This is a genomic window from Streptomyces sp. SAS_270, assembly GCF_052543295.1.
Genome location: NZ_JBMNDS010000004.1, coordinates 1 through 56,563, shown reverse-complemented (window position 1 = coordinate 56,563; position 56,563 = coordinate 1). Strand labels below are relative to the sequence as shown.

General features: G+C 71.0%; 49 protein-coding genes (1 of these 49 cut by a window edge). 18 read left to right on the top strand and 31 right to left on the bottom strand.

Annotated elements, in window-relative coordinates; genetic code table 11:
• The 3 genes in view from nuoL to nuoN are tightly spaced (at most 5 nt apart) and all read left to right on the top strand, a layout consistent with a single transcriptional unit that may run on beyond the window.
• A protein-coding gene (gene nuoL / locus ACN6LB_RS04120; RefSeq protein WP_445024601.1) for an NADH-quinone oxidoreductase subunit L crosses the window boundary here: on the top strand, positions 1 to 727 show its final stretch. It extends 1,220 nt beyond the left edge of the window; 727 of the gene's 1,947 nt are visible here — the last part of the coding sequence; its start codon lies off the left edge, out of view; it ends in the stop codon at positions 725 to 727.
• Positions 728 to 732: 5 nt separating this feature from the next.
• On the top strand, positions 733 to 2,304 hold the full coding sequence (locus ACN6LB_RS04115; RefSeq protein ID WP_356148394.1) for an NADH-quinone oxidoreductase subunit M: 1,572 nt from the start codon (positions 733 to 735) through the stop codon (positions 2,302 to 2,304).
• Positions 2,301 to 3,950 (top strand): NADH-quinone oxidoreductase subunit NuoN, encoded by a 1,650-nt coding sequence (gene nuoN, locus ACN6LB_RS04110; RefSeq protein WP_356148391.1) that lies wholly within the window; start codon positions 2,301 to 2,303, stop codon positions 3,948 to 3,950. The genes ACN6LB_RS04115 and nuoN overlap by 4 nt, the downstream gene beginning before the upstream one ends.
• 91 nt (positions 3,951 to 4,041) lie before the next feature.
• On the opposite strand, the gene ACN6LB_RS04105 is transcribed toward nuoN, so the two are convergent.
• The gene (locus ACN6LB_RS04105) at positions 4,042 to 4,542 is read right to left on the bottom strand and encodes a hypothetical protein (RefSeq protein WP_445024600.1); all 501 of its coding nucleotides are present in this window, start codon (positions 4,540 to 4,542) and stop codon (positions 4,042 to 4,044) included.
• 251 nt (positions 4,543 to 4,793) lie between these two features.
• Here ACN6LB_RS04105 and recQ point away from each other — a divergent pair, with 251 nt between their 5' ends.
• Positions 4,794 to 6,842: a DNA helicase RecQ gene (gene recQ / locus ACN6LB_RS04100; protein ID WP_445024599.1), complete on the top strand. Its 2,049-nt coding sequence runs from the start codon at positions 4,794 to 4,796 to the stop codon at positions 6,840 to 6,842.
• 127 nt (positions 6,843 to 6,969) lie between these two features.
• Here the strand turns inward: recQ and fahA are convergent, their stop codons facing one another.
• Positions 6,970 to 8,184 carry a fumarylacetoacetase gene (fahA, locus tag ACN6LB_RS04095; RefSeq protein ID WP_445024598.1) on the bottom strand — a complete coding sequence of 405 codons (1,215 nt, stop codon included), beginning with the start codon at positions 8,182 to 8,184 and terminating at the stop codon, positions 6,970 to 6,972.
• A 246-nt stretch (positions 8,185 to 8,430) separates the two neighbouring features.
• On the opposite strand from fahA, the gene ACN6LB_RS04090 reads away from it, so the two are divergent.
• Together ACN6LB_RS04090 and ACN6LB_RS04085 are read left to right on the top strand one after the other, a co-directional pair.
• A complete protein-coding gene (locus ACN6LB_RS04090) occupies positions 8,431 to 9,717 on the top strand; it encodes a carboxylate--amine ligase (protein ID WP_445024597.1) in 1,287 nt (428 codons plus the stop codon).
• A gap of 80 nt (positions 9,718 to 9,797) precedes the next feature.
• Positions 9,798 to 11,018, top strand: coding sequence for an FAD-dependent oxidoreductase (locus tag ACN6LB_RS04085; RefSeq protein ID WP_445024596.1), 1,221 nt, complete (start codon positions 9,798 to 9,800; stop codon positions 11,016 to 11,018).
• A 99-nt stretch (positions 11,019 to 11,117) separates the two neighbouring features.
• Here the strand turns inward: ACN6LB_RS04085 and ACN6LB_RS04080 are convergent, their stop codons facing one another.
• Positions 11,118 to 12,080 (bottom strand): hypothetical protein, encoded by a 963-nt coding sequence (locus ACN6LB_RS04080; protein WP_445024595.1) that lies wholly within the window; start codon positions 12,078 to 12,080, stop codon positions 11,118 to 11,120.
• Between the two features lie 274 nt (positions 12,081 to 12,354).
• Between ACN6LB_RS04080 and ACN6LB_RS04075 the strand changes: the two genes are divergently transcribed.
• Positions 12,355 to 13,161, top strand: a complete 807-nt coding sequence (locus ACN6LB_RS04075; protein WP_445024594.1) for an HAD family hydrolase — start codon at positions 12,355 to 12,357, stop codon at positions 13,159 to 13,161.
• Between the two features lie 43 nt (positions 13,162 to 13,204).
• On the opposite strand, the gene ACN6LB_RS04070 is transcribed toward ACN6LB_RS04075, so the two are convergent.
• From ACN6LB_RS04070 to ACN6LB_RS04055, 4 genes are all read right to left on the bottom strand, one after another.
• Positions 13,205 to 13,540, bottom strand: a complete 336-nt coding sequence (locus ACN6LB_RS04070) for a hypothetical protein (protein WP_445024593.1) — start codon at positions 13,538 to 13,540, stop codon at positions 13,205 to 13,207.
• A 102-nt stretch (positions 13,541 to 13,642) separates the two neighbouring features.
• Positions 13,643 to 14,551: a DUF5959 family protein gene (locus tag ACN6LB_RS04065; protein ID WP_445024592.1), complete on the bottom strand. Its 909-nt coding sequence runs from the start codon at positions 14,549 to 14,551 to the stop codon at positions 13,643 to 13,645.
• A gap of 79 nt (positions 14,552 to 14,630) precedes the next feature.
• On the bottom strand, positions 14,631 to 16,643 hold the full coding sequence (locus tag ACN6LB_RS04060) for a CocE/NonD family hydrolase (RefSeq protein ID WP_445024591.1): 2,013 nt from the start codon (positions 16,641 to 16,643) through the stop codon (positions 14,631 to 14,633).
• A 37-nt stretch (positions 16,644 to 16,680) separates the two neighbouring features.
• Complete coding sequence (locus ACN6LB_RS04055; RefSeq protein WP_445024590.1) at positions 16,681 to 18,183, bottom strand: peptide MFS transporter; 1,503 nt, start codon at positions 18,181 to 18,183, stop codon at positions 16,681 to 16,683.
• 269 nt (positions 18,184 to 18,452) lie between these two features.
• On the opposite strand from ACN6LB_RS04055, the gene ACN6LB_RS04050 reads away from it, so the two are divergent.
• From ACN6LB_RS04050 to ACN6LB_RS04030, 5 genes are all read left to right on the top strand, one after another.
• Entirely contained in the window at positions 18,453 to 19,463 is a 1,011-nt protein-coding gene (locus ACN6LB_RS04050; protein ID WP_356140928.1) for a polyprenyl synthetase family protein, read from the top strand.
• A gap of 134 nt (positions 19,464 to 19,597) precedes the next feature.
• Positions 19,598 to 20,644 carry a CHRD domain-containing protein gene (locus tag ACN6LB_RS04045; protein ID WP_445024589.1) on the top strand — a complete coding sequence of 349 codons (1,047 nt, stop codon included), beginning with the start codon at positions 19,598 to 19,600 and terminating at the stop codon, positions 20,642 to 20,644.
• Positions 20,645 to 20,879: 235 nt separating this feature from the next.
• Positions 20,880 to 22,145, top strand: coding sequence for a LolA family protein (locus tag ACN6LB_RS04040; RefSeq protein WP_445024588.1), 1,266 nt, complete (start codon positions 20,880 to 20,882; stop codon positions 22,143 to 22,145).
• Between the two features lie 44 nt (positions 22,146 to 22,189).
• Entirely contained in the window at positions 22,190 to 23,161 is a 972-nt protein-coding gene (locus ACN6LB_RS04035; RefSeq protein ID WP_445024587.1) for an ABC transporter ATP-binding protein, read from the top strand.
• Positions 23,148 to 24,029 carry an ABC transporter permease gene (locus ACN6LB_RS04030; protein WP_445024586.1) on the top strand — a complete coding sequence of 294 codons (882 nt, stop codon included), beginning with the start codon at positions 23,148 to 23,150 and terminating at the stop codon, positions 24,027 to 24,029. The genes ACN6LB_RS04035 and ACN6LB_RS04030 overlap by 14 nt, the downstream gene beginning before the upstream one ends.
• Before the next feature lie 12 nt (positions 24,030 to 24,041).
• Here ACN6LB_RS04030 and ACN6LB_RS04025 read toward each other — a convergent pair whose 3' ends face one another.
• From ACN6LB_RS04025 to ACN6LB_RS03995, 7 genes are all read right to left on the bottom strand, one after another.
• Entirely contained in the window at positions 24,042 to 24,626 is a 585-nt protein-coding gene (locus tag ACN6LB_RS04025; RefSeq protein WP_445024585.1) for a flavodoxin family protein, read from the bottom strand.
• An 85-nt stretch (positions 24,627 to 24,711) separates the two neighbouring features.
• On the bottom strand, positions 24,712 to 25,317 hold the full coding sequence (locus ACN6LB_RS04020; RefSeq protein ID WP_445024584.1) for an exonuclease: 606 nt from the start codon (positions 25,315 to 25,317) through the stop codon (positions 24,712 to 24,714).
• A 55-nt stretch (positions 25,318 to 25,372) separates the two neighbouring features.
• Complete coding sequence (locus tag ACN6LB_RS04015) at positions 25,373 to 25,624, bottom strand: DUF6406 domain-containing protein (RefSeq protein ID WP_445024583.1); 252 nt, start codon at positions 25,622 to 25,624, stop codon at positions 25,373 to 25,375.
• The gene (locus ACN6LB_RS04010; RefSeq protein ID WP_445024582.1) at positions 25,621 to 27,201 is read right to left on the bottom strand and encodes a C2 family cysteine protease; all 1,581 of its coding nucleotides are present in this window, start codon (positions 27,199 to 27,201) and stop codon (positions 25,621 to 25,623) included. The genes ACN6LB_RS04015 and ACN6LB_RS04010 overlap by 4 nt, the downstream gene beginning before the upstream one ends.
• A complete protein-coding gene (locus ACN6LB_RS04005) occupies positions 27,198 to 30,038 on the bottom strand; it encodes an ATP-binding protein (protein ID WP_445024581.1) in 2,841 nt (946 codons plus the stop codon). Before ACN6LB_RS04005 ends, ACN6LB_RS04010 begins: the two co-directional genes overlap by 4 nt.
• Positions 30,035 to 30,937, bottom strand: a complete 903-nt coding sequence (locus ACN6LB_RS04000) for a hypothetical protein (RefSeq protein ID WP_445024580.1) — start codon at positions 30,935 to 30,937, stop codon at positions 30,035 to 30,037. The genes ACN6LB_RS04005 and ACN6LB_RS04000 overlap by 4 nt, the downstream gene beginning before the upstream one ends.
• A gap of 99 nt (positions 30,938 to 31,036) precedes the next feature.
• Positions 31,037 to 34,468 carry a hypothetical protein gene (locus tag ACN6LB_RS03995; protein ID WP_445024579.1) on the bottom strand — a complete coding sequence of 1,144 codons (3,432 nt, stop codon included), beginning with the start codon at positions 34,466 to 34,468 and terminating at the stop codon, positions 31,037 to 31,039.
• A 44-nt stretch (positions 34,469 to 34,512) separates the two neighbouring features.
• Here ACN6LB_RS03995 and ACN6LB_RS03990 point away from each other — a divergent pair, with 44 nt between their 5' ends.
• Positions 34,513 to 35,067: a hypothetical protein gene (locus ACN6LB_RS03990; RefSeq protein WP_356140952.1), complete on the top strand. Its 555-nt coding sequence runs from the start codon at positions 34,513 to 34,515 to the stop codon at positions 35,065 to 35,067.
• A 58-nt stretch (positions 35,068 to 35,125) separates the two neighbouring features.
• Here the strand turns inward: ACN6LB_RS03990 and ACN6LB_RS03985 are convergent, their stop codons facing one another.
• From ACN6LB_RS03985 to ACN6LB_RS03930, 12 genes are all read right to left on the bottom strand, one after another.
• Positions 35,126 to 35,683, bottom strand: coding sequence for an NUDIX hydrolase (locus tag ACN6LB_RS03985; protein WP_445024578.1), 558 nt, complete (start codon positions 35,681 to 35,683; stop codon positions 35,126 to 35,128).
• Positions 35,684 to 35,778: 95 nt separating this feature from the next.
• A complete protein-coding gene (locus ACN6LB_RS03980) occupies positions 35,779 to 37,098 on the bottom strand; it encodes a zeta toxin family protein (RefSeq protein ID WP_445024577.1) in 1,320 nt (439 codons plus the stop codon).
• Positions 37,095 to 37,400: a hypothetical protein gene (locus tag ACN6LB_RS03975; RefSeq protein ID WP_356140958.1), complete on the bottom strand. Its 306-nt coding sequence runs from the start codon at positions 37,398 to 37,400 to the stop codon at positions 37,095 to 37,097. Before ACN6LB_RS03975 ends, ACN6LB_RS03980 begins: the two co-directional genes overlap by 4 nt.
• A gap of 70 nt (positions 37,401 to 37,470) precedes the next feature.
• Positions 37,471 to 37,917: a DUF4913 domain-containing protein gene (locus ACN6LB_RS03970; protein WP_356140960.1), complete on the bottom strand. Its 447-nt coding sequence runs from the start codon at positions 37,915 to 37,917 to the stop codon at positions 37,471 to 37,473.
• Positions 37,914 to 39,665, bottom strand: coding sequence for a type IV secretory system conjugative DNA transfer family protein (locus tag ACN6LB_RS03965; RefSeq protein WP_445024576.1), 1,752 nt, complete (start codon positions 39,663 to 39,665; stop codon positions 37,914 to 37,916). The genes ACN6LB_RS03970 and ACN6LB_RS03965 overlap by 4 nt, the downstream gene beginning before the upstream one ends.
• Positions 39,666 to 39,806: 141 nt before the next feature.
• Complete coding sequence (locus tag ACN6LB_RS03960) at positions 39,807 to 41,264, bottom strand: ATP/GTP-binding protein (RefSeq protein WP_445024709.1); 1,458 nt, start codon at positions 41,262 to 41,264, stop codon at positions 39,807 to 39,809.
• A gap of 29 nt (positions 41,265 to 41,293) precedes the next feature.
• On the bottom strand, positions 41,294 to 42,787 hold the full coding sequence (locus tag ACN6LB_RS03955; protein ID WP_356140966.1) for an SCO6880 family protein: 1,494 nt from the start codon (positions 42,785 to 42,787) through the stop codon (positions 41,294 to 41,296).
• A 94-nt stretch (positions 42,788 to 42,881) separates the two neighbouring features.
• Positions 42,882 to 44,084: a hypothetical protein gene (locus tag ACN6LB_RS03950; protein WP_445024575.1), complete on the bottom strand. Its 1,203-nt coding sequence runs from the start codon at positions 44,082 to 44,084 to the stop codon at positions 42,882 to 42,884.
• Between the two features lies 1 nt (position 44,085).
• Positions 44,086 to 44,871, bottom strand: coding sequence for a hypothetical protein (locus ACN6LB_RS03945; protein ID WP_445024574.1), 786 nt, complete (start codon positions 44,869 to 44,871; stop codon positions 44,086 to 44,088).
• Between the two features lie 44 nt (positions 44,872 to 44,915).
• Positions 44,916 to 45,209: a hypothetical protein gene (locus ACN6LB_RS03940; protein ID WP_356147732.1), complete on the bottom strand. Its 294-nt coding sequence runs from the start codon at positions 45,207 to 45,209 to the stop codon at positions 44,916 to 44,918.
• A 419-nt stretch (positions 45,210 to 45,628) separates the two neighbouring features.
• On the bottom strand, positions 45,629 to 45,916 hold the full coding sequence (locus tag ACN6LB_RS03935; RefSeq protein ID WP_445024573.1) for a hypothetical protein: 288 nt from the start codon (positions 45,914 to 45,916) through the stop codon (positions 45,629 to 45,631).
• Positions 45,913 to 46,488, bottom strand: a complete 576-nt coding sequence (locus ACN6LB_RS03930) for a DUF6668 family protein (protein ID WP_356147724.1) — start codon at positions 46,486 to 46,488, stop codon at positions 45,913 to 45,915. Before ACN6LB_RS03930 ends, ACN6LB_RS03935 begins: the two co-directional genes overlap by 4 nt.
• A 172-nt stretch (positions 46,489 to 46,660) precedes the next feature.
• Here ACN6LB_RS03930 and ACN6LB_RS03925 point away from each other — a divergent pair, with 172 nt between their 5' ends.
• From ACN6LB_RS03925 to ACN6LB_RS03910, 4 genes are all read left to right on the top strand, one after another.
• Entirely contained in the window at positions 46,661 to 47,701 is a 1,041-nt protein-coding gene (locus ACN6LB_RS03925) for a peptidoglycan DD-metalloendopeptidase family protein (RefSeq protein WP_445024572.1), read from the top strand.
• 89 nt (positions 47,702 to 47,790) lie between these two features.
• The gene (locus ACN6LB_RS03920; RefSeq protein ID WP_445024571.1) at positions 47,791 to 48,519 is read left to right on the top strand and encodes a hypothetical protein; all 729 of its coding nucleotides are present in this window, start codon (positions 47,791 to 47,793) and stop codon (positions 48,517 to 48,519) included.
• Positions 48,520 to 48,527: 8 nt separating this feature from the next.
• Positions 48,528 to 50,303 (top strand): hypothetical protein, encoded by a 1,776-nt coding sequence (locus ACN6LB_RS03915; protein ID WP_445024570.1) that lies wholly within the window; start codon positions 48,528 to 48,530, stop codon positions 50,301 to 50,303.
• A gap of 130 nt (positions 50,304 to 50,433) precedes the next feature.
• A complete protein-coding gene (locus tag ACN6LB_RS03910) occupies positions 50,434 to 50,895 on the top strand; it encodes a hypothetical protein (RefSeq protein WP_445024569.1) in 462 nt (153 codons plus the stop codon).
• An 18-nt stretch (positions 50,896 to 50,913) separates the two neighbouring features.
• Here the strand turns inward: ACN6LB_RS03910 and ACN6LB_RS03905 are convergent, their stop codons facing one another.
• The 3 genes from ACN6LB_RS03905 to ACN6LB_RS03895 form a co-directional block, all read right to left on the bottom strand.
• Positions 50,914 to 51,372, bottom strand: coding sequence for a VOC family protein (locus ACN6LB_RS03905; protein WP_356147704.1), 459 nt, complete (start codon positions 51,370 to 51,372; stop codon positions 50,914 to 50,916).
• Positions 51,373 to 51,501: 129 nt separating this feature from the next.
• Positions 51,502 to 52,461 (bottom strand): EamA family transporter RarD, encoded by a 960-nt coding sequence (rarD, locus tag ACN6LB_RS03900; protein WP_445024708.1) that lies wholly within the window; start codon positions 52,459 to 52,461, stop codon positions 51,502 to 51,504.
• A gap of 238 nt (positions 52,462 to 52,699) precedes the next feature.
• Positions 52,700 to 53,554, bottom strand: coding sequence for an SDR family oxidoreductase (locus ACN6LB_RS03895; RefSeq protein ID WP_445024568.1), 855 nt, complete (start codon positions 53,552 to 53,554; stop codon positions 52,700 to 52,702).
• Between the two features lie 92 nt (positions 53,555 to 53,646).
• On the opposite strand from ACN6LB_RS03895, the gene ACN6LB_RS03890 reads away from it, so the two are divergent.
• On the top strand, positions 53,647 to 54,054 hold the full coding sequence (locus tag ACN6LB_RS03890) for a winged helix-turn-helix transcriptional regulator (protein ID WP_356147697.1): 408 nt from the start codon (positions 53,647 to 53,649) through the stop codon (positions 54,052 to 54,054).
• Between the two features lie 143 nt (positions 54,055 to 54,197).
• Here the strand turns inward: ACN6LB_RS03890 and ACN6LB_RS03885 are convergent, their stop codons facing one another.
• Positions 54,198 to 55,277 (bottom strand): 2-oxoacid:ferredoxin oxidoreductase subunit beta, encoded by a 1,080-nt coding sequence (locus ACN6LB_RS03885; RefSeq protein ID WP_445024567.1) that lies wholly within the window; start codon positions 55,275 to 55,277, stop codon positions 54,198 to 54,200.
• On the bottom strand, positions 55,270 to 56,563 hold a 1,294-nt coding region (locus tag ACN6LB_RS03880), incomplete at its 5' end, for a 2-oxoacid:acceptor oxidoreductase subunit alpha (protein ID WP_445024566.1). The genes ACN6LB_RS03880 and ACN6LB_RS03885, both read right to left, overlap by 8 nt.

Below are 56,563 nucleotides of genomic sequence, written 5' to 3'. Positions count from 1 at the left end.
CGCCAAGGGCGGCACCGAGGGCTGGATCCTCGGCGGCACGGCCCTGCTGGGCGCGGCCATCACGGCGTACTACATGACGCGCGTGATGCTGATGACGTTCTTCGGAGAGGAGCGCTGGCGCAACGCGCCGACGCCGTCCCCGGCGGAGTCGAGCGTGGAGCCCGCCGCCGAGACACGCGGTGAACACACCGAGCCGCACCCGCACGAGTCGCCCAAGTCCATGACGATCCCGATGATCGTGCTGGCCTTCGGATCGGTCTTCGCGGGCGGTCTGTTCAGCATCGGAAACCCGTTCCTGCACTGGCTGGAGCCGGTCACCGGGCACGAAGAGGGCAACTCGCCCGTCAGCGCCCTGACGGTCACCCTCGCCACCATGGCGGTCCTCGTCGTCGGCGCCGGAATCGCGTACGCCCAGTACGGGCGCCGTCCCGTGCCGGTCGTCGCCCCGCGCGGATCGCTGCTCACCCGGGCCGCCCGACGCGACCTGCTCCAGGACGACTTCAACCACGTCGTGCTGGTGCGCGGCGGGGAGCACCTCACCCGCTCCCTGGTGTACGTCGACCACACCCTGGTCGACGGTGTCGTCAACGGCACGGCGGCCTCGATGGGCGGCCTCTCCGGACGGCTGCGCAAGCTGCAGAACGGCTACGCGCGCTCGTACGCGGTCTCGATGTTCGGCGGTGCGGCGGTCCTCATCGCTCTGACCCTGCTGATGAGGGCGGTCTGATACCGATGTCCTTTCCTCTGCTGACAGCGACGGCGGCGCTCCCGGCTCTCGGGGCGATCGCCACGGCCGCCGTGCCGGCCGCGCGGCGCGTCGCCGCCAAGTGGCTGGCGCTGCTCGTCTCGCTCGCCACTCTGGCGCTCGCCGCCGTGACCCTGGTGCGCTTCGACCCCGACGGGGATCGCTACCAGCTCACCGAATCGCATGCCTGGATCAAGGACTTCGGGGTGCGCTACGAGCTGGGCGTGGACGGCATCGGGGTGGCGCTCCTCGCGTTGACCGCGCTGCTCATCCCGTTCATCATCCTCGCGGGCTGGCACGACGCCGACCCGCACGAGACCGGCAACACGCGCTGGCGGCCCACTCAGGGCTTCTTCGCCCTGATCCTGGCCGTCGAGGCGATGGTGATCATCTCCTTCGAGGCCACCGACGTCTTCCTCTTCTACATCTTCTTCGAAGCCATGCTCATCCCGATGTACTTCCTCATCGGCGGCTTCGGCGACAAGGCCCACGAGCACGGTGACGAGGTGGCGGCGACGCAACGCTCGTACGCCGCCGTGAAGTTCCTCCTCTACAACCTGGTCGGCGGCCTCATCATGCTGGCCGCCGTAATCGGCCTCTACGTAGTGGCCGGGAACTTCTCGCTCCAGCAGATCGCCGAGGCCCGGGCCAACGGGTCGCTGCACATGGCGACGAGCACCGAGCGCTGGCTGTTCCTCGGGTTCTTCTTCGCCTTCGCGGTGAAGGCGCCCCTGTGGCCGCTCCACACCTGGCTGCCCAACGCCATGGGGGAAGCCACCACCCCGGTCGCGGTACTGATCACGGCGGTCGTCGACAAGGTCGGCACCTTCGCGATGCTCCGCTTCTGCCTCCAGCTCTTCCCGGAGGCGAGCAAGTGGGCGACGCCCGTCATCCTCGTCCTCGCCCTGATCAGCATCATCTACGGGGCGCTGCTCGCCGTCGGCCAGCGGGACATCAAGCGGCTGGTGGCGTACGCGTCGATCTCGCACTTCGGGTTCATCATCCTGGGCATCTTCGCGATGACCAGCCAGGGCCAGTCGGGCGCGACGCTCTACATGGTCAACCACGGGATCTCGACGGCCGCCCTGATGCTGGTGGCGGGCTTCCTGATCTCGCGGCGCGGCTCGCGTCTGATCGCCGACTACGGAGGCGTGCAGAAGGTCGCCCCGGTGCTCGCGGGCACGTTCCTGATCGGTGGTCTCGCCACCCTCTCGCTGCCGGGCCTCGCGCCCTTCGTGAGTGAGTTCCTGGTCCTGGTCGGCACGTTCACGCGCTACCCGGCGGTCGGGATCATCGCGACCTTCGGCATCGTCCTCGCCGCGCTCTACACACTCGTCCTCTACCAGCGGACGATGACGGGCCCGGTGAAGGCGGAGGTCGCCGAAATGCCCGACCTCAGGGTGCGGGAGCTGCTGGTCGTCGCCCCGCTGATCGCGCTGCTGATCTTCCTGGGTGTCTACCCGAAGCCGGTCACCGACATCGTCAACCCGGCGGTCAAGCAGACCATGTCAGACGTACACAAAAAGGACCCCAAGCCCGAGGTGGAGGCGGCCAAGTGAGCGCAACAGCCGTCCACAGCCTGTGGACAATGGCGGCAGATCCGATCGACAAGATCGACGCGCCGAAGATCGAATACGCACAATTGTCGCCCACCTTGATCGTCATCGGGGCGGCGGTCGTCGGGGTACTGGTCGAGGCGTTCGTGCCGCGCAAGTTCCGCTACTACGCCCAGGTGTTCGTGTCCGTCGTCGCGCTCGCGGCCGCCTTCGCAGCGGTCGTCGGGCTCGCGGCGGGTGGATACGGCACCACGAAGGCGCACATCGCGGCGATGGGCGCGATCGCGGTCGACGGACCGTCCCTGTTCCTGCAGGGCACGATCCTGCTCGTCGGCATCCTCGGCGTCTTCACCTTCGCCGAGCGCCGCCTCGACCCGGAGTCACACGGCAACCGCGTCGACTCCTTCGCCGCGCAGGCCGCCTCCGTGCCGGGCAGCGACAGCGAGAAAGCCGCGGTCAAGGCCGGGTTCACCACCACCGAGGTGTTCCCGCTGCTGCTCTTCGCGATCAGCGGCATGCTGGTCTTCCCGTCGGCCAACGACCTGCTGACGCTGTTCATCGCGCTGGAAGTGTTCTCCCTCCCGCTGTACCTGCTGTGCGCCGTGGCCCGCCGCAAGCGGCTCATGTCGCAGGAGGCCGCGGTCAAGTACTTCCTGCTCGGCGCCTTCGCCTCCGCGTTCACGCTCTTCGGTATCGCCCTGCTGTACGGCTACGCGGGCTCGGTGTCGTACGCGCGGATCGCGCAGGTCGTCGACGGCACCGTCCAGAACGTCGACCCGGCGCTCGCCGGCACCATGGGCAACGACGTGCTGCTGCTCATCGGCGCCGCCATGGTCGTCATGGGGCTGCTCTTCAAGGTCGGCGCGGTGCCGTTCCACATGTGGACCCCGGACGTGTACCAGGGAGCACCGACCCCGGTCACCGGTTTCATGGCCGCCGCGACCAAGGTGGCCGCCTTCGGCGCGCTGCTGCGTCTGCTGTACGTCGTCCTGCCGGGCCTGCGCTGGGACTGGCGGCCCGTCATGTGGGCCGTCGCGATCGTCACCATGCTGGGCGGTGCGATCGTCGCGATCACGCAGACCGACATCAAGCGGCTGCTGGCGTACTCGTCCATCGCGCACGCGGGCTTCATCCTTGCGGGTGTCATCGCGACGACCCCGGACGGAGTGTCCTCCGTCCTCTTCTACCTGGGCGCGTACTCGTTCGTCACGATCGGCGCCTTCGCCGTCGTCACGCTCGTCCGCGACGCGGGCGGCGAGGCGACCCACCTGTCCAAGTGGGCCGGCCTCGGACGCAGGTCTCCGCTGGTGGCGGCCGTGTTCGCGGTCTTCCTGCTCGCTTTCGCAGGCATTCCGCTGACCTCCGGCTTCGCCGGGAAGTTCGCCGTGTTCAAGGCGGCGGCGGAGGGCGGCGCGGGAGCGCTGGTGGTGGTCGGTGTGATCTCGTCGGCGATCGCGGCGTTCTTCTACATCCGCGTGATCGTGCTCATGTTCTTCAGCGAGCCCCGGCCGGAGGGCCCGACGGTCGCTGTGCCGTCGCCCCTGACCATGACCGCGATCGCGGTGGGAGTGGCGGTCACGCTGGTGCTCGGTGTGGCACCGCAGTACTTCCTGGATCTGGCGGGGCAGGCGGGCGTCTTCGTCCGCTGATCCGCCGCAACTTCACCGCACGCGGGCACCGGGCCCCGGTCTCCTCAGGGAGCCGGGCCCCGACGCATGCGCCCGTGGGGCAGCTCGCGGGTCAGGCAGCCGGGCAGGTCACTCTGGGATTCCACGAGTAGAACAGGCCGCGGGGGTTGGACTTGTAGATCCAGGCGTGGAGCGTGAAGTGGCCGGGCAACTCGTTCTTCTGGAACTTCTCGCCGAAAAGCTTCGGCGTGGCCTGGCCCGTGTCCGCGACCACCCACTCGACAGCGACGAGCCGACGCTTGCCGTCGCCCCGGTCCTCGTACAGGACGGCCGCCGGCTTGGCGGGGTCGAGCGAACCGATGTACTTCGGTTTGACGTAGTGGTAGCCCATGCCGCCCACCGGCGGGTTGGCGACGCAGTCGTTGGTGCGGGCGTACCCGGCGGCGACGGCGAACGGCTCGTACCCGTACGCGGAGGTCGCCTGATACGTCGTGGACAGATCGGTCCAGACCCGGGGATCGGGGTCGGTCGCCGCCTGGGCGGGAGCGGCGGTCAGGGCCAGCGACGCTGCCGCCGCCAGGGCGCAGACGGCCTTCAGGGGACGTGCGGGCATGCGGGGGGACTCCTTGGGATGAGGGGAAGGCACCCGGGAGGGCGCCCGTCCGGCGGCGGGCCTCCCCCGTCCCGCACGAGCAGCATTGCCGCAATGCCCGACGGTCGCCATCCGGGTGGCCCGACGGGCTGACAGCGGGCCGAACCGGCCGCGGCCGCCCGATCGGGCAGCCTGTGGATAACTCCGACGCTGTCAGCGCGGAGGCCTATGGTGGCTGTCGTGGGAGAAGCACGACGGACGGGGGACTGGCGATGGGTGGGACGGGTGTGATGACCGACGCGGGCGCGACGGAGACTCTGGGCGACAGCGAGGCACTGGCCACGCTCCACCGGGTCTTCGGGTACGACGCCTTCCGCGGCGAGCAGGAAGCGATCATCGAGCACGTGGTCGCGGGCGGCGACGCCGTCGTCCTCATGCCGACCGGCGGCGGCAAGTCGCTGTGCTACCAGATCCCGTCCCTGGTCAGACCCGGTACGGGAATCGTGGTCTCACCCCTCATCGCGCTCATGCAGGACCAGGTGGACGCGCTGCGGGCGCTGGGCGTGCGTGCAGGGTTCGTGAACTCCACGCAGGACTTCGACGAGCGGCGCACGGTGGAGGCGGAGTTCCTGGCGGGAGAGCTCGACCTGCTCTACCTGGCTCCGGAGCGGCTGCGCCTGGACACGACGCTCGACCTGTTGTCGCGCGCCAAGATCTCCCTTTTCGCCATCGACGAGGCGCACTGTGTGTCCCAGTGGGGCCACGACTTCCGCCCCGACTACCTGGCGCTCTCCCTGCTCGGCGAGCGCTGGCCGGACGTCCCGCGGATCGCGCTGACGGCCACGGCCACCCGCGCGACGCATCAGGAGATCACCCAGCGTCTGGGTATGCCGACGGCCCGCCACTTCGAGGCGAGTTTCGACCGCCCGAACATCCAGTACCGGATAGTCCCGAAGGCCGATCCGAAGAAGCAGCTTCTGTCCTTCCTGCGCGAGGAGCACGAGGGCGACGCGGGCATCGTGTACTGCCTCTCGCGTAATTCGGTGGAGAAGACCGCCGAGTTCCTCTCCCGCAACGGCATCGAGGCGGTGCCGTACCACGCGGGTCTGGACGCGGGCACGCGCGCCAGACACCAGTCGCGCTTCCTGCGCGAGGAGGGGCTGGTGGTCTGCGCGACCATCGCCTTCGGGATGGGCATCGACAAGCCGGACGTCCGGTTCGTCGCCCATCTCGATCTGCCGAAGTCGGTCGAGGGCTACTACCAGGAGACGGGCCGTGCGGGCCGCGACGGACTGCCGTCGACGGCATGGATGGCCTATGGACTGCAGGACGTGGTCCAGCAGCGGAAGCTGATCCAGGGCGGGGAGGGCGACGAGGCGTTCCGCCGCCGGGCGGCCGCTCACCTGGACTCGATGCTGGCGCTGTGCGAGACGGCCGAATGCCGCCGGGGCCAGCTTCTGGCCTACTTCGGCCAGGACCCGCGCACTCCGGCGTGCGGCAACTGCGACACGTGCCTCACGCCGCCCGAGACCTGGGACGGCACGGTGGCGGCGCAGAAGCTGCTGTCCACGGTGGTGCGACTGCAGCGCGAGCGGGGCCAGAAGTTCGGCGCGATCCAGATCGTCGACATCCTGCTGGGGCGCCGCACCGCCAAGGTGATCCAGTTCGACCACGATCAGCTGTCGGTGTTCGGTATCGGTGAGGAACTGGCCGAGTCCGACTGGCGGGGTGTCGTGCGGCAACTGCTGGCCCAGGGGCTGCTCGCGGTCGAGGGCGAGTACGGGACGCTGGTGCTGACCGAGGCCAGTGGGACGGTGCTGCGGCGCGAGCGCGAGGTACCGCTGCGCAAGGAGCCGCCCAAACCGCCCACAGCCCGTTCGTCGTCCTCCCGGGGTGAGCGCAAGTCCAAGGCGGCCGTGGCCGAGCTGCCTCAGGAACTGGTCCCCGCCTTCGAGGCCCTGCGCTCCTGGCGCGCCGAACAGGCCAAGGAACAGGGCGTCCCGGCGTACGTCATCTTCCACGACGCCACGCTGCGGGAGATCGCCACGGTGTGGCCGAAGTCGGTGACGGAGCTGGGCGGCATCAGCGGAGTGGGCGAGAAGAAGCTCGCCACGTACGGGGAGGGCGTGCTGGAGGTTCTGGGCTCCCTGGGCGGAACTCCCGCGACGCCGAGCCCCACGCACGACCCGGCGCCGGGCGGAGCGCCGGAACCGGGCCCGCACCCGGGCACGAGTCCGCACCCGGGCACGAGCCCGGGCACGAGCCCGGACCCGGACTGGCCCGAGATGGACATGGAGCCGGAGCCCGAGGACTGGATATAGCGGACTGGATGTAGGGAACCGGACCTCAGGGGGCCGGACAGCAGGGGCCGGCGGGGATGTACCGGCGCGACCCTCCCGCCGGTGGGCGGATGCCGACCCGGCGGGGGTCTCGCCGGTGTCCACCGGGTCAGGACGCCGGCGTGATCCTGCCCGTCACCTCGCCCAGGCCGGTTCGGGTGCCGTTCGGGCCGGGGGCCCAGGCCGTCAGGGTCACCTCGTCGCCGTCCTCCAGGAACGTGCGCTTGCCGGCGGGGAGTTCGAGAGGGGTCTCGCCGTTCCAGGTGAGTTCGAGCAGGGAGCCGCGTTCGTTCTCGGCGGGGCCGCTGACCGTGCCCGAGCCGTAGAGATCGCCGGTGCGCAGGGAGGCGCCGTTGGCCGTCATGTGGGTGAGCTGCTGGGCGGCCGTCCAGTACATGGTGGAGAACGGCGGCTCGGAGACGACATGGCCGTTGATGGCCACGGAGATGCGCAGGTCGTAGCCGGCGGGCTCCTCCGAGGCGTCGTCCAGGTAGGGGAGCAGGGGGTGGGTGCGCTGCGGGGGCGCGACCTGGGCGTCCTTCAGGGCGTCCAGCGGGGTGATCCACGCCGAGACGGAGGTGGCGAAGGACTTGCCGAGGAAGGGGCCGAGGGGGACGTACTCCCAGGCCTGGATGTCGCGGGCCGACCAGTCGTTGAGGAGGCAGAGGCCGAAGACGTGGTCCCGGAAGGCGGGGAGCGGGACGGATGTGCCCATGTCGGTGGGGGTGCCGACGACGAAGCCGACCTCCGCCTCGATGTCCAGCCGGACGGACGGGCCGAAGGAAGGGGCCGATTCCGTGGGAGCCTTGCGCTGGCCCGACGGACGTACCACCTCGGTTCCCGACACCACGACCGTGCCGGACCGGCCGTGGTAACCGATGGGCAGGTGCTTCCAGTTGGGGGTGAGGGAGTCGGGGGCGTCCGGGCGGAAGATCCGGCCGACGTTGCGGGCGTGGTTCTCCGAGGCATAGAAGTCGACGTAGTCCGCGACCTCGAAGGGGAGGTGCAGGGTCACCTCGGACAGGGGGTGCAGCAGGGGTGCGATGGCCTCCCGGTGGGAGGGGACCGTCACCCAGGCCGTGAGGGCGCGTCGGACGTCGGACCAGGCCGTGCGGCCCGCGGCGAGCAGCGGGTTCAGCGAGGGCCGCGCGAGCAGCGAGACATACGGGGAGCCGAGCGCGGCGGCGGCCGCGCCCGCGTCGAGGACGTGGTCGCCGAGCCGGACGCCGACGGTGCGCTCCGAGGAGCCGGTCCGGGAGAAGACGCCGTACGGAAGGTTGTGCGGACCGAAGGGATCGCCCTCGGGGACATCGAAGGGGGGCATCGGGTGCTGCCTCGCTTTCGTGCTCGCCATGTGTTCCATGCGTTCCGTGTGGTCGCGCCACACGTTACGTGGGAGTGACGGTGTTGCGGCAGGGCCCCCTGGGGGACCGCTGGTGGTGCCGGGCGCCCCTAAAGAGTTCGCAATGTCCGATTAGGTCTTGTCGGAGGCGTCAATTCCGGCTTAGCGTCCTTTGGGGGACACGGACGGGGTGGGTCCGGTCCGTAGGGGGGACACGTGGGGGGACCCGTGGCCAGGAGCGCCGGTGGCGTTCCGGTCGACGCAGACCGGGACGTGCCGGGTCTGATCGTGAAGTTCGGCGACTATCCACTGCATCACGGCGGGGTGGGCGCCATCCGGAGCCTGGGCCGTCTGGGCATACCGATGTATGCCATCACCGAGGACCGTTACACGCCGGCCGCGGTCTCACGCTATCTGCGGCGCGCCTTTGTCTGGCCGACGAGCGGGACGGAGGCGCCGGAGCGGCTCGTGGAGGGCCTGTTGAGGATCGGGCGCCGCATCGGACGCCCGGCGGTGCTCGTCCCGACGGACGAGGAGGCGGCCGTCCTGATCGCCGAGCATCAGGACGTGCTCGGCGACCGGTTCCTGTTCCCGAAGGTGGACGCGAAACTGCCGCGCCGCCTCGCCAGCAAGCAGGGTCTGCACGAACTGTGCGTGGAGCACGGCATACCCAGCCCGGCGGCGGCCTTTCCGCAGTCGTACGACGACATCGCGCGGTTCGCCGAGACGGCCGCGTTCCCGCTCGTCGCCAAGAACCGCGAGGCCTTCGTCCGCCGGAAACAGCCCGCGGTGAACGGGACGACGAGGATCGCGACGCGCGAGGGGCTGCTCACGCTCGCCCGCGACTGGGGCGAGCACCCGGGCGTGATCCTCCAGGAGTACCTGCCGAGGGAGGACGCCGAGGACTGGATCGTGCACGCGTACTTCGACGCGGACTCGACGCCGCTCGCGATGTTCACCGGCGTGAAGGTGCGCTCCTGGCCGCCGCACGCGGGAATGACGGCGAATGCATATGTAGTCGACAATCCGGAACTCGCGGATCTCGCCGCGCGTTTTATCAAGCAGATCGGCTTCAGCGGAATCATCGACCTCGACCTGCGCTTCGACCGGCGCGACGGGCAGTACAAGCTCCTTGACTTCAATCCGCGGATGGGCGCGCAGTTCCGGCTCTTCGAGAACGAGTCGGGGATCGACGTCGTCCGTGCCATGCACCTCGACCTGACCGGGCGTGCCGTTCCCGAGGGGGAACAGCGGGCCGGTCACCGTTATGTGGTGGAGAACATCGACCTGCCGGCCCTGCTCGCCTACCGGCGCAGCGGTTACACGACACCGCACGCGCCCGCTCGCGCGAGTGGTACGGAGCTGGCGTGGCTCGCGGGTGACGACCTGCGGCCGTTCTTCACCATGCTGGCGCGCTTCGTGCGGCCGGGCGCGAAGCACCTGTATCAGCTGTGGCGGACCAACCGCCGCGGCAGCACCACGACCAGTGCGACGACCGGCAAGGACGCCCGGTAGCGCCGGCAGGCGCGAGCAGCAGGGGCGAGAAGTGACGCACGACCACGAGTGGCGAAGTGGTGTCCTGGGGAGGGGACTTCGTGATTCATCCGGTAGCAGTCATCGGTGCCGGCCCGTTCGGCCTGTCCACCGCGGCCCATCTGCGGGCGCGCGGCATTCCGGTGCGCGTCTTCGGCGAGCCGATGGTCAGTTGGCGTGACCACATGCCCGAGGGGATGCTGCTGAAATCGACTCCGGTCGCATCCAACATCGACGCGCCGCAACGCGGCCACAACCTCGTCGACTACTGCGATGCTGCGGGGGTACCGCGGCTCGTCACGGACGAGGACATCATTCCCGTCGAGACGTTCATCGCGTACGGGCAGTGGTTCCAGCAGAAGCTCGTGCCCGAACTGGAGCGGGTGCGGGTCGTCTCCGTGGACCGCAAGGGCGGCCAGCGGGGCCAAAGCGGCGCAGGCTTCGAAATCAAGCTGGACTCGGGGGAGTTGTTCACGGCGCGGGCGGTCGTGGTGGCCACCGGGCTGTCCGGGCTCGCCCATCTGCCCGCCGAGCTCGGGGGCGCGGCGGCCGACGGGCCCACTCCGACGGGTCCGGTGTCCCACAGCTCGCAGCACCATGACCTGAGCCGGTTCTCGGGCAGGGAACTCGTGGTCGTCGGCGCGGGGCAGTCCGCGCTGGAGACGGCCGTCCTGGCCGCGGAGGCGGGCGCGCAGGTGAGGGTGGTCTCCCGGGGCCGGGGCCGGGTCGCCTTCGGTGCGCCCCCGTGGGAGCAGCCGAAGCTTCGCCCGGAGTCGCCGTTCGGCCGCGCCTGGTCGCTGTGGGCGCTGAGCTACTACCCGCAGCCGTACCGTCATCTGCCCGCGCAGGCCCGGCACTACCTGGTCCGCCGCGTGCTGGGCCCGCTCGGCGCGTGGTGGCTGCGTGACCGCTTCGAGGGCAAGGTCGGCGTCCGCGAGGTCGCGCGGATCGTTCGCGCCGAGGCCCAGGGCGCCCAGCCGGTGCTCACCCTGCGGACCCTCGGCGGCCGGGTGGAGGAGCTCGCCGCCGACCACGTCATAGCCGCGACGGGCTATCGCGTGGACATCGCGGCGATGGACTTCCTCGGACACGAACTGCGCACCGAGCTGACGGTGAGCAGGGGCACGCCGAGGCTCGGTGCGGGCTATCGGTCGTCCGTACCGGGGCTGTACTTCACGGGATTGCCCGCGGCGGCTTCGTACGGCCCGGTGATGCGGTTCGTGTGCGGTACGGAGTTCGCCTCGCCGCGGCTGGCGAAGCATCTGGCGGCAGCGCACGGCTGAGGCGGGCGACGGCTGCCGGCACCGACAGCCACCAACGATCGCCGTGGGTGCGGTCGGTGCCGACGGTACCCACGGCCACCACCAACGACCGTCGACGGCTCAGGAGCGCGGCGTCTCGTCGGTGAGTGTCCAGGCGGCCGAGTCCCTGCGGGGGGCGGGGCGGACGTCCCACCGGGCGAGGTCGCCGTCCGCGGTCGGGTCGCCGGAGGGGAAAAGGCCGCGGGCGTCGGGTCTGAAGTAGAGGCGGTGTGCCCAGAACTCGGGGAGTTCGTGGCCCAGCAGGTCCTGTCCCATGGGCTGGAGCTCCTCCGCGGCGTACCCCTCGTTGATCCGTGCGACGGCCTCCGCCCGGGAGATTCCGAAGCGCTCCACGAGGACGTCGGCCATCTCGCGGAAGTAGTCGAGCCACTCCTCGTCGAGGCGCAGCAGGAACTCCCCGGTCCGAGGGGCGTTCTCGTAGACCGCCGCGTGCTGCCAGGCCAGGAAGTCGGTGATCACCTCGGGTGGGTTGGCCGCCTCGGTGGCCGCGATCTCCCAGCCGGGGGCGTACATGTCGAAGACCACGACGGGAAGGGGGCGGCCGAAGATCCGCTCGATGTGGCCCTCGGCGTGCAGATGCCGGGCGAGGGCGATGCAGGCGCCGGAGAAGTGCAGGCCGAGGAGGTCGTCCTTGCCGTCGATCTCCTTCTGCTCGGCCTCGGGGAGGTCGTCGGGCAGCTCGAACTCGTCGTCGTATCCCTCGTACCAGAGCCCGAGTTGCCTCACCTCCTCGACGTAGAGACGGCTGCCCTCCGGGTCCTCGGGCACGTTGCCGAGCGTCTCGAAGCCCTCCAGGAGCCAGTAGGCGTAGTTCCAGCGGGCCTCGCCCGGGTCCTCCGGGTAACTCTCGCGCTCGTACTGGCTCTCGGTGTTGTAGCCGATGGCCACGTACGGGCGGCGGCAGTCGTCGTCGGTCCGCCAGATGCGGAAGGAGAGGACGTATGTCTCCGGCCTCAGCTCTTCGGGGAACCGCTTCAGGATTCCCACGGCGGCCTCGCGCAGATGCGCTTCGAAGAGGCTCATGTCTCCCTCCGTACCTTCTCGATCGAGTTGTTCCGATGATGCTGTCTTTGTGGGGCGGCCCGGGCGGAGCCGTCTCTCCGGGGCAACTCCCCGATGTGCCACAGGCGTTCGAGTCGGTGCCGCGTCATCATCCTGCCTCCTGGTGAAGCCGTACGGCAGCGGCCCGGTGGCGCGGAAAAGGACCGGGTACGACAAGCCGCGTGGCGCACGAGATACCGGACGTCGTCCGGTTCACGCCGGGCCGATGTGTCGTTCGATCCGTATTCTTCGGATCATGGCCGCTCCGACTGCATATTCACTCATCGCCACTGACCTGGACGGAACGCTGCTCCGCGGCGACGACACCCTCTCCGACCGGTCGTTGGCCGCGTTGGCGCGGGTGGCCGGGGCGGGGGCACAGCACTTGGTGGTGACGGGACGACCGGCGCCGAGAGTGCGACCGCTGCTGGAGGACCTCGGCACCACGGGCCTCGCGGTGTGCGGGCAGGGGGCGCAGCTCTACGACGCGGGAGCGGACCGCCTGCTCTGGTCGGTCACCCTGGACAGGGAGTTGGCGGAGACGGCGCTCGGCAAGATCGAGGCGGAGGTCGGCCTTCTCTACGCGGCGGTGGACCAGGACGGTGTGGACGGGCTGACGCTCATCGAGCCGGGGTATCTGATGCCGCACCCCACGCTCCCCGCGGTCCGCGTCGACCGGCGCGACGACCTCTGGACCGAACCCATCAGCAAGGTGCTGCTGCGCCATCCGACGCTGTCCGACGACGAGTTGGCGTCCGCGGCGCGCATGGTGGTCGGTTCGCTGGCGACGGTCACCATGTCGGGGCCCGGCACCGTCGAACTTCAGCCATGTGGCGTGACCAAGGCGACGGGACTCGCGCTGGCCGCCGCGCACCTGGGTCTGGCGCCCGCCGCCACGATCGCCTTCGGCGACATGCCCAATGACATCCCGATGTTCGACTGGGCCGCCCGCGGCATCGCGATGGCCAACGCCCACCCTGAACTCAAGGCCGTGGCCGACGAGGTGACGCTGTCGAACGAGGACGACGGGATCGCTGTGGTGCTGGAGCGGCTGTTCCCCTGACCGTTGATTCGTCCGGCAGTCCCCGGCGGTGATGTGCCGTGTGTCAGTCCCCGGCGGGCCGTACGGTCCAGTGGGCCGAGTCACGCGGCGGAGGCGGGCGGACCTCCCAGACGGAGAGGTCGGTGTCGGGGTCGTCGTCGGGGAGGCGGCCCCCGTTGGGCCTGAAGTAGAGGCCGTAGCCCCAGTATTCGGGGAGTTCGCGGCACATCGGGTCGGGATAGGGCGTGATGTGCCGTTGCGCGTAAGCCCTGTTGATCCTCGCCACGGCCTCGGCGCGCGGGATGCCGAAGCGGGTGACCATCTCGTGGGCCATCTCGCGGAAGTACGCGAGCATGCCCGCGTCGAGATCCATCAGGAACTCCCCGGTCCGCGCCGCCATGTCCTCCCGTTCCCCTCTGCCCTGCCCTGCCCTGCCCTGCCCTGCCCTGCCCTGCCCTGCTCTGCTCAGCGCGCCTCGGCCGCCTCCGCGTGGGCGGGCCGGCTACTCAGGGTTCCACGCCGTCAGTACGTCGTGAAGTCGTTCCCGGTGGCGGGCGATCCAGTGCTCCGGCAGGTCGACGGGGACATGCACGGTGACCATGGAGACCGTCTCGTCCTCCACGACGACCTCCGGACAGTCCCGCTCGCCCGTCAGCCGGATGAACACCGACGGCCCTCTGTCCACCGCCATCCACGCGATGTCCTCGCCGCTCTCCAGCCGGTCCAGGGCGCGTCCCCAGTCCTCAAGTCGCCGTCGCCACAAGGCGAGTGGGATGCGCCCGCTCACGAACGGGGTCTCCACGGCGATCTCGGCCGCGAGACCGACGCCGTCCTGCATCATCGGGTGCCGCCCGAGGACCGTGATCCTGACGGCGTTGCCCTCCTCGTCGGCGAGCAGCGCGAGATCCATCGGGCCGACGCGGGTCGCGACGGGCAGGTCGGCGTCGCAGAAGACGCAGACGAAGTGCGCGTCCCGAACGGAGTTCCACTCGCCGCAGGCCGGGCAGCGGCGGTGGACGAGAGGGTGGGTGAAGCCCGGTCCGTGGGCGATACCCGCACGGTGGAGGGCCGCGACGACGGCCGGCCAGGACTCGACCGGGTCGGGGCAGTAGCCGGTGGACTGGTTGCTCAGGTAGTCCGCCGTCCAGCCCTGCCGCAGAAGGGCGAAGCCCACCTCTCCGGCGGCACGCACCGCCTCGCCGTCCGCGCAGGCCACGTGCTCGGAACGGCGCGGCGCGAGCCGCAGGGTTCCGGAGCGGTCGACGACGAAGGTGAACGGCTCGGGGCGTTCGTCGTCGGGGCGGCCCGACAGGAAACGTTCGAGGTCCGCCGGGCTGCGGACGAGGGTTCCGGTCCCGTGCCGGACGCTCGCCGCGATCTCCGCCGGGCCCACGTATGCGTACGTGTGCATGCCAGAAGCTACCTCCCGGCAGGCTCACCCCGCGCGCTCATTCCGGGCCGCCTCACCTCGCGCGACACCCTGGAGCGCCTCACCCCGCCGTGCGCGGAATTCTCCTCTCCCATGTCCGGTGGAAGACCACCTCGTCCCCGTCCTTGCAGATCACCTCGTTGGAGGTGAGGAAGTTCTCGGCGTCGCAGGTGATGTCGGAGCGGGTCTCCACCCGTGTGTCCCAGCCCAGTTCGGGGCGGTGCAGGCGGATCGACCAGGACGAGTGGGTGCGGGCCGACAGCGGGTCGGACTCGTTGATCGTGTACGTCTCCGCGGCGTCCTCGGTGAACTCCAGGCCGTCGGGGTAGACGCGGGTGCCGCCGTAGCGGGGGTCCACCTCCAGGCGCCATTCGCCCTTGGCCACGTCGCGCACGACCAGGCGTTCGGGGCGGGGCTCGTCCAGGGTGGCCGGGAAGGCGACACCGAGCGGCTCGGACTGCTCCGCCTCGTCGAAGGTGATGCGCGACTCCTCGGAGGTCGACTCCCTTGCCCGTACGGGGAGTTCGAGCGCGCTGCCCGCCGGATCCAGAGTGAACCCCTCCTCCGATCCCGGCTGCGGCCAGATCCAGGGCCAGTACGCGGAGGAGACGGCGAGCCGGATGCGATGGCCCGGCGGGAACGCGTGTCCGATGCCGTTCAGTTCGAAGGTCACCTCCTCCGTGGTGCCCGGCGTCCACGGGATCGCCCGGTCGCGGCCGTGCCGGGCGGAGAAGTTGAGGACGCCGCGGGTGACGAGGGTCGACGCGCCGTCCGGCGACACGTCGCACACCCGCGCCACCACCTGGCCCCGGCCCCGGGGAGCGTAGGACGTCAGCCGCAGCCGTACCCGCGGCCGCCCCAGCACCCAGGTCTCCTCCGGCACCTCGAACTCGAAGCACACCGAGCGGGCGTCCTCCTCCCGCTGGTCCGGCGGCAGGTCCGCGTCGTTGCCGAAGGGGAAGAAACGGCCCGCGTCCAGGCCGGTGTGCTGCGGGGACCGCACCCGCACAGGGGCGCCGCGGAGTGCGTACGAGACCGGGGTCACCCGCGCGGAGGGCCAGGTGTCGTCGCCCACCCAGCGGCCGGGCAGCACGTCGTACACCGTCGCCGGAGGGTGCGAGTCGCTGACGTACGAGCGCAGCAACGGCTCCGCCATCACCCCCGTGTCGGTGCCGCGCAGCCAGTGGTCCCACCAGCGCAGCGTCTCCTGGAGGAAGCCGATCGCGGGGCCCGGCGGCAGGCCGCGGTCCGGGTACTGGTGCGACCAGGGGCCGATCAGGCCGCGCACGCGGTCCGGCGGGAGGTTCTCGACCAGGCGCAGCACGGTGTCGCGGTACGGGTCGTGCCAGCCGCCCACCGCCAGGACGGCGGCGCGGACGGCGCCGTAGTCCTCGCAGACACTGCCGTGGCGCCAGTACGCGTCCCTGGTCTGGTGTTCGAGCCAGGTGTGGAGGTACGGGTCCACCGCCTCCAGCCGTTTCAGCCACAGCTCACGCCACATCACCTCGCCGGCGTAGGCGGGGTCCGGCGGGCGGGCGACGAAGGCGAGCATGGTGGCCGCCCAGGCGTGCATGTCGACGGCGAGGACGGAACCTCCCATGTAGTGGACGTCGTTGTCATAGCGGTCGTCCGTGGAGCAGACCGTGACGACCGCCTTGAGCGGCTCGGGCGCGAGGGCCGCGAGCTGGAGGGAGTTGAAGCCGCCCCAGGAGATGCCGAACATGCCGACCCGGCCGTCGCACCAGGGCTGGGCCGCCAGCCAGTGGATCACCTCCACCCCGTCGGCCAGCTCGGTTGCGGAGTACTCGTCGGTGGGCAGCCCCTCCGAGTTGCCGTGCCCGCGGACGTCCACGCGCACGGAGGCGTAGCCGTGACCGGCGTACCAGGGATGGCGCTGCCAGTCGCGCGGAGCGGTCCAGTCCGTGAGGCGGTACGGCAGGTATTCGAGCAGCGCCGGGACGGGCTCGGTGGTCAGAGGGCGCCAGACGCGGGCGTACAGGCGCGTGCCGTCCGCGAGCGGGATGCGGACGTCCTCGTGCGCCGTCTCGTACGGGAAGGCCGTGCGGATCTTCATCGCGGAAACCTCGGATGCCTGAGTGGACTCGGTTGCCTCAGTGGACGGGGTGCATCGTGCGGCGCAGCCAGGGGGCGAGGGCGATCACGGCCAGGCCCGCGGCCACGGCGATCGCGCCGTTGACGCCGAAGTAGGCCGGCTTGGAGACCTGGTCGTAGAGCTTCACGGTCTGGGCCTGGATGCCGTTGGCGAGGGCCAGGGACAGGAACCAGAGGGACATGGTCTGGCTGGAGAAGGCGACGGGGGCGAGCTTGGTGGTGGCGGACATGCCCGAGGTCTCCAGCAGGATGTCGCCGAGGCCGAGCAGCAGGTAGGAGCCGACGATCCACCAGGCCGACATCAGATAGTCGTCGCTCGGCCGGCCGCTGGTCGGCAGGACCATCAGGAGGAAGGAGAGGCCGCCGAGGATCACGCCGATCGCGATCTTGTTGGAGGCGTGCGGCTGGCGGTGGCCCATCCGGACCCAGAGCGCGGCCACGAAGGGCGCGAGCCCCACCTCGAAGGCGCCCAGCGCGGACGCGTACCAGCTCGCCGGGAAGTCGAAGCCGAGGATCGTCGTCTCGGCGTTCGACGCGGCGAGCAGCATCATCGTCGAGTACGCCTGGAAGAGGATGAAGTTGAAGACCGTCGAGGCGAGGAAGAGGACCACGTACGGCCGCAGCCGGCCGCGTTCCTCGGGCGTCACCCGGTCGCTGCGGAACATGACCGCGAAGTAGACCACCGGGGCGATCACCGAGATCAGGGTGAGCAGGTCGACGAAGCGGCCCATGGTCAGCCAGCCGCCGGCCGCCAGGAGCACCGCGAGTACGGCCGCCGCGAGCAGCCCGAGGACGATGCGGCGCACGGCGCGGCGCATCGCGTCGGGGGCGAGCGCGAACTGCGCCGCGTGGGTGCGCCCGGCCAGGTGACGGCGGCCCGTGACGTACTGGACCAGTCCGAACGTCATGCCGATCGCGGCTGCCGAGAAACCCCAGTGCCAGCCCTTGTGGTCGCCGAGCCAGCCGGTGATCAGCGGGCCCGCGAAGGCGCCGATGTTGATGGCCATGTAGTAGAGCGCGAAACCGGCGTCGCGGCGGTCGTCGTCCGTGCGGTAGAGCTTGCCGACCATGGTGGCGACGTTGGGCTTGAGCAGGCCCGTTCCCGCGCTGATCAGGCCGAGGCCCGTCCAGGTCATGGCGGCCGTCGGCACGGCCATGGAGTAGTGGCCGCAGGCGATCAGGATGCCGCCCCACAGGACCGCGCGGTACGAGCCGAGCATCCGGTCGGCGAGCCAGCCACCGGCGACGGACACCAGGTAGACGAGCGTGCCGTACGCCGCCGACACCGACGCGGCCGTGCCCGCCGCCATGCCCATGCCGCCGTGGGCGACGGTGTCCGCGAAGAAGAGGACCAGGATCGCCTGCATCCCGAGGAACGAGAACCGCTCCCAGACCTCCAGACCGGAGAGTGTGAGCAGGCCCCGGGGCTGGCCGAAGAAGGCATGGTCGTCACCTGCCGGCGGAGGGCTCTCGGGCTCGGTTTCGACGGTGCTTCGGGACACGCGGGCCTGCTTTCGGCTGATCGGGCCTGCTTTCAGGTAAGTCCATAAATGTCAGGTCGTATCACCTGATGGGGAACATACCGTCCGTGATCGGATACCGCCCGGCCTGGAAGGGCGGGCGCTCGTGGTGATCGAAACGTGACCGGATACGCTGACTTGAGTGATGGCAGCGACACATCGACAAACCGTGTCATCGACCGAATGATCGACCGAGACCGAATGATCGACCGAGTTCGCCATGTGATCGTCAGCAGACAGGAGAACCTCTCGTGACCGTCGTCGGGCCGTTCGGGCTGAGCGTGCGGGACCAGGCTCTCGAAGCCGATGTCCAGGCCGGATTGGTGGCTGTCGAGGAGGGCCTGCTCGAAGTCACCAAGAGCGAGGTCCCCTTCATCACGGAAGCTGCGCAGCACCTCCTGCGGGCCGGCGGGAAACGGTTCCGGCCGCTGCTCGTGATGCTCGCCGCGCAGTTCGGCGACCCCTATGCGCCGGGTGTCGTGCCCTCGGCCGTGGTCGTGGAGCTGACCCATCTCGCCACGCTGTACCACGACGACGTGATGGACGAGGCGGACGCGCGGCGCGGGGTGCCCAGCGCCAACACCCGCTGGGGCAACTCGGTGGCCGTCCTCACCGGTGACTTCCTGTTCGCGCGCGCTTCGCACACCCTGGCCGACCTCGGCCCCGAGGCCGTACGCATCCAGGCCGAGGCGTTCGAGCGGCTGGTCACCGGGCAGATCCTGGAGACCGCGGGGCCGCGCGACGGGCGCGACCCGGTCGACCACTACCTCGACGTGCTCGGCGGCAAGACCGGTTCGCTGGTGGCCGTGGCCTGCCGGTTCGGCGCGATGATGTCGGGCGCCGACGAGACGGTCGTGGACGTGCTCACGCAGTACGGCGAGCGGCTCGGCGTCGCCTTCCAGCTCGCGGACGACGTGCTGGACATCGCCTCCGACTCGCATGAGTCGGGCAAGACGCCGGGGACCGACCTGCGCGAGGGCATCCCCACGATGCCGGTGCTGCGGCTGCGGGAGCGCGTGGAGCGGCTCGGGCTGGCCGAGGACATCGCGCTGTGCGAGCTGCTGGACTCCGACCTGACGGACGACGCCCGGCACGCCGAGGCGCTCTCCCGGCTCCGGGTCCACCCCGCGCTGGACCAGGCCCGGCTGGACGCCGTGCGGTACGCCGAGGAGGCGCGGGCCGCGCTGGCGCCGCTGGTCGAGTGCGATGCGAAGGCGTCGCTGGTGGAGCTGTGCGACGCGGTGGTGCACCGGGCGGGATAGCCCGCGCGGAGCCACCGTCGACGGCGTGACCCGGGTCACATGATTGGATTGAGTCCAGGCTCGGATTCATTCCGTACTCCTGCACAGAAGCCGGCGCAGGGGGCGTCGGCCGAGTACGGGGAGACAACAGAATCATGGGATCCGACGCCACGTTCAGTACGAGCAGTACGAGCAGTGCAAGCTCCACGAGCCCCACAGGCTCCACGCGTCGCAAGAGCCTGATCCTGGCCGCCGCAGCGGTCGTCGCCGCGGCCGGATTAGCCGCCGCCGTCAGCCCGGCGCTGGCTGACAGCGGCAGCAACGGCGCGGGGCACTCCGGGCACGGCGACCAGACCATCGCCGTACGCAGCGGGGTCCTCGGCGGCAGCGGAACCATCCTCGCCACCAGCCTCAACGGCGCGAGCGAGGTGCCCGTACAGGGCGGCCCCGCCGTCGGCGACAAGGACGGCGAGGCGCTGGAGTTCATCAAGGTCAAGGGGAACAAGGTGTCCGTCGCCGTGACCTGGCGCGGCACCGGCAGGCCCACCATGCTCCACATCCACCAGGGCGCCAAGGGCACCAACGGCGGCGTGAAGATCGACTTCAGCAAGCTGCTCGGCGGCAGCAAGCACCACAGCGTCACCGGCACCGTGAAGGTCGAGGACGCCGCCCTGCTCGACCAGTTGAAGAACGACCCCGGCGCCTTCTACGCCAATCTGCACACCGCCGAGTTCCCGGGCGGCGCCGTCCGCGGCCAGCTCCACAAGGTCACCGGCTCCTTCGACTTCCGGCACGCCCTGAACAACTTCCAGGCGTCGGTGGTCAAGGGCGAGCAGATCTACGAGTGCAAGGCCGTCGAGGGCGGCGGGTTCGCGTTCGCCCAACGCGACGTCAGCGCACGGCTCGGCGGCGGCATCGCGCACTCGTTCACCGCGCCCAACTCCGGTACGCCGCAGTGGGTCGCGCCGGACGGCAGCGCGGTCACCGGCGCGCTGATCTCCAAGACCCCGAACGGCGACAAGAACATCGCCGAGCTGGACCTCAAGGCCACGCAGTCCGGCCGGCACCACGGGCTGCTGGCCCACACGCAGGAGATCCTGCGCCTCAACACCGTGGGCGGCATCGCCCCGGCCGGGTCCTGCGCACCGGGCACGATCGTGGGCGTGCCGTACCAGGCGGACTACGTGTTCGTGCAGAAGTAACCGGCCCCCTTCGAAGGCGGCGCCTTCCTCGACCCCTACGGGTTGGGGGAGGCGCCGCCTCCTTGTGTCATACCGCAGCAGTACATGGAGTTGATCCCGGGGTCTGACGCTTCCCCTCGGCCGATTTGGTCAGATGGAAAGCACCACTCCTCACCGATTCGGGTGAGAATGGCGGCTCAGGGGTGGACGAGTGCAGGGACGGTAAGCCGCCGCCGACGACGGAGGTAAGGCACACATGGCACCGTACGAATCCGATCACGCGTTGACTGGCGAGGCGGAGGCCGAGGCCGAGGACGTGCGCGCAGGCCGGCGGAAGGCGGCGCGTTACGTCGTCCCCGTCGCGGTGGTGGGGGTGGCGGCGGCGACCATCGGGCTCGTCCCGGCCCTCGCCGACTCCGGCGACCCCGACCTGGCGAAGATCAGCGCACAGCAACTCGTCGAGAAGATCGCCAAGTCGGACGTACAGCAGCTGTCCGGCACCGTGAAGATCAGCACCGATCTGGGGCTGCCCGACTTCGGCGGCCTGGTGGGCGGTTTCGCCTCCGGCGCGGCCAGGGGCGACGGCGGCTCGTCTGCCGACCCGCAGTCCAAGCTGCTCGAACTGGCCTCCGGCACGCACACGCTGCGCGTCGCGGCCGACGGCCCGGACAAGGGCAAGGTCTCGCTCCTGGACAGCGCCGCCGAGTACAGCGTCATCCACAACGGCGACCAGGTGTGGGCCTACGACAGCAAGTCGAACGAGGTCTACCACGCGACGGCGCCGAAGTCCGACGACGCGAAGAAGGGCGACAGCCGGAAGACCCCCCACGGGGACGACGTTCCGGCCACGCCCAAGGAACTCGCCGACGAGGCACTGAAGTCGGTCGACGACACGACCTCCGTGACGGTCGACGGCACGGCGCACGTCGCCGGGCGCGACGCGTACCGGCTGGTCATCAAGCCGAAGCAGTCCGGCACCACGGTCGGCGCGATCACCATCGCGGTGGACGCGAAGACCGGTGTGCCGCTGAAGTTCACGCTGACCCCGGCGAGCGGCGGCGCGGCCGTCGTGGACGCGGGCTTCACCCAGGTCAGCTTCTCCAGGCCGGCCGCCTCCACGTTCGACTTCACGCCGCCCAAGGGCGCGAAGGTCACGGAGGAGGGTGACGCCAAGGCGGACCGGAAGGCCGACGGCAAGTCGCTCCCGAAGGGCGCCGAGGACTTCGGCAAGGGCCTCGGCAAGGGCGACACGGGCCTCGACGGCATGAACGTCATCGGCAAGGGCTGGAACTCCATCGCCTCCTTCGACACGGGCGGCGAGGGCGTCCCGTCGGGCTCGGAGGTCGGCGGTGACGTCGGCGGCTTCCTCGACTCGCTCGGCGACAAGGTCACCGGCAAGTTCGGCTCGGGCACGGTCTTCAAGACCCGCCTGATCAACGCCCTGATGACGGACGACGGCAAGGTCTACGTCGGCGCGGTCACCAAGGATGCGCTGGTGAAGGCGGCCGACGCCGCACAGTGATGCCCGTACGCACCTGACGAGTTGAGTCGAGATTGAGGGAGCCCATGGAGGAACGGTCCGCCGCGGAGCCCGACATGGTGGACACGGTGATCGCCACGCGCGCGCTCACCAAGCGCTACCGCGGCGGACAGCTCGCCGTCGACGGTCTGGACCTGACCGTCCCGGCGGGCAGCGTCTTCGGCTTCCTCGGTCCCAACGGCTCCGGCAAGACGACCACCATCCGCATGCTGATGGGCCTGATCGAACCGACCGCGGGCACGGCGCGGGTCCTGGGGCACCCGATGCCCCGCGCCTCCCGCACCGTGCTCCCGCACGTCGGCGCCCTCATCGAGGGACCGGCCCTCTACGGCTTCCTCTCCGGACGCGACAACCTGCTGCGCTACGACGCCGCCGACCCGACCGCCGACCCGCGCACCCGGCGTACGCGTGTGTCGGCCGCCCTCGACCGGGTCGGTCTGACGGCGGCGGCCGGAAAGAAGGCGAAGGCGTACTCGCTGGGCATGAAGCAGCGGCTCGGGCTCGCGGCCGCGCTGCTCCAGCCGCGCCGCCTCCTCGTCCTGGACGAGCCGACCAACGGCCTGGACCCGCAGGGCATGCGCGAGATCCGGTCCCTGATCCGGGAGTTGGCTTCCGAAGGCACGACCGTCTTCCTCTCCTCGCACCTCCTCGACGAGATCGAGCAGGTGTGCACCCACGCGGCGGTGATGGCACAGGGACGGCTGATCACCCAGGGCGCGGTGGCGGACCTCGCGGCGGGCGCGCGGAGCCGGCTCGTCGTGACGACCCCGGACGCGGGGGACGCGGCGCGGGTGCTGAAGGAGCAAGGGGTGGCGGACCTCGTGGTCACCGACATCGGGGTGACGGGCGAGCCCCCGGACCGCGACCGCGAACTCGGCGAGCTGAACGCCGCGTTGGTGACAGCGGGCGTCCGGGTCCGCGGCTTCGGGGTCGAACGGGCCTCGCTGGAGGACGCGTTCGTGGCGCTGACGGGGGAGGGGTTCGATGTCGCAGGCTGAAGTGACCGCGCCGGTCGCCAGGAAGGTCAGTCCGCTGTGGACGTTCGGCCTGCTGCGCAGCGAACTCGCCACCACCTTCCGGCGGTGGCGGACGCTCGCGCTCCTTGCCGTACTGGCGGCCGTGCCCGTCCTCGTCGGCGTTGCCATCAAGATAGAGACGAGCGACGGCTCGGCGGTCGGCGGCGGAGGCGGCGAGGGCCCGGCGTTCATCGCGCAGATCACCAACAACGGCCTGTTCCTGGTCTTCACGGCACTCGCCGCGACGCTCCCCTTCTTCCTGCCGATGGCGATCGGCGTCATCGCGGGCGACGCGATCGCGGGCGAGGCGAACGCGGGAACGCTGCGCTATCTGCTGGTGGCGCCCGCGGGCCGCACCCGCCTGCTCCTCACCAAGTACGCCACCACCATGGCGTTCTGCCTGGTCGCGACCCTGGTCGTGGCGGTCTCGGCCCTCGCGGTCGGCGCGCTGCTGTTCCCGCTGGGCGAGCTGACGACCATCTCCGGAACCCGGATCAGCTTCGGCGAAGGGCTGGGGCGGGCGCTGTTCATCGCGCTCGTCGTGGCCGCGTCACTGACCGGGGTGGCGGCGCTGGGCCTGTTCATCTCGACACTCACGAACAGCGGCATCGCGGCGATGGCCACCACGGTCGGGCTGCTCATCACGGTCCAGATCCTCGACCAGATCCCCCAACTCCACGCCCTTCAGCCGTACTTCTTCTCCCACTACTGGCTGTCCTTCGCCGACGTCATGCGCGACCCGGTGTACTGGGACGACCTGGTCCGCAACCTCGGCCTGCAGGGGCTGTACGTCGCGGTGTTCGGCTCGGCGGCGTGGGCGCGGTTCACGACGAAGGACGTCACGACGTAGGGGGTAGGCGCGTCACGCGGCTTCGTACGGGAACCGGGCGAGCGGCGGCTCCTGCGCGAAGAACGTCTTCGCGCGGGTCAGGGCCGCCTCGTCCTTCAGTACGTCGCCGGGCTTGCTGCCGTTGCCCAGCAGGACCCCGCCGAAGTGCATGCCCATGTACGCCGCCGAGTTGTTGAGCGTGCCGATCAGCGGCTCGGCGACCTCTTCCTCTTCGTGCGCGAGCGCGGTGACGCCCCAGAGGGTCCGCCCGGCCATGGTCTCCTTGAAGTCGACGCCCGGGGTGCGCAGCCAGCCCGACCAGTAGTCCAGGTAGCGCTTGGAGTGGGCGGACACCGAGTACCAGTACAGCGGCGACGCGATCACGATGTCCGTCGCGGCGAGCGTGGCGTCGAGCAGCAGCCCGACGTTCCCCTCGGTCGGCCGCACATGATCCGCGTCGTGCCGCAGATCCTCGAAGTCGGGCAACGCATGCTCGGCAAGACTCAGCCAACGCTGCCCCACATCCCCGGGCAGCTGCTCCGCCGCCCTACGGGCCAGCAACTCGGTGTTGCCGGCGGGGCGGCTGCTGCCGAGGAGGAAGAGGAAGCTACGGCTCATGGGGACCCCCGGGTGCGTGGCGTGCGACGACTACGTGCGCACACATTATATGCATGTGCATGCAGCCGTCCAGGGGGTCTGCCGCCTACGGCTCCGACTGCAGCTCGGCCCCGTCCCAACGCATCAGGTTCTGGAACAGCTCGGCCTGCTCGATCGCGTCGTCCAGTGCGTTGTGCGTATGAGGCCGCGAGGACAGCAGGTGGCGCGGCATCGAGCGTTTTGTCGATCCAATGATCGGCGAGGCGGCTTTGGCCGCGTACAGCGTCTTGAGATCCAGGCACCGGGAATGCCCAAAGGGTGATCCATTACTGGCGAATTGCATGAAATACCAGTACATCCACATCCAGTCGTAGCCCAGTGGATAGGCCACGAACACCGGAGCGGCGCCCAGCTCCCCGGAGACGGTGGCGAGCCAGTCGGCCGCGGCGTCCATGGCCTGGGCAGGCTCCTGACCCTCCCGGACCAGCCGACCGCGATCCAGTCCGCCGACCGCCAGCGCCTCCGGGTCGTAAGCCTCACTGATCGGCTTCAGCTCGGCATAGAACGTCCGCTCGGCCGGCTCCACCGCCTGGAACGTCACACCGTCGCGGACCCCCGCGACCGCCAGGCCGAAACTCGACATGGAGTACGGCCCGGGAACGGGACCGTCGGCCTCCACGTCGGCCGAAACGTAGAACTCTGCTTTTGCCATTGTTCTCTTCTCATTGGGAGGTCCGCTGGGGGAATTGTTGTCCTGGGGAGGGGCCTCACTCGACCTTGCGCAGGATGGCCTGCCAGTCCTCGGTGTCGATTCCGTCGATTCGATCCAGCCTCCAGGTATCGCCTAGTACGGGGAAGGTCTCTCCGACGTGGAGGTCGTAATCCCGCTCCTGGTCCGTGATCACGCAAAGGGTGAGGACGGGCGGCGCGCCTTCTGGAGTGTGGAGCTGGACGGTGATGAACCTGGCGTCCGCGACTCTTCCGGCCACTCCGTGACCGAGCATCAATACCTTGATCATTTTCCTCTCTCCGTCGTTGTGTAGAACTTCAGGAAGTTCTTCCTGAATTCATGAACCCTCAAGGGATCGGGGTGTCGATGATTGTGGGGGTTCCGGAGGTGTATGAAGCCCTTTTCGTCTACTGCGGTTACTTCGTACGCGTGAGAAGGGATGAGCCTGTTAGGGAGTTTTGGGATATCTTCCGGCTTTTTGATTGTGCCGACAATTATGGGGTGGCCGTCGGCGAGTTGCTCCCGGAATTCGCCGAGCAGCTGGCGATCCGGGCTCCGGCCCTGCGTGTCGTACTGGGTGGGGAAATCCTCGGTGTATGCGGTTTCGCCGGTCAGTTGGGTGAGCAGCTCCGCGCGCTCGTAGGAGCGACTCCCTCGGTCGAGACGGGCGTACCCGGTAGCTTTCTTGGAGCGGCTCTCGTCCCATGTCTGATCGGAACCGGCAATTGCCTTCTCCAGGATGGGAGTCCAAGCAGCTCTGCTGTCACCCGAAGTTCCATATGCCGGCTCGTTGGAAGCGCCGTCCATGACAGGCAGTTCGGGCGTTACGGTGAGGACCGTGAACTCCCCTGTCGACTCGTAGCGCCTTGTGTCGCCGTAGAGGGTGTACTTGGTTTGGTGGAGCCTGACTTCGTACGTGCCGTCCTCGACCTCCCGCACGCACTGGGTGATCATCTCCGGCCGATGCCCGGCCACTCCGCCCATGGTGGCAATGATTCCGCAGTCACCGAGAGAGCCCTGCGCTGTCTGTTCCCGTGTGGGCTGCCCCTCGAACAGTGGAACGCGCGTCCCGTCGGGGCGGTCGAGCGGTGTCCCGTAGCGAACCTGGGGGACGCCGGTCTCCGGCAACTCCTTTGCATTGAAGTCCGGCCGGTCGACCGTGGTGCGCGCCTCGGAGGGTTTGTCGACGGATTCTCTTCGCGGAGCCGTCGCGTCGCGTAACCGTTTCAAAATGGAACGTTCGAGTACGTCCTCATCGGATGTGGAGTCGGACGCTTCGGATGCCTCATAGGGGGCGGGGGCAGGCTCGGATGCCTCGGTGTCCGACGCCGGGTCAGGGGCATCCCCGGGCGCGGTGTTCTCATCCGGCGTCGGAGGCGGGGGCCCGGTGACTTCCCCGGGATCGGGCGCTCTTCCTGGGTCGGGCGCATCCTCGGCGTGGATGGATTCCGCCGGATCCGGCTCGGGTGGGGAATCGGCAAGCTCGGGGGCTTCGCTGGGTTCCAATGGTTCTGGTGTTTCGACGGGCTCCGGTGGTGTGGGGACCTCGGTGGCCTCCAGAGGCTCTGGCGCCTCGGCGACCTCCGGTGCCTCCGGCACGATGACGGGCTCCGTCGCATCCAGCGGCTCGACGGTTCCGAAGGCCTCCGGCACGTCGACGGGCCCCAGTGGTTCCGGGGCCTCGGTGGCGGGTCGAGCCTCCGACGGGACGGGCGCTTCCGTGGGATCCGTGGGCTCGGCGGTCTCCGTCGGCTGCGGGGCCCCCGCGTCCGCGCCGGCCTCCGTCGGATCCGGTGCGTCCCCCGTGTCCACGGCCACCGGAGCTTCGACCGGGATTGTCGGGTGTTCGGTCGGGCGGTCGCTCATGTGGGGGTTCCCGGGGGCGTGGGGGCGTGGGAGCGGTAGAGGCGGGCCCAGGGGAGGGTTTTGCGTTGCCAGGCGGTGCGGGCGATGTGGATGAAGACGCAGGCGTGGTAGTCCGCGACGGCGGCGGCACCCGTGTCGGTGTCCGCCGGAGGCAGCGGCACCGTGTCGGCGACCCCGGCGACCCAGTCCGTCGTCGACGCCCACCAATCGGCCTGGCCCGGCTTGGACTTGGGGTACTCGGCGACCCGCTTCTTCAGCTCGGCGGCGTGCTCCGGCCAGACCGCCGTACCGGCGCGGGAGCGGAACGCGCAGCGGTGCCGGCAGCCCTCGCAGTCCGCGAAGGGGGCGAGGGCCGAGTCGACGCGAGGATTCTCCGACGCGAACTCGCGGAAGCGGGCGGCCAGTTCGGTGTCGCCAGCCAGGGGGGCGCGCTGCACGCCCGCCTCCCGTGCCGCCTCGGCCCGTACGTCCGGCACCCGGATCAGCGCGGGCCGGTCGATCCGGTCGTGGTGGGCGAACGCCTGGAAGGGTTCGAGCGTGGCCGCGTACCGCTCCTGGTCCGGGGAGAAGCGCATGGTGCCGCCGATGAGTTCGCGGTCGGCGGCGGACGGGAGGCGGTGCATGACCTTGAGATTGGTGTTCTTGTACGCGTCCTCGACAAGCTTGCCGGGGACTTGCTCGACGATGACGATGCCCTCCCCGTACTTGCGGTTCTCGGCGAGGGTGTTGGCGAACGCCTGGGCGGCGCGGGCCTGCGCGTTGCCCTCCTTGGCGTCGCCGGACTGCGCGAGGGGCCGGCCGAGGAGCCGGTGTGCCTCCTCGATCACGGTGACGTGGGAGAGCGAGCCGCCGGCCCGGTTCGCCTTGTAGTGCTCGGTCATGGACTGCAGGAGCAGTGCCGTGACCAGTGACTGCTCCTTCTCGTTGTCGCCGACCGCCGCCAGCTCCACGACCACGGGGCGGCTCAGCAGCTCCTCGACCGGGTACGAGCGCGCCACGTCCAGCGTGCTGCCGCACGCGCCCTCGGCCAGCGACTCGGCGCGCAGCCGCGACGCGGCGACGATGTTGTCCCGTACCTCACCGGAGTAGTCGAGCTGCTCGCACTGCGTCTTCATCTCGGTGATGAAGTCCCGCAGGGTGGGCCAGTCGTGAGCCGGGCCGGCGATGTCCGTCGGGACGATGCCCTTGCGGGCGTACGTGGCGCGCAGGGCCCGGTTGTAGATGCCGGGAAGGGGGTCCCAGAGTCCGAAGGCGGCGTCGAAGCAGGCCATCAACCCGGCCGTATGGGTGCTGATCCGGACGCCGAACGGGACCTCGAAGGGGTTCAGGCGCAGCGGCGCCGTGCTCTCGTCGCCGACGGTGAGGACGACGAGGTCCTCGAAGCCGGGACGGGTTGCGAGCCAACGGTAGTCGTCCAGCGTGGAGTTGACCGGTTCGATGACGAGGAAGGGGACCCGGTGGTCGCGCCACAGCTGTTCGCAGAAGGCCAGCGTGGTGTTGGTCTTGCCGGAGCCGGTGGTGCCGACGAAGAGCGCGTGCCGGGTGAGTTCGCCCAGGCCGATGCCGAGCGGCCCCGCCGGGGTGTCGTGGACGAGCTGCCGGCCGAGGGTGACGGCGGGACCGTCGGCGCGGTAGGCGGTCTCGCCGGACATGCCCGGACGCCGTACCGGAAAGCCCGCCATGTGGCCGTTCACCGCGAGCGGCAGCCGGAACGCGGCACCCGCCTCCCGCGCGTCCACGAGGTCGGCGAGCAGACGCAGCGGAGGCGAGAGCGGTTCCGGTAGACGCCAGCAGTGGTCGCCGCCCCAGCGGGGCTGTTCGAGAGTCGTCAACCCTTGCCAGAGAGAAGGGAGTTCACCGGCCCCCGGCCGTACGACGCTGTGGGCCGGGCCCGTGAACGTCTCCGTCAGTACGCCGTCCTCGCGGGCCTGCTCCTGCGGGGACACGGTGGCCCCGACCAGCTCGGTCAGCGACTCGGGTACGGGTGCGGGCGAGGCCAGAGCGACACGGATCCGGAAGGCGCGGTCGGTGTAGCGGCGCGCGGCGTCCGCGTACACGCGCGAGGCGTCCACGGCGAACGCGTCGGGCGCGAGCTGCGTACCCGGCGACCACAGACCGTCCGGCAGCTGGCCCGCGGTGCCGAGCCGCCCGTACTGCGTGGCGACGCGATGCAGCAGCGGGCCCAGGTCGTCCGGTACGACGTACGGCTCAAGGCCGATGGTCAGCATGACCGGGTACGGGTGCGCGGCCAGCGCCTGCCACAGCGCGTCCCACGGCGCGGCGGACGCGGTGAACGGCTGCGGAGCCAGGTAGTAACTCACGCCCGCGTCCGGGCGGTTGGGCACGCCGGTGCGGTACCGCTTGCGGATCTCGGCCACGCCCGCGGCCGGCTCGGGCGCGAAGGGAGTGAGCAGCCGGGCCACCTCGGCCTCGTCCTCGACCGGAGAGGCGTGCACATGCCTCGGCAGCGCGGCCAGGCGCGCCCGCAGCGCGAACGCGGCGGCCTCGGCCTCGGCACGGGTGGAAGCCGACACCCGGCCGAGGAGCGCACAGGACAGGCTTCGCTCGGCCGGGTCGGTGAGATAGCGCAGCTCGACACGTTCCCCGTGCGTGACATCCCACTGCCCGGTCAGCCAGGCGGTCTCGGCCGCGACGGCCTTGACACGACGTTCGGCCTCCGGCAGGTCCGCGTACTCCTGGGTCTCGGTCAGGTCGGCGGCGGCATCGACACGTACGGCCGTCCAGGCCCAGACGGTCGTCCCGTCGGAGACCGTCAGCACACCGCCGGACGGACCCTCGACCGGCAACCCGGCGACCGGCGACCCCGCTGCGGTCAACTGCCGTTCCAGGGCTGGATGGTGGTCGTGTCCTGCGGGGGCACGGGCGGGCCCGGAGGCGGTGCCGGCAGCTGCGTGGGCAGGGAGTGGCCGGGAGGCACCGGCGGTGCGGGCGGCGCCGAGGTGCTCGCCTGCACCGGCGGCTCCTGGCCGAAGGTCGAGGCGAGCGGCACCTCGATGCCCTGTATCGCCGTCTCCACGCCCTCGCGTGCCGCGGAGTGCACCGCCTCACGCATGGCACGCGGCCGCTCGGTGCGCAGCATCTGCTGGAGGTTTCCGGCGCGGTTCAGCATCCCGCCGATGATGTCCTTCACGAAGTGCCCGATGACCACGGCGCCGGGGCGGCTGCGCCACATCGTCCAGCCGACGTACAGGCTCGTTCCGTATGCGAAGACCGTCACGTAGGCGACGTAGCGGCCGCTGGTGATGACCAGCCGGTTGTGGACGACCTCCGGTGTGATGTCGCTGCGGACGCGGGCCGGTACGGCCGAGACGGGTATCCGCCGGCGGGCCAGTGCGCCGTAGATCGCCGCGTACGAGGAGGTCGACGCGGCGGCCTTGTCCTCCAGGAGCGTCTTCCACTCCGAGACCGGTTCGTTGATGCGGGAGAAGAGGAAGACCACCCAGAAGACGACGAACGACAGGAGCAGCCCGGGACCGATGGCGTCGGGAAAGTTGCCTGTGAGGATCGCGGGGAGCAGGCCGAGGGCCATGAACACGAGCAACGACGCCACGAACCCCTGGAACCAGAGGGACTTGATGCTCTTGAAGTCCACCGACTCGTCGAAGCTCAGCTCGACGTCACGGTATTGGAGGGTCTGCGTGCGGTAGGCGGCGTTCGGCCCCACCGCTCCGGCTGCCGCCCAGGGGACAGCCCCTCCGGTGCCTGTCACGTCCATGGTCCCCGCCCCCCGTTCTCTCCCGCGCTCACGTGCCCCGTGGGCAAATTCCCTGTATGCAAAGGCGGTTGATCACACTAACCGAGTGCTCCTGCCCGGTCACCGGGCGGGTCCGCCGCCGGCCTGCGGCTGCGGTCGGGGAACGCGCGGCGGCTGCGCGGCCGGGCCGGTGGCGGAGGCCGCGGACGACCCCCCGGGCGCGCCTGAGCGACGTGTCGACTGGAGCCTGGCGGCTCCGGCGACGGGATTGGCGGCCGGCGCGGCACCACCCTCCGAAGCCGCGCCCGGGCTGCCCGAGGTTGCCCCCGCCGCGCCCGAAGACTTGACCGGCCCGCTCGCACCGCTCGGAACGGCAGCCGGGCTGGTTGCGCTGCTTGATCCTGCGGCGGGGCCGGTCGTACCGCCTGTGCCTGCGGCCGGCCTGTTCGTGCCGTCCGAAGCCGCGGCTGGACTGTTCGCGCCACCGGAGGCGGCGGCCGGGCCCTTGGCGTTGCCCGAGCCTGCGGCGGGGCCTTCCGGCGTCGGGCCGGGGGTGGTCCACGCCTTGCCGGTCGCGGGGGTGGCGGGTGCGGGTCCCGAAGACGCGGGTCCGGAGGGCGGGGACGCGGCGGGTGCGGGCGCCGAGGGCGTGGCCGGGTTGTTCGTGGAGCCCGCGCCGGTTGGTGCGGGCCCGGCGGGTGTTGTGGGCGCTGAGGTCGTGGCCGGGTTGTTGGCGTTGCCCGAGCCTGCCGCGGGGCCTTCCGGTGTCGGGCCGGCGGGGCTCGGAGCCTTGGCTGTCGCAGGGGCGGGTGCGGGGGTCGACGGTGCGGGCCCGGCGGGTGCGGGCGCCGAGGGCGCGGGCGGGTTGTTCGTGGAGCCCGAGCCTGCGGCCGGGCCCCCCGCGGTCGGGCCGGCCGGTGCCGGCCCCGAAGGTGCCGAAGCCGCGGGCCCCGCGGGCGCAGTCCCCGACGGCGCAGGTCCCGAAGCCGCAGGTCCCGAAGCCGCGGGCTCAGAAGGCGCAGGCGCCGAAGCCGCTGGTCCCGAAGCCGCAGTCGCCGACGGCGCAGGCCCCGCGGGCGCGGGTCCCGAAGCCGCAGGCTCGGAAGGCGCCGGCCCCGAAGCCGCAGTCGCCGACGGCGCAGGCCCCGCGGGCGCAGGTCCCGAAGCCGCAGGCTCAGAAGGCGTCGGCCCCGAAGCCGCAGGCCCCGAAGGACCCCGCGGCGCAGGCGGCCCGTCGCCCGGGGTCGGGCCGTCGCCCGGGCCGCCCTCGGCTGACCGGTGCTTGGCAAGGTGGGAGCCCTGGAGGGCGGTGGCCATGAAGCCGGCGGCTACGTTGCCGCTTTCTGCTGGGGCCGTTTTGGCGTCGAGGAGGGAGAGGCGGGCCATGTCGTCGCGGCTGAAGACGTTGCCCGGGAGCATGCGGGACGCGGCGCCCGTCACGTCGACCGTGTGCTTCTGGTCGCCGGCCTCGAAGTCGAGCCGGTAGCCCAGGTATTGGCGGTCCTTGTCGAAGAGGAGCTCCCCCTGGACCTGGCCGCCGTTCTCGCGGGCCCAGGTCTCGACGGACTCCAGGGTCTCCGGAAGCCGCGAGACCCGGCCGAGGCAGGCGACGTAGGCGTCGCCCTCGATGCCCAGCGGATTCCCCCCGCTGTCGAGGGCCGCAAGCCGCACCTGCCCGTCCGGACCGGGCACCGTGCCGACCTCGCCCAGGCGCCGGTCGGAGTAGGTCACCAACCGACCGTCACCGCCGTACTCGGCGTCGTGCGCACGGCGCAGCGCCGTGTACTGGGCGTCGTTGTGCAGCACGAACGGCGCGTCCTTGCCGACCATCAGAACCCGGGCGTCGGGATTGGCCTGCAGGATGATCTCGGCGTTGGCGATGGCGGCGCCGCCGACGCCCGCGATCAGCCACTCGTTCGCGGCCCCCGGGTTGTAGTCGCCGTCGCCCACCTCGTCACCCATGAGAACCCGGCCGGGAGCCGCGCTGCGCGCCTCGTCCCAGGCCGCGGTGGCTCGCAGGGTCTCGGTGGCCCCGGCCAGCCGCGGATCGGCGGCCGCCCCGAGCGCACCGGCGACGGCGGGCTCGGAGAGCGCGGCCAGCGTCGTCGCGGCGCGGCCCTCGCCCTCGGGCAGGGCGAGCAGCCGGTCCCGGGTGGCCAGCGCCTCGGGCGTGCCGGCGGCGCTCAGGTGCTCGGCGATGACCGCGGTCGCCTCGGGCACGGTCGGCACCTGACGGTTCGCGCCGGGGATGATCTCGGGAGGGATGCCGGTGGCGACGAGCGGGGAGCCCTGGACCTCGATCTTGACCGGCGGTGAGCCGTCGCCGGGGCTGATCTCGGCGATCAGGCGGCCTTCCGCACCGATCCCCAGCGAGGCCTTGCCATCCACCAGGGGACCGCGGGCGGCCGCCGTGTCCTCCCACATCTGGAGCGCGCCGAGCGGAACCCGTTCCTGCGGCTGGGCGACCTGATACGGGTCGCCCATCCCGCTCTCCCTGAGGTGCCGTACCTGGTCGGCCGACTGGACGATGGCCTCGATCGGGTCGACATGCCACCGCCCGCGCGCGTCCACCAGCGTGACGAAGGGGTCGCGCCCGGCGAGCGCGGCACCGCCGCCGATCATGATCTCGCGCTGCGGGTGGCGGCCCTCGGGCAGCATCGCCTGCTCGGCCCGGAGCTGGTCGAGGGTCTGTGTGCTGAGCGCGGTGCGCTGCTCCGCGGCGGTGGCGGCGGCCGCGGCCAGTTCCGGGCCGGGGACGGGCGTCCCGTCGGAGCGCAGCCCCGGCACGGGGAACGGCGGGTCCGCGGCGGGCGCAGCCGCCTGTGTCGTCTCGCGGGCGCGCACCTCGACCAGGGCCTGGGCGTCCGGCACGGCCAACCGTTCGGCGGGCACGGCGAGTTCGGCCATCGCGCGTCGCGCGTCCGGCGTGAGCAGCGGGAGCGCGGTGTCCCGCCGGATGTCGGCGGCGTACTGCTCGACGGTGTGGCCCTCCCCGCCGATCGGGCTCCTGGGCCGCAGGCCGGAGCTGTCGACCAGCGCGGAGAACTCCGTACGGGCTTCCTGGCGTTCACCGCCGGCGAGCGCCGTGTCGTTCATCCGGGTCGCCAGATAGTTGAACTCGCCCACCCTGCCGCGGTCCGCGTCGGACAGCCGCGTCCGGTCGGGCAGCGTGGCGCCGGAGGCGAGCAGGTTCTCCAGCGGGGCCGGACCGCCCACGGCGGCGCGGTCGCGTACGGCGAGCAGTTCGCTGATCTCCCGGCTCAGCACCCGGCCGACCTGCTCGGGCGGCAGCCGGTCGGAGAGCTGCACGACGTACCGGTCGGTCGTGGTGTTGGTGAAGGTCCGGGCCCGGTCCTGGTCGGGCAGCGCGGCCGTGTCCAGGCGGAGTTCGACACGCTTGCCCTCGGTGTCGCTCAGCGAGAAGAAGCGGCGGCCGTCCTCCTCGGTGACGCCGCCGCTGCGCAGCCGGTCTCCGTACAGTCGGCTCAGTACGACGGGCAGCGCGGCCTCGGCCTCGGCGAGCAGCCGCGTCTCGTCGTTGCTCAGGTTCACAGACGTCCCCCCGTTCGGCGTCCTGATGGCCGTAGGATCATGCCATGTTGATCGCACGTTCGATGCAGGAAGCGCATCTCTATATGGACCTCCACGCCTGCGTGTGCGGGGCGGAGTCGTTCGATCGGCAGCACCGGCTGGTGGACCGGGGCGGCGAACTGGTCTCGGTGTACGAGGGCGTGTGCGCGCAGTGCGGCAGGACCCGGTCCTTCGAGTTCGTGGTCCTGGACGCGGAGCCGGTGACGCCCCCTGCTTTCGGGGGCGCGGAGCCCTCGCGGATCATCGACCCGGGCGAGTTCCTGTGGGCCGGCGACCAGGTGTCGACCGACTCCGGGCTGCGGCTGCTGAACACACCGCTCGCCGAGCACCGTGAGGTCCGGCCGGCCACCGCGTACGCGATCGCGGCCTTCGAGGAGGTCGCCAAGTTCCTGCCCGAGGGCGCGGACCGCATCCCCGAGGACCGGTTCACCTCGGAGCGCGGCCGGGAGATGTACGCCAAGGACCCCTCGCGGTTCACGCGCCCGGAGATCGAGGACGCGCTGGAGCTCAAGCGGCGGATTCTCGCGGGCATCGACCGGTTCAGCCCGCCGCAGGGCTGAGCGCAGGGCGGACCGCCGGGTGCCGCCCGGGTCCGGCGGGCCCGCGGGCCCGGTGCGGTCAGGCTCCGTGGGGTGCCGCCCGGGTGCCGAGGTCCAGCAGCAGGGCCATGACGCCGACCAGGGTGGCACTGCTCACGATCTCCTTCCGGGTGATCACCGCGGGGAGGTCGGTCAGCGGGATCCACTCCAGCCGGTCCGACTCGTTCTGCTCGGTGGGCTCCCCGGCACGTACGCAGCCGTCCGCGCGGAACACGAAGTGCTGGGAGTCGGTGATTCCGCCCGCGGGCTGGGCGTAGACGAGTTCCCGCAGGGAGTCCGGGCGGGGCCGCCAGCCCGTCTCCTCCTCCAGCTCCCGGGCGGCGGCGCCGGCAGCGCTCTCGCCGTCCTCGACCAGCCCCATGGGCAGTTCCCACGCCCAGGTGTCGGTGACGAAGCGGTGGCGCCACATCATCAGGACCCGTCGGTTCTCGTCCACGGCCGCGGTGACGGCGAGGTCCCGCAGCCGTACGACGTGGTAGTCGCCGCGTGTGCCGTCGGGCCGTTCGACGTCGAGTGAGCGCAGTCGTACCCATGGGGTGTCGTGGAGCGTGTGCTCGCCGTGGACGGTCCACCGCATACCGGTACCGGCTCCGTTCGGTGTCGTCTTCGGTGTCGTCTTCGCTGTCGTGTCCGGTGTCGTGGCCGGTGTCGATTTCGGTGGCGCTGGGGTGGTCATCTCGCGGGCCCGCCGCCCCCGCCGGGTGCCTGCGCCGGACGTGGAACGCGCGGCGGCTGGGCGGAGGCGGCGTTGCCGTTGCCGGCGCCCGGGGTGGCGGTCGTGCCGGACCCGGAGCGGAGCCTGCCCGCTGCGGCGGTACGGATGACGGCGTCGTTCTGCCGGAAGGCCGGCGACGTCTCGACCGAGCCGGTGCGGGCGGTCTGCCCTGAACCGGTCTGCTGCCCTGAACCGGCCTGCTGTCCTGAACCGGTCTGCTGTCCCGAACCGGCCTGCTGCCCTGAGCCGGTCTGCTGTCCCGAACTGGCCTGCTGTCCCGAACCGGTCTGCTGCCCTGAACCGGTCTGCTGCCCCGAACCCGCCGTCTGTCCCGAACCCGTCTGCTGCCCTGGACCGCCCGTGGACGCACTCGTCGCCGCCGGTACGCCGAAGTTTCCGCGCTCGGAGGTGATCAACCCCGTCGCGAGCCCCTTCTCGACCAGTTTCTCCGCGTTCTCCCTGCCGATGGAGAAGCCGCGCCCCGAACCGCTCTCCGCGTAGATGCCCTTGATCAGGCCCTCGGGTGCCATGCGCCCGCCGTACCAGTCGCGGCCCGCGTCGAACTCGGCGCGTCCTTGCTGCCAGCGGTTCGCGTTCTGGGCCAGGCACTGCTCGACGGGCACCTCGACGGACAGCATGGCGCGCTGGGTGTAGCCGTCCTGGCGCAGGTCCTCCAGGAGCTTGCCGCTGCGCTCCACATCACGCAGAGCGGTGTCGTAGAGGAGGTTGTGTCCCTCGGACCTGGCCCACTGTTCGAAGACGCTCAGGAGGTACGCCGACTCCCGGTGGGTGAGCGAGGCCATCTCGGCCGGTGCGACGGCCCGCCCGTCCGACAACTCCTGGACGTGCGGGGGCACCTGAGGAGCACCGCCGTGCTCGAAGATGGCCACCTTGAACTCATCGGGGTCGAGGTGCACGTAGTCGCGTACGTCGACGCCGTGCACCTCGGCCAGTGCGCGCCCCAACTCGTCGTTCTGGCCCTGCCATTCGGCCAGCCCGCGCAGGGCGCCGCCCTTGCCCGCGCCGGGCGCGCCCGCGGTGAACAGGGCCGCGTGGCCGTCGCGGGGCAGCCCCTCGCAGCGGGACTTGAAGTCGTCGAGGATCGCGGCGTGCATGCGCTCGCGCTCGGGGGTCCAGACCACGCCTTCCCGGAACTGCCCGAAGGTGTCCCGGTCGCTGGGGCCGAGGTCGCCGCCGAGGGACATACGGGTCTGCAACTCCCGGTACTGCGCCCGGTATTCGGGGGAGAGGCCGGTCTCCGGTCCGTCGGTCGTCATGGACGGAGCCCCTTCCCGGCGATCCGGTCCGCCGCGGCGATGCGCTGCTGGATCTCCTCCACGTCCTGCCGCGTCAGCTGTCCGAGCAGGCGGGCGGCGGACACCACGAGCATCGTGTTGTCCTGGTGGATCGGTTCGGTGTCCCCGTCGTCGATCTTCTCCTCGGGCTCGAACGGCCAGGAAGCCACGGTGGCGATCATCCGCTCGCGCTCGATCATTCCGGCGGCGTAGATCCCGAGGTAGGCGCGGAGGGAGGGGGCGCTCGCGTTGCCGCTGGGCGGGACGCGCGGGGTATCCGTCATAAGAGGTGGTTCCTCGTCGTCAGAGGGAGGGGTGAAGGGGACGCGGGAAGGGGCGCGGAACGGCCGACGGTCACCGGAAGGCGGCCTCGTACGCGCCGGACTCGACGGGGGCCTCGACGCCTTGCCCGACGCCGTACGGCTCGACCGTCGGCGCCGCCTTCGTCCGGTGGCTGCCTGCCTTGCACCCCGCGAACGGCCCGCTGGGCGAACGGAGTTCGGAGAGCACGGGCCCGAGATGGTCGCGGTGCCAGACGGCGGGGCCGGCCGCGCCCGCCGCGGGGTCGGTGAGCTCCTGCCAGGCCAGCCACAGGCCGTGCAGCCGGGCGACCGCCTCCAGGTGCTCCCACCAGCGCGGGCACCAGGGCTGCTGGGAGGTGACCTCACGGCCGTAGACGGGCAGGAGCAGGTCCGACACCCACAGGGCCAGCCGGCCCATCTCCTCGGCGTACTCCTGGCCGTCGAGGTAGAGGATGAAGGGCGGCGCGGCAGCCGCCTCCTGCTGGGGCTCGGTGGTCATCGGATGATCCCTTCGGCGGCGCGTGCGGTGATGGCCTTGACCTCGGCCTGGGCCGCGGTCGCGATGCGGTCGGCGCCCGGATCGGCGTACCAGGGGCGGAGTTTGACCAGGGCGGGCTTGATGCCGGTGGCCAGCAGGAGGGCGGTGCCCTTGGGCAGGGCACGGATGCGGTCGGCGGGCAGGATGCGTTCGAGGCGGTACGACGTCGAACGGGAGCGCCCGTCCTTGCTCTTGGAGTAGCTGACCGTCGACACGTCGTGCTCACCGACGAGCCGCGAGACCTTCTCCACGAAGTCGGCGTCGTCCAGGCCGGCGCCGAGCAGCTTGATGGTGGCCGCGCCCCACAGCGCGTCCATGCCCGCCTCGCCCCACACCCGGGTGCCCTGCCGGTAACTCTGCAGCAGCGTCACGATGTTGATGCCGCGTGAGCCGAAGTGCGAGTACAGGTCGGGGAGATCGGAGATCCGGCAGACGTTCGCGGCCTCGTCGAGCACCGCGGTCATCGGCGGGTCGAGCCGTCCGCCCATCCGCTCGGCGGCGACAACTCCCGCCCGCAGTACGGAGTCCGCGGCCGCCGCGATGACGCCCGCCGCGGACCCGCCGCCGTCCTTGGAGAGCAGGTAGAGCGTGTCCCGGGACAGCACATGATGGGACGGCAGGAACTGCGGGAGATCGGGGTCCGGGGTGACCCAGGCCGCGATGCCCGGGTCGAGCAGACACGCCACGCACTGACGGGCGGTCTCGTAGATGCCGTCGCGGGTCTCCACGGCGCCCTGCACGGTGCCCTGGAGCTGGTCGGCCAGCGCCGCCATCCCGGCGTCGCGCAGCAGGTCGACCGGCGTACGGTCCGCGGGGTCGGCCAGCCAGGCCAGCACCTCGCCGACCTGCCGCTTGCCGCGGTTCGCGGCGTGGAACAGCGCGGTGAGCGTGTTCTGCGCCGCGGAGATCCAGAAGTCCCGCTTCGACGCGTCGTCATTGACCGCGCCGACGAAATGTCCCGCCAGACGGCGGGCGCCCTCGATGGTGGACGCGTCCGCGAGCATGTCCCACCACAGGGTGCGCGGCGTGTGCGCGATGCCCTGCGGGTCGAACGTCCAGATCCGGCCCACGCGTTCGCGCTCGGCGCGCGTCACGCTGTACACGTCCGCCTTGTTGGACGTCAGCAGGACGCTGCCGCGGGCGCGCAGCACGCGCGGGACGGCGATGGACGTGGACTTGCCGGCGCGCGGCGCCATCAGGTCCAGCTCCACGTCCTCGTAGCTGGAGCGCAGTTCGGGGCCGTTCGGGTCCAGGTTGCCCAGCAGGTTGCCGGTGTCGTCCGCCTCCAGCTTGCCCGACTTGGCGAGTGAGGGGCGGAGTTGGCGGGAGCGTTCCGCCGCGCCCTTGGGGAGCAGGCCGGCCAGCTCCTTCCTGCCCGCCAGGCCCGTGGGCCCCGCCACCCGGTGGCGTACCAGCATGATCAGGACGACCACGCCGGCCACCACGCCGCCGAACACGGTGGACATGCCCGCCGCGAGCGCGGTCATGGAAGCCGTGGGCCACACCTCGGCCGGGCCCTCCTTGACGAGGGTGGCGAGGGTGGAGAGGCCGAAGGGCGGCGGGTGCCATCCGGCGCCGCTGACGGCCGCGCCCAGCGTGCCGCCGAGCCAGGCGCCGAAGAAGAGGGTGCCGATGAGGAGGGCCGCGCCCGGCACGATCCAGGGGAGGAGGTCGTCGCCGGAGGTGCGTTGTGGCTTGCGTGTGGTCATCTCGGGTTCCCCGTGTGGTGGTTGCTGTGGTCGGACGGCCGGCTTCTCGCCCCCTCCGCCCCTGCCCGTCCCGTGTTCCGGGGGTCCGCCCCTCGCCCCCGTGTCGCGCTCGTCCTCAAACGCCGGACGGGCTGGATACGCTCAGCCCAGTCCCTTGGCCAGCGACGTCTTGCCCGCCTCCGACCACCGTGTGTTCGTGTTGTGCAGCGCCCGCTCGGTGTCCGTGATGGAGACCTTGATCGGGATACCGGGGCGCCCGCCCACCTTGATCAGGAAGCGGCCGCGCCCGGGCGGCTCCTCGTTGCCGCCGCTGGAGGCCCATCCCGGCGGCGACGACCACGACGAGACGAGGTCCATCTCGCGCTCGGACATACCGACGATCTCGCCGAGGTCCTTCATCTCCGAACGGGGAAGCCCGGCGCAGACGACCATCCCGGCGCGCTCGACGAAGCCGCGCGCCTTCGCCCGGTCGGCCTCGCTGCCCAGCGCCTCCGCGTCCTTCAGGGTGTGCGTGATCTTCGCGTCGCCGAGGCCGAGCGACCGGTTGAGCCGGGTCAGCGCGTCGATCCGCTCGACGATGCCGGAGGCGGCCCGCAGCGGGCGCCACAGCTCGTCGAGAACGGTGAAGAACCAGCGCTGCGGGGCGAGCCCGGCATCCGCGAGGGCGTGCGCGGCGGCCACCGTGCCGAGCCCGTCGGACCAGGCGGCGAGCATCGCGGCGGCGGTCAGCTGGGTGTCGGCCTCGCCGATGCGGGAGATGTCCACGCACACGGCGGGCGAGGCGGGGTCGATCCGGGTGGACGTCTCGGAGGCGAAGGTGTCGCCGAGCGGCCCGTCGAGGACGCCGAGCAGGGAGCGGTGCAGCGGGTCGACGGCCTCCTGGTAGCGGGCCTGGTTGCCGCGGTCCAGGGTCACCGCGCGCACCCTGTCCGGGCCCTCGTCCAGCACCTTCAGCAGGTCAGGCAGCAGCGGGGCGCGCCCCGGCTTCGTACGCTCCGCGAGGTGGTGCAGACAGGCGGAGAGCACCGACTGCTCGTGGTCGTCCATCGGCCGGCCGCGCACGATGGTGATGAGCGCGGCGACCATGTTGAGGACACGGCCGTGCGCCTCGGCGGCCAGGATCCGCCCCCGCTCGCCCCCGATCCGTACCGCGGCCTCGCCCATCGCCCCCGGGTCGAGGACGTTGATGCCGCCGACGCCGCGCCCGATGGAGATCACCTGGCCGCCCAACGCCCGTACGGTGTCGGCGTAGTCGGGCTTCAGGTCGCCGAGCACCAACGGGGTGATGCCCGTTGCGCACATGCCGATCAGCATCCGGTTGACGAGCGTCGACTTGCCGAGGCCCGGCATGCCGAGCATGAACAGGGACGGGTTGGAGATGTAACGGGCCCGCGTGAACCAGGAGATGGGGTCGCCGCACACGGTGGCACCGGTGTGCAGATGCTGCCCGAGCGGAACGCCGGTCATCGGCGCACCCGACCCGGCCGCGAACGGCCACAGCCCGCAGGCCTGCACGGTGGTCGCGCGCCACAGCGCGGGCGGGTCGACGTGCCCGACCTGGCCGCCACCGGGGCCGAACCAGCCGCGCGGGGGCGCCATTTGCGGACGTACGACGGACGACTGCTTGGTCACAGCGCCTCCCTGATCTGGTACGGAACGAGGGTGTGCTCCCACGGCAGCAGGCCGACGGGCAGCGTGCAGGTGAAGGCCGAGGCCTGCATCCGGTCGGCGGGGCGCATCAGGATGCGGGACGACGCCTGGAGGTTGCGCACGGTGATGCCCGCGTCCGACAACTGAGCCTCGTCGTCGACGGTGACCGTCACCATCATCGAGAACTCCACGAGCCCCGCGCCCGCCGCCTCCTCGGCCGCCGTCTGCTCGGCGGCCTGCATCTCCGAACTGGCCCGCGCCTGCACGAGACCGCGCTTGGAGCCCGCCATGAAGTGCGCGGAGCGCCGGTCCGACTCCACGATGCGCGCGGAGGTCGCCGGGTCGATCGGCCGGTAGACGAGCGAGACCCGCTTGCGCCGGGTGCCGGGCGCGGGCTCAAGAAGGCCGCGCAGAACACTCGACCTGACCGTCCCGCGCGGTGCCAGCGTCAGCATCCAGGTGCGCGAGACACCCGAGTCGTGCCGGTACGACGTCACGGTCTCGACCGCGGCCGCGGGGCCGGCGTCGGCCCACTCCAGGCCGGTGGTCGAGTGCTCGGCGCGGGCGCTGAGGACGGCCGGGGCGATCGCCGGGTCGAAGGCGACCCGCACGATCTCGGAGAGCCGGTCCGCCGCGAGCGGGTAGGCGGAGCCGCCGCCCGCCGCGACCAGGCCCGACAGCAGTCCCGGCAGCCGCATCGACAGATCGGTGATGATGTCGTCGACGCTCCGCTTGGGGCCGCCGGCCGGGCCGTACGTCAGGGCGATGTACGTGTGCATCTCCGAGGACGCCGACGGGTAGCGCTCGACGACCTCCTCCATCACGGCGCGGGCCGCGGCCGGGGCGGTGGGCGAGATCCGCGGCAGCACCTCGGAGGCCAGCCGGGTCCCGGTGTCGGGCGCCGTCTCGACGACGACCTGGGCGCCGCGCAGCCCCGGCTCGTGCGAGAGCCGCGCGAGCCAGTCGCCCCAGGACGCCACCCAGATGTCCACCTGCTGCGGGTCGACCAGCGAACCGCCGTCCGGCTCGCAGGCCAGTACCACGGTGTAGAGGCCGCGGCCCGGGTGGTGGAGCACGCCGAAGGAGCGGTTGTAGGCGTCCCGGCCCTCGTACATCTTCGTGCGCGCGAGCAGCCCGGGCGGCTGGTAGCGGCCGCCGGGGCGCTTGGACAGCGGCCCGGAGACGTAGGTGTGCGAGCCGTTCGCCTTGCGCCGCATCCAGCCGATGCGGACCGCGAGGACCTGGTAGACGTTGCGCCCGTCGACGGTGCGCAGCGCCAGCGGGGCGAGGAAGAGGCCGGTCGGGACCAGGACGATGATCGCCGCCGCCAGCGAGACCAGCGAGGCGAGCAGCGCCACCAGGAGTCCGCCGAAGGCGACGACGGTGCCGAGCAGACCCAGGGGGCCGAGGCCGGGACGGCGGGGCCTGCGCCAGTTCCCGTACGTGGGACGCGTCATGGCGTCGGTGGACATGGATTTCCTTCTTCCGGCTTCGGGCTTCAGGCGTGCGGGGCTGGTGGGGCCCGGGGTGGTGACCCCGGGCCCCGGGGGGCCTGTTGGGGCAGGCCTACTGGTTGTGGCCCTTCATCCCGTCGTTGTCGTCGAGGGAGTTGGTGACTTCGGAGGCGGCCGCGACCGTGGTCTGTACGGCGACCGCGGCTGCCTGTACGGCGAGCGCCGCGCCACCCGTGGCCGCGCCCGCTGCGGCGGTACCTCCTGCGGAGGCCGCGCCACCGGCGGCGCTGCCGCCACCGGCACCACCCGCGCCGCCGGCCGGAGCCCCGGCGCCCGCGGACGGCGAACCCTGCGGACCGCCGCCGCCTCCGCCCCCGCCTCCGCCGCCCCCACTGCTGTTCGCGGCGATGTTGACGGCACCACTGGCGACGTTGTTGACGGCGTTGAGCGTGACCGTGCCGCCGGACGTGCCGCCCAGTGCGGCAGTGGCCGGGACGATCAGCTTGAGCAGGGCGGGCAGCGCGAAGACCGAGAGGATCAGCATGCCCATGCCCGCGATGGTCTGGTTGAGGTTCCCGGCCTCGTTCGTCTGGCCCTTGGCACTGTTGGTCATCGCCGTCGCCGAGTAGATGATCAACGCGGCCGCCGGTTTGTAGAGGAGCCAGGCCGCGAGCCAGCCGATGTGCTTCTTCCACCAGCCCTCGCCCCACCCGGTCATGGAGGAGACGGCGGCCAGCGGCAGCGTGCCGACGAGCATGATCAGTACACCGATGCGGATGTACATCAGACAGATCTGCACGAAGGTCGACAGCATCACCAGCAGACCGAAGATGAGCACGAGCCCCGGTGAGTCCAGGACCATGACGCCGAGGATCTTGTCCGCCGTAGTGCCCAGTTCGGCCTTCTTGTAGACCTCCTGTGCGTACGCGTCCGACGCGTTGTTGAGCAGTTGGATGCCCGTCGTCGCCACCCCCGCGACGAGGATGACCTTCCACATCCCGTTGAAGGCCTGCCGCATGGTCTGGCCCTTGCGGTCGATGGCCATCCGTATCGCCGCGACCAGCAGGGAGGCCACGGCGACGTAGGCCACCAGCCAGCTCGTCTCGGCCTGGATGTCATTGACGGGATTGGTCGGATCGCCCGGACTGACTTGCAGCCAGACGCCGTTGAGCGCCTTGAGTACCTGCGACGCGGCCTCGCCGATCGCCTTGGCGAAGGTCTCCACGGCGCCGGCGGCCAGCGCCTCACCGGTTCCGCCGACGATCCAGTTGAAGCCGGCGCCTATGCAGTCGTAGGCCTTCCAGGTGCAGGACATCTCACGCCTCCCAGGTGACGAAGCCCTTGGTGCCCCCGACCTGGGCCATCCCGGCGTACACCGTGCCGTCCGCGTCGGGCGCGAGCTTCCAGTCGCCGTCCTGCCAACGCACGCTCACCGAGGCGGAGCCGTACGCGGCGTTGGGGCCGCGGAGCAGGAGCATGACGGTTGCCTCTTCCTTGTTGTAAGCGAGGACGGAGAAGCCGGCGTAGCCTCCGGCGTCGGCCTTGCCCGAGGTGGGCTTGTCGTCGTCCTGCGAGCGGCTGGCGATCAGCGCGTCCCGGCCCGCAGCCGGCACGACCTGACGGTCGACGACCGTGCGCCAGCCCGGGTAGCTCAGGTGGTCGGTGATGGAGTGGGCGGCGAGCACCGCGCCCATCGGTGTGTGCGCGAAGCAGGACCACACGGGCCCGTCGTACTTGAGCGGGCCGGAGGTCTTGGACACCGGCACCAGACCGGTGCCGTCCGCCTTCCAGTGGAAGTCCGCGGGGACCTTGGCCGGCTTGGCCTGGTCCTTGTCGTCGGTGCGGCAGCCGGCGGGCCGGGTGTCCGACCCGCCGCCGCTGCCCTTGTCGCCGCTGTGGTCGCCGTCGTCCTTCGTGGCGGTCGCCGTCGGGGTCGGGTCCGCCGCAGCGCCCGCCGGCTTGTCGTCGTGGGTGGCCATCGTGAAGACGGCGAGGACGAGCAGCACCAGCAGGAACCCGGCCGAGAGGATCCAGCCTCGCTGCTGCCAGAACGGCTGCTCCCACTCCCCGCTGCCCCCGCGGGACCGGCCGGAGTTCAGCATGCTTGCGCTCCCTTCGAATCAGTGGGTGTCGGACGGGGCTTCGGTCACGCGAAGACGAAGGTGACGACGGGGCCGGCGGTGGCGACCAGGACACAGCCGCCGAGGACCATGCCGAGGCGGCCCATGTGCTCCGAGCCCTCGCCGCGGCGCATGGAGATCGCCATCATGGCGCCGGTGATCAGGACACCCGCGACGCCCGCCGCGGTGCCGGCCCAGGCGAGGATGCCGAGGACGGTGTCGACCTTGCCGGTCAGTTCGGTCGGCGCGTCCTTCGTGGGGTTGGGGACCGTTCCGTCCGCCAGGTAGATGTGGGCCTTGGCCGCTATCGCGTTGAACATGACTACTCCCCGATGTGGTCGGCTGCCGCCGACGTAGTGCGTGCTGTGAGCGGTGGTTGCGAAGGGCGCCTCGTGTGAGGCGAGTTCCGGTGGAGGGCGGATGTTCCGCCCGGGTTCCCGGCTGCACAGTGAGCTTGGCGACTCCTGTGAGGTTGAGCCAAGCGATGTAGTGATCCAGCACCAGTCGGTGACGTGTCCGTGACAGACGGGAAGATCTCGTCACGTGAGCGGGGCGTCAGAGCCGGGGCATGACAACGAATCAGGTCCGGGCCCGAGGCTGAGTCGGAGCTGGGCCGGAGCTGGTTCGGTCTGAGTTCGAGGTGATTCGGCCTGGTTCGGGCCGAATTCGAGCTGGGTTCGGCCTGGTTCGGGCCGAGTTCAAGCTGATTTCGGGTGCTGACGCGGGTGCTGACGCGGGATCAGAGCCAGGGCATGACGGTGGAAACGATCGGTCCTGCCGTCGCGCCGATCACACAGGCGCCCATCACGATCAGGAACTGGCTCAGATGTTCCTCGCCGTCACCGGTCCGTACGGCGATCGCCATCCGGGTGCCCACGATCAGCAGTCCGGCCACACCCGCGGCCGTGACCATCCAGGCCATCCAGTTCAGCACCGTGTTGAGCGGTCCGGTCACGTTGGCGCCCGCGGCGAGGGTCGAGCCAAGAGGCGTGTCCAGTACGGCGTTGGCCAGTTGCAGTGTGCTCATCGGTTGCCCCTCCTTGCGGGCAGGGGGGCCGGGCCCCCGGTCAGTCGGGCCAACTGGGCGCACTCGCGCGGCGGTTCGGCGGCCAGGTCGCCGGTGCGCCACGCGGGCACCCACGGCACGCGGTAGACGTCGATCACCGAGGCGATCACCTTGATGCGCTGGGTGAGTTGCCGGGGCAGCCGGCCGGGCGCGTCCGCGACCAGCACGATGGCGTCGAGGTCGAGTCCGGGCGGCGCGTCGCCGCGCCGGAAGATGTCCAGGGTGTGTGACACGGCCTCCAGCCCCGCGGCGTGTGTCCGCCCGACGAGGAGGACCGATCCGGGCTCGCCCTGGTCCGGCCGGGGCCAGCTGCGGCCCGCGTCATGGCCGCCGAAGACGGCGGAGAGTGTCGAGGCGCCGGCGCCGCCGTGTGTGGCGACCCAGGCGAACTGCCTTGCTGTTACCAGGAGTTGACCGGGGTCGTCCGGCTGTGGCTCCGGTTCGCCGCCGGTCAGCGGCCCGCGTATCCAAATCTCGGGCCCGATCTCGGCCCCCTTCGCGCCCTGTTGCGCGATCCCCTGCGTTGCCTGCATCGCCAGTTCCCTTCGTCGTCGCCCACCGATCTTCACGTCGCCCGGACGGGTTCGGTAACGGGGCGTGAGTTCCTGGGACGAGCCTGTGACGTCGCAGTGACGCGGGGAGCGGGTGTGAGCCGAGAGACTCAACGTCGTACACACGACCGGATCTTGAGGCCGAGGGGAGCCGATGTCCAACGGGGGCGGAAGCATGGGCTGGGTGGTCGGCGGCTGCGTCGCCGCCGTGCTCATGCCGGTGATCATGATGGTCGCGGTGAGTGGCGGCGGTGAGGGCGCGGCCGCCGAGGGCCAGGGAAGCGGTGTCGGCGGCGGGCTCAAGGAGGGCGAGGTACCTGCGCAGTACGTGCCCTGGGTCCTGAAGGCGGGTGGCATGTGCGAGGTCATCAAGCCGGCCGTCATCGCGGCGCAGATCGAGGCGGAGTCGAACTGGGGACCCGACCGCGTGTCACCCGTCGGTGCCCAGGGGCTGTCGCAGTTCATGCCCGGCACCTGGACGACCTGGGGCCGCGATGACGACGGCAACGGCCGGGCGTCCCCGTTCGACCCCGGCGACGCGATCATGGCGCAGGGCCGCTACGACTGCGCCCTCGCCAAGCAGGTCCAGGGTTACAAGGACCGTGGCCAGGCGTCGGGCGAGACCCTTGACCTGGCGCTCGCGGCGTACAACGCCGGCCCGGGAGCGGTGCAGCAGTACCACGGCATGCCGCCGTACCAGGAGACCCAGGGCTACGTCGCCCGCATCAAGTCACTGATACCCAAGTACGAGTCGGTGGACGACGCACCGGGCAAGATTCCGGACGGGCAGCAGATGGCGATGCCGATTCCCGGCAACCCGCCCGTCACCTCTCCGTACGGCATGCGCATGCACCCGATCCTGCACGTCTACAAGCTGCACACCGGTATCGACTTCGGCGCCGCGGCCGGTACGCCGTTCAAGGCGGCCCGGGACGGTACGGTCACCTTCGCGGGCTGGTCCACCGGTTACGGAAACCGCGTGATCATCGACCATGGCACCATCAATGGCGACCACATCGAGACGACGTACAACCATATGTCCGCCCTCAGCGTGAGTGTGGGGCAGAAGGTCAAGGTCGGGCAGCAGGTCGGCGCGGTCGGCTCGACCGGATACTCGACCGGACCGCACGCGCACTTCGAGGTCATGCAGAACAGCAAGTACGTGGATCCGGCACCCTGGCTGGGGCTGAAATGACGGCCGACGGGCAGGCGGACGTGCGGGCCGCAGCGCGCACGGACACCAGGACCCGCAGGAGTGCGGGCACGAGAAGGAGGGAGGCGAGGATGCGTACGAGGACGATCGGCGCCGTGGCGGTGTCCCTGGCGGGGCTTGTCGCGTTGACCGGCTGTGGTCTGAAGGACCAGGGCGGATCGGTGGGTGCGGCGGGTTCGTCGCCCTCCGCCGCCCCCTCGGTGGCGCCGAAAGCGCCCCTGCCGTCGGGAAAGCCGCTGGGTGCGGACGCGCAGGTGCCGAGCCCGACGGGCGTCGAGGCCACGGATGCGACGGCGGTTTCGAAGGCGTGGACGGAGGTGGCGTACGGCTATGACACCAAGTACGACACCAGCCCGCACGACGCCGTGCTGCGCTCGGCGCGCTGGTTCACGGCGAAGAAGGCCGCGGACGAGCGTTCGTACCGCCCCGCGAGCGGGGCGGGCGACGCGTGGAACGTCTGGGCGGACCACAAGGCGTGGACGACGGTGTCGGTGACCTTCGACGACGACGGCGACGGACCCACCGACACCTCCTCCCTCGCCTACCGGGCCCTCTTCGTCAACGGCAAGGCCCACGGCCGCGACGGCTGGACGGGGACGGGTCCGCGCGCGAACGTCTTTCTGACACTGACACGCTCGGGCAAGGGCAAGCCGTGGCGGGTCAGCCAGGTGACGACGGTGGATGCGGCGGTGCCGCCGTCCGCCTCCCCGTCCGTGTCATCGTCGGAATCCGCCTCCTCCTCGTCGTCCTCTGCCGCTTCCTCGTCCTCTGCCTCTTCCTTCTCTGATCAACCCGTGTGAGGGAACCGATGTCTCGACTCAGCCGCGAACAGAAGCGGGAACTCAAGCGGGCACAGCGTCGTTCCGCGCCGGGTAACGCCTCCGAGGGGCAGGCGCCTCCCGGGGTGACGCCCATCGACGTCCACGTGCCCGCGTCCGGGGCCGCGCTGGTGGGCGGCATGCCGATCGTCGCCGCCCAGGGCGAGACCGCCCAGGACGCCGTCCTCAACTACCTCCACCGCCTCGCCCTCGCCACCGGCCACCCGGTCCTCGCGACGGTCCGCGACGAGTGCATCGGCTTCGTCGTCCCGCTCCACGTGGACGTGGACGGGTCGAGCCGGTACGCGGGGGAGCCGGTACGGGTGGGGCCGCCGGCGACCGCCGAACCGGCTCCGCCGACGCCGGACGTGCCGGCCATGACCGTTATGCCCGTCATGCCCGCCGCTCCCGTGGCCGCCGCACCCGCTGCCGAGGCACCTCAGGCACCTCAGGCGCCGCAGGTGCCCCAGGCATCACCGCCGGCGCCCCAGGCGCCTGCCCCGCCCGAGGCGCCGCCCGTTCCGGCCCGGGACAAGGCTACGCATGTGCTGCGGGCGGTGGAGGAGCCGACCGGGCCCACGCCGTCGACGTTCGTCCTACGGGCGGTGCCGGAACCGGAGCTGGAACCGAAGCCGCTGCCTGCGCCTGCGCCCGCGACGCCTGCTCCTGCAGCGTCCGCCGCTGTGTCCGCGGCTGCGGCTGAGCCTTCGGCACCCGCCACTGCTCCCGCCCCGGCGGCCCCCGCCTCCGCCAGTGCCGGAGCGGCGACGTTCGTGCTCCGCGCCGTGCCGGAGCCCGAGCGGGAGCCCGAACCCGAGCCGGAGTCGCAGTCGCCGCAGAAGGCCGTGTCCCCTCCCCAAGTGGCCGCTCCAGTAGGGGAGTTCGGCCCGGCGACGGGGTACGGTCCGGCCGTGGAGCCGACCGGCGGCCCGGCGCGGCCGGCCCCTCCCGTACCGATGACGCCGCTGGCGTGGGAGAAGAACGGGGCCCAGGAGGCCGCCGTACCGGAATCCACGCCGCGTCCGCCGGTCACGGAGCCGGTGCCCCCCACCCCGAGGCCCGCGGTCATCGACCCCGTGCCCACCCCGCTGCCGATGGTGGCCCCGGCGCCCGCCCCGAAGCCGGCACCCGCCGTGGCGGCCATGCCGGTGATGGAGCCCGAGCCGGAGCCGAAGCCTGCGCCTGTACGGGGCTTCGACGCGGTCGCGGAGGCCGTGCTGGCGCCGAGTCCGGAGGACGGGTCGGCGGCCGGAGCGGGTTCGCAGGACGTTCCGGGCTTCCTCGCGGAGCCGGTGGCGCAGATCAACGAGGCCGTGAAGATGGGACGGATCGAGGCGGCCGCGGAGATGGCCGAGCGGGCCGTCGCGGAGGCCTCGGCGTCCCTCGGCCAGGAGCACCCCGAGGTGCTGCGCCTGCGCGAACTGACCGCGTACATCGCCTACTTGGCCGGGGACGCGCTCCGGTCCTTCCACCTGTCGCTGGACCTCGCGCAGGTCCGCCGACGGCACCGGGACCCGCGCGCCGCGTACGGCAACGTGCAGAGCGCGGCGGCGGCCTGGCGTGCGGTGCGCGACCCGTACCAGGGACTGCACCTCGGCCGTGACCTCATCGGCGTGTGGAGCGAACTCGCGGCCGACAGCGGCCCCGCCGCCGACGACATCGAGCAGCTCGAATCGGCCCGCTCCCGTATGAACCGCCTCGCCGAGCGCGCCCGCGCCATCGTCGACAACCCCTACAACCAGAGCCCCCGCGCCCATGGCCAGTGACCGCAACGACCCGAGGCCGCTGCCCGTGCACGCGCTCCCTGCAGTTGACCCCACGGGCGCCCACGCAGGTGGCCGCCCGGGCGAGCGTTCAGCCGCGGCCCACCGACGCTCGCCCCGTCCCCGGGTCGAGGTGTCCGTCAACGAGCTGACCGGCACGATGAGTTGGCGCACGATTCAGCCGGGCGGCAGCCGGAGCGGTGCGCGGCGTGACCGTACGGCCGCGCCCCACTCCTCCGCGGCCGACCGCCGGGGAAAAGCCGCCGCTCTCCGCGCCGCCGGCCTGGACCCGGCTCGCGTCGCCTCCCGGGGTGCGGCCCCGATCCCGGCACACCCCGCCGCCGTACGGGCAGCGGTGGGCGTCTCCGTGGAGACGCTCACCCCCGGCCAACTCCAGCATCATCTGGCCCTGGTGGGCGCCCTGCGCTCCCGGGTCGCGGGCGACGCCGCCCGAGGCACCCGTATGCCGTCGACGGTCGCCGCCCGTCTGCGCTCGGAATCCACACCGGGACGGGTACAGGCGCTCACCGTGGAACGCGCGTCCGCGGTGAGGGAGTTGGGTGCGAGGAGCCAGGCCCCCGGCCCGCGCCGCTGAGGGGCCGCTCCCGTCACGTCACTGCACGCAGAACTCGTTGCCCTCGGGATCCGCCATCACGACCCACTCACCCCCGGGCTCCTTCACATGGCGCAGCACGCTCGCACCGAGCCCCTCCAGGCGCTCGACCTCGGACGCCCGCCGCTCGGCCCCGACGTGCAGGTCGGGGTGGAGCCGGTTCTTCCCGGACTTCGCCTCGGGCACCCGCTGAAACAGCAGCCGCCGTCCGAGCCCGGTCCCGCTCTCCTCCTCGTACGGGTCGTCCGGATGCCGTACGGCGGCCAGGTCACGCCACGCCTTGCGGCCGTGCGACTCGACGGTGAGCTCGGCCGGTACGGCGCCGACGCCGAGCAGGCGCTCGATCAGCGGGCTGTTGTCCTCGACCCGGTACCCGAGGGCGCCGGCCCAGAAATCGGCCTGGGCGTGCGGGTCGGCAGTGTCGATGACGAGCTTCCAGTGCAGGGGAGTGTGCGTCATGAACCACTTGTATGGGTTGCATGAGCGAGCGGGCAAGGGAATCGCCGGGATCGACCGTCATGCCGTACGACGGAAGCTCGACGGCTCGGCATCCACGGGGGCCGGCCCCCATGTCGTACGACGGAAGCCCTACGGCGTGGCGTCCACCGGGTCGGGGCCGGATGCCATGCTCTCGGCCTTCCGGGCCGCGCCGGCCGTGCCCGCCGTCGCGGTCGCGACGGTGGGCCTCGGGATGCTCGCCTCGGCCCTGAGCGTGCGCGCAGCGCGGCGCGCCGTCCGCAGCGCGTCCCACGTCAGCAGGGACAGCGCGAGCCAGACCAGTGCGAACCCGGCCCAGCGCTCGGGCGGCATGGCCTCGTGGAAGTAGAGGATCCCGATCAGGAACTGGAAGACGGGCGCCAGGTACTGGAGCAGCCCGAGGGTGGAGAGGGGCACCCGGATCGCGGCCGCGCCGAAGCAGACGAGGGGGAGCGCGGTCACCAGCCCGGTGGACGCGAGCAGCGCGGCGTGGCCCCCGCCCTGCGCGGCGAAGGTCGCCTCGCCCTTCGACCCCAGCCACAGCAGATAGGACAGCGCGGGCAGGAACTGGATCGCGGTCTCCGCGGCGAGGGACTCGATGCCGCCGAGGTTGACCTTCTTCTTCACCAGTCCGTACGTGGCGAAGGAGAAGGCGAGGCACAGGGAGATCCACGGGGGCTGCCCGTACCCGACGGTGAGCACGATGACCGCGGCGAAGCCGACGCCGACGGCCGCCCACTGCACGGGCCGCAGCCGTTCCTTCAGCAGCAGGACGCCCATGGCTATGGTGACCAGCGGATTGATGAAGTAGCCGAGCGAGGCCTCCACCACGTGTCCGGTGTTCACGGACCAGATGTAGACGCCCCAGTTGACGGTGATCACGGTCGCCGCCACGGTGATCAGCCCGAGCTTGCGCGGCTGCCGCAGCAGCGGGCCGAGCCAGGCCCAGCGCCGCATCACCAGCAGTGCGACGCCGACGACGCCGAGGGACCACACCATCCGGTGGGCGAGGATCTCGACGGCTCCGGCGGGCTTGAGCAGCGGCCAGAAGAGGGGGACGAGCCCCCACATGCCGTACGCGGCGAAACCGTTCAGCAGCCCGATGCGCTGCTCACTCCTGGAGCCCTGCTCGCTCTTCGACTCCACGGCCACCGGCTCCTCCTTCGCGCGCGGCTGCTCCCGTGCAGCCTCCACGAAGGTAACGCCGAGCACCCCCGCCTGTCATGTCCGTATCGCCATACGGTCATGACAGGCGGGGGTGGCGTGAGGGAGGCCGGTTTCTGGGGCTCAGCCCTGGCTCAGTCCTGGCTCAGCCCTTGAGGGCGGCGGCGAGGGAGTCGGCGATCGGCGTGGTCGGGCGGCCGATGAGACGGGACAGGTCGCCGCTGGTGACCACCAGTTCGCCCTTCTCGACGGACGCGTCCACGCCGGCCAGGACCTGGGCGAAGGGCTCGGGCAGGCCGGCGCCGACGAGGATGCCGACGAGGGTCTTGGTGTCGACGGGGTTGTTGGCGATCTCCTTGCCGGCCTGCTTGCCCACCTGGGCCGCGTACTCCGCGAAGGACCACGCCTCGTCGCCGCCCAGCTCGTACGTCTTGTTCTCGTGGCCCTCGCCCGTCAGTACGGCCACGGCGGCGGCCGCGTAGTCGGCACGGGCGGCGGAGGAGACTCGGCCTTCGCCGGCGGCGTGGGTGACGGCGTTGTACTCCAGTACGGGGGCGAGCTGCTCGGTGTAGTTCTCGTGGTACCAGCCGTTACGCAGCAGCGTGTAGGGCAGGCCGGAGGCCAGGAGGGCCTGCTCGGTGCCGCGGTGGTCGTCGGCGAGGGCGGCCGTCAGGCTGCCGGGGGCGCTGGTGTAGGCGAGCAGCGCGACGCCGGCCGCCTTGGCGGCGTCCAGTACGACCTTGTGCTGGGCGACGCGGTCCTTGCCGACCTCGCTGCCCGAGATGAGCAGCACCTTGTCACCGGCGGAGAGGACGTCGGCGAAGGTCTCGGGCGCGTCGTAGTCGGCGACGGCGATCCGCACGCCGCGGGCGGCGAAGGCGGCGCCCTTCTCCTCGCTGCGGACCACGGCCGTGATCTGGTCGGCCGGAACCTTCTCCAGCAGGCCCTCGATGACGAACTTGCCCAGGTTTCCGGTGGCTCCGGTGACGACGATGCTCATGATTTCGCAGCTCCTTGTGGGGTGGGTCTGGCACTAACCCTAAGGGCAGCGCTAACTTCTGGAAAGTACCCACTTTGAAGTAAGGTACTGGCATGGCCGTAAGTGAGACAGCAAGCAAGGGTTCCGTCACCGGCAAGTGGAACGTCGAGGGCGAGACGATGTGCCCGCACCGCCTGGTCCTCGAACACGTCACCAGCCGCTGGGGCGTCCTCGTCCTGATCGAGCTCCTGGACCACCCGTACCGCTTCAGCGAGCTGCGCCGGGCGATCGGCCGCGTCAGCGAGAAGATGCTCGCCCAGACCCTCCAGACCCTGGAACGCGACGGCCTCGTCCACCGCGACGCCAAACCGGTCATCCCCCCACGCGTCGACTACTCCCTCACCGACCTGGGCCGCGAGGCCGCCGAGCAGGTGCGCGCGCTGGCCGAGTGGACCGAGCGACGCATGGGAAACGTGACCGAGGCGAGGGAGACATACGACGCGGGCCGCGCGGCCGACTGAACGAATGCGGGCGGCACTGCGGGGGCGCACATAGAGCGGGCGTCGGCATGGAGGGCTTCGCCACCCGTGGTCTCGTCTCCCGCCGCACACGAAGGGCCTGGGTGCACTCAACGCACCCAGGCCCTGTCGCTGTCAGTTCCCCCTCAGCCCACGACCGTCCAGGTGTCGCCCCCCGCGAGCAGCGCGGCCAGGTCGCCCTTTCCGTTCTGTTCGATGGCGGTGTCGAGTTGGTCGGCCATCTGGGTGTCGTAGACGGGGCGTTGGGCGGAGCGGAAGACGCCGATGGGGGTGTGGTGGAGGGTGTCGGGGTCGGCGAGGCGGGAGAGGGCGAACGCGGTGGTCGGGGACGCGGTGTGGGCGTCGTGGACCAGGATCTGCGACCGGTTCTCCTCGGTCACCGTGACGACCTTGAGGTCCCCGGTGCCCGGATCGCGTACGACACCGCGCGCGCCGTCCGTGCCGAAGCGGATGGGCTGCCCGTGTTCGAGGCGGATGACCGCTTCCTCGGCCTGCTGCCTGTCCTTGAGGACCTCGAAGGCGCCGTCGTTGAAGATGTTGCAGTTCTGGTAGATCTCCACCAGGGCGGTGCCGGGGTGGGCGGCGGCCTGGCGCAGGACCTCGGTGAGGTGCTTGCGGTCGGAGTCGACCGTCCGGGCCACGAACGACGCCTCCGCGCCGATCGCGAGGGAGACCGGGTTGAAAGGCGCGTCCAGCGAGCCCATCGGCGTCGACTTGGTGATCTTGCCGACCTCGGAGGTCGGGCTGTACTGGCCCTTGGTCAGGCCGTAGATGCGGTTGTTGAAGAGCAGGATCTTCAGGTTCACGTTGCGGCGCAGCGCGTGGATGAGGTGGTTGCCGCCGATGGACAGCGCGTCGCCGTCGCCGGTGACCACCCAGACGCTCAAGTCCCGGCGGGAGGAGGCCAGTCCGGTGGCGATGGCGGGGGCGCGGCCGTGGATGGAGTGCATGCCGTAGGTGTTCATGTAGTACGGGAAGCGGGAGGAGCAGCCGATCCCGGAGACGAAGACGACGTTCTCCTTGGCCAGGCCGAGTTCGGGCATGAAGCCCTGCACGGCGGCGAGGATCGCGTAGTCACCGCAGCCCGGGCACCAGCGCACCTCCTGGTCGGACTTGAAGTCCTTCATGGACTGCCGGCCCTCGGCCTTCGGCACTAGAGAAAGCGCCTCGATCGTGCCCGCGCCTTCCGTGGACGTCTCAGCCATCGATGGCCTCCTTGAGAGCCGTGGCGAGCTGCTCGGCCTTGAACGGCATTCCGTTGACCTGGTTGTACGAGTGCGCGTCCACCAGGTATTTGGCCCGGATGAGGGTGGCGAGCTGGCCGAGGTTCATCTCGGGGATCACCACTCTGTCGTAACGCTTCAGCACCGTCCCGAGATTCCGCGGGAAGGGGTTGAGGTGGCGCAGGTGGGCCTGCGCGACGGCCTCCCCGGCCGCGCGCAGCCGCCGTACCGCCGCGGTGATGGGTCCGTAGGTGGATCCCCAGCCCAAAACCAGCGTGTGGGCGTGGTGGGGGTCGTCGACTTCCAGGTCGGGGACGTCGATGCCGTCGATCTTGGCCTGCCGGGTGCGGACCATGAAGTCGTGGTTGGCGGGATCGTAGGAGATGTTGCCGGTGCCGTCCTGCTTCTCGATGCCGCCGATGCGGTGTTCCAGGCCGGGTGTGCCGGGGATCGCCCACGGGCGGGCCAGGGTCTGCGGGTCGCGTTTGTAGGGCCAGAAGACGTCCGTGCCGTCCTCCAGCGTGTGGTTGGGTCCCTGGGCGAACTGCACCCGCAGGTCCGGGAGTTCATCGATCTCCGGGATGCGCCACGGCTCGGATCCGTTGGCGAGATAGCCGTCCGAGAGCAGGAAGACCGGGGTGCGGTAGGCCAGCGCGATCCGCGCCGCCTCCAAAGCGGCGGTGAAACAGTCCGCGGGGGTACGCGGCGCGATCACCGGCACCGGCGCCTCACCGTTGCGGCCGTACATCGCCTGCAGCAGATCCGCCTGCTCCGTCTTGGTCGGCAGCCCCGTCGAGGGGCCGCCGCGCTGGATGTCGATGACCAGCAGCGGCAACTCCATCGACACGGCCAGCCCGATGGTCTCCGACTTCAGCGCCACCCCCGGCCCCGACGTCGTGGTCACCGCCAGCGAACCCCCGAACGCCGCACCCAGCGCCGCCCCGATGCCCGCGATCTCGTCCTCCGCCTGGAAGGTGCGCACCCCGAAGTTCTTGTGCCTGCTCAGCTCGTGCAGGATGTCGGACGCCGGAGTGATGGGGTAGGAGCCCAGATACAGCGGCAGATCCGCCTGCCGGGACGCGGCGATCAGCCCGTACGCCAGAGCCAGGTTCCCGGAGATGTTGCGGTAGGTGCCCGCCGGGAACGCCGTGGCGGCCGGCGCGACTTCATAGGAGACCGCGAAGTCCTCCGTCGTCTCCCCGAAGTTCCAGCCCGCCCGAAACGCCGCAATGTTGGCGGCCGCGATCTGCGGCTTCTTCGCGAACTTC

Coding starts and splice junctions, on each gene's coding strand:
- ACN6LB_RS03925 (WP_445024572.1), top strand. CDS start 46,661: ATGTCCAACGGGGGCGGAAGCATGGGCTGGGTGGTCGGCGGCTGCGTC.
- ACN6LB_RS03885 (WP_445024567.1), bottom strand. CDS start 55,277: ATGGCTGAGACGTCCACGGAAGGCGCGGGCACGATCGAGGCGCTTTCT.
- ACN6LB_RS03915 (WP_445024570.1), top strand. CDS start 48,528: ATGTCTCGACTCAGCCGCGAACAGAAGCGGGAACTCAAGCGGGCACAG.
- ACN6LB_RS04010 (WP_445024582.1), bottom strand. CDS start 27,201: ATGAGCGACCGCCCGACCGAACACCCGACAATCCCGGTCGAAGCTCCG.
- ACN6LB_RS03940 (WP_356147732.1), bottom strand. CDS start 45,209: ATGTTCAACGCGATAGCGGCCAAGGCCCACATCTACCTGGCGGACGGA.
- ACN6LB_RS03985 (WP_445024578.1), bottom strand. CDS start 35,683: ATGCGGTGGACCGTCCACGGCGAGCACACGCTCCACGACACCCCATGG.
- ACN6LB_RS04065 (WP_445024592.1), bottom strand. CDS start 14,551: ATGCACACGTACGCATACGTGGGCCCGGCGGAGATCGCGGCGAGCGTC.
- ACN6LB_RS04105 (WP_445024600.1), bottom strand. CDS start 4,542: ATGCCCGCACGTCCCCTGAAGGCCGTCTGCGCCCTGGCGGCGGCAGCG.
- ACN6LB_RS03965 (WP_445024576.1), bottom strand. CDS start 39,665: ATGACCACACGCAAGCCACAACGCACCTCCGGCGACGACCTCCTCCCC.
- ACN6LB_RS03950 (WP_445024575.1), bottom strand. CDS start 44,084: ATGTCCTGCACCTGGAAGGCCTACGACTGCATAGGCGCCGGCTTCAAC.
- ACN6LB_RS04075 (WP_445024594.1), top strand. CDS start 12,355: ATGGCCGCTCCGACTGCATATTCACTCATCGCCACTGACCTGGACGGA.
- ACN6LB_RS03920 (WP_445024571.1), top strand. CDS start 47,791: ATGCGTACGAGGACGATCGGCGCCGTGGCGGTGTCCCTGGCGGGGCTT.
- ACN6LB_RS04025 (WP_445024585.1), bottom strand. CDS start 24,626: ATGAGCCGTAGCTTCCTCTTCCTCCTCGGCAGCAGCCGCCCCGCCGGC.
- rarD (WP_445024708.1), bottom strand. CDS start 52,461: ATGTGGGGGCTCGTCCCCCTCTTCTGGCCGCTGCTCAAGCCCGCCGGA.
- ACN6LB_RS03960 (WP_445024709.1), bottom strand. CDS start 41,264: ATGGCGCCCCCGCGCGGCTGGTTCGGCCCCGGTGGCGGCCAGGTCGGG.
- ACN6LB_RS03955 (WP_356140966.1), bottom strand. CDS start 42,787: ATGTCCACCGACGCCATGACGCGTCCCACGTACGGGAACTGGCGCAGG.
- ACN6LB_RS03935 (WP_445024573.1), bottom strand. CDS start 45,916: ATGAGCACACTGCAACTGGCCAACGCCGTACTGGACACGCCTCTTGGC.
- ACN6LB_RS04020 (WP_445024584.1), bottom strand. CDS start 25,317: ATGGCAAAAGCAGAGTTCTACGTTTCGGCCGACGTGGAGGCCGACGGT.
- ACN6LB_RS03945 (WP_445024574.1), bottom strand. CDS start 44,871: ATGCTGAACTCCGGCCGGTCCCGCGGGGGCAGCGGGGAGTGGGAGCAG.
- ACN6LB_RS04080 (WP_445024595.1), bottom strand. CDS start 12,080: ATGAGCCTCTTCGAAGCGCATCTGCGCGAGGCCGCCGTGGGAATCCTG.
- recQ (WP_445024599.1), top strand. CDS start 4,794: ATGGGTGGGACGGGTGTGATGACCGACGCGGGCGCGACGGAGACTCTG.
- fahA (WP_445024598.1), bottom strand. CDS start 8,184: ATGCCCCCCTTCGATGTCCCCGAGGGCGATCCCTTCGGTCCGCACAAC.
- ACN6LB_RS04035 (WP_445024587.1), top strand. CDS start 22,190: ATGGAGGAACGGTCCGCCGCGGAGCCCGACATGGTGGACACGGTGATC.
- ACN6LB_RS04015 (WP_445024583.1), bottom strand. CDS start 25,624: ATGATCAAGGTATTGATGCTCGGTCACGGAGTGGCCGGAAGAGTCGCG.
- ACN6LB_RS04000 (WP_445024580.1), bottom strand. CDS start 30,937: ATGGACGTGACAGGCACCGGAGGGGCTGTCCCCTGGGCGGCAGCCGGA.
- ACN6LB_RS04115 (WP_356148394.1), top strand. CDS start 733: ATGTCCTTTCCTCTGCTGACAGCGACGGCGGCGCTCCCGGCTCTCGGG.
- ACN6LB_RS03975 (WP_356140958.1), bottom strand. CDS start 37,400: ATGACGGATACCCCGCGCGTCCCGCCCAGCGGCAACGCGAGCGCCCCC.
- ACN6LB_RS03930 (WP_356147724.1), bottom strand. CDS start 46,488: ATGCAGGCAACGCAGGGGATCGCGCAACAGGGCGCGAAGGGGGCCGAG.
- ACN6LB_RS04070 (WP_445024593.1), bottom strand. CDS start 13,540: ATGGCGGCGCGGACCGGGGAGTTCCTGATGGATCTCGACGCGGGCATG.
- ACN6LB_RS04045 (WP_445024589.1), top strand. CDS start 19,598: ATGGGATCCGACGCCACGTTCAGTACGAGCAGTACGAGCAGTGCAAGC.
- ACN6LB_RS04060 (WP_445024591.1), bottom strand. CDS start 16,643: ATGAAGATCCGCACGGCCTTCCCGTACGAGACGGCGCACGAGGACGTC.
- ACN6LB_RS03990 (WP_356140952.1), top strand. CDS start 34,513: ATGTTGATCGCACGTTCGATGCAGGAAGCGCATCTCTATATGGACCTC.
- ACN6LB_RS03970 (WP_356140960.1), bottom strand. CDS start 37,917: ATGACCACCGAGCCCCAGCAGGAGGCGGCTGCCGCGCCGCCCTTCATC.
- ACN6LB_RS03980 (WP_445024577.1), bottom strand. CDS start 37,098: ATGACGACCGACGGACCGGAGACCGGCCTCTCCCCCGAATACCGGGCG.
- ACN6LB_RS03905 (WP_356147704.1), bottom strand. CDS start 51,372: ATGACGCACACTCCCCTGCACTGGAAGCTCGTCATCGACACTGCCGAC.
- ACN6LB_RS04040 (WP_445024588.1), top strand. CDS start 20,880: ATGGCACCGTACGAATCCGATCACGCGTTGACTGGCGAGGCGGAGGCC.
- ACN6LB_RS03890 (WP_356147697.1), top strand. CDS start 53,647: ATGGCCGTAAGTGAGACAGCAAGCAAGGGTTCCGTCACCGGCAAGTGG.
- ACN6LB_RS03895 (WP_445024568.1), bottom strand. CDS start 53,554: ATGAGCATCGTCGTCACCGGAGCCACCGGAAACCTGGGCAAGTTCGTC.
- ACN6LB_RS04030 (WP_445024586.1), top strand. CDS start 23,148: ATGTCGCAGGCTGAAGTGACCGCGCCGGTCGCCAGGAAGGTCAGTCCG.